Origin of the sequence: Zymomonas mobilis (assembly GCF_006715975.1) — a bacterium.
In the GTDB taxonomy this organism is placed as follows: Bacteria; Pseudomonadota; Alphaproteobacteria; order Sphingomonadales; family Sphingomonadaceae; genus Zymomonas; species Zymomonas mobilis_B.
Genome location: NZ_VFOF01000001.1, coordinates 1,624,801 through 1,682,471 on the forward strand (window position 1 = coordinate 1,624,801; position 57,671 = coordinate 1,682,471).

Sequence of the window (57,671 nt, forward strand, 5' to 3'; positions counted from 1 at the left end):
AAATGTTGTATTTTTTCTTTAACATAAAATAAAGTTTAATATATTTTTTAATATTATAAATAATTATGCTGACTTTTTATAAAAAGTCTTAATTCTTATTTGGATTATATGACTATATATAAATAAAGCCGACCTTTATAAAAGATCGGCTTTAATGATTTCTGCAACGTCTATTTAAGATTTTGATCTTGCTGCTTTTTCAGCATGACCAGATGTGCCTTCGCGCCGTCTTAATTCAGCAAAAACATTTTCAAAACTGCTGTCCCTATCGGCTAATAAAACGGCCAGATGAAAAAGAAGATCTGCAGCTTCGCTCTCAAGTGCCTTTTTATCTTGCGCTAAAGCAGCGATGACGGTTTCAACAGCTTCTTCACCGACTTTCTGCGCGATATGGGCGGTACCACGATGAAGAAGCGAGGAAACATAGGAATCTTTTGGTGAAGCCTTCCTACGTTCAGCAATGACGGATTCAATATAGGCTAAGGTATTTTCAGACATGATGTTCTTTGTCTTTCGTTATCGCCCTGCCCCTTTGGAACAGGCTATTTCAAGAAGCCGGAAACGATAATTTGATGAGCTCCGCCGTCATCCCTGTTGCGGAGGATGACGCACGGTTAATCCCGCTTTTGCCAGAGCGTCATGCGCTTCAGCCAAGCTATACTGACCGAAATGGAAAATCGACGCTGCAAGTAAAGCACTGGCATGGCCTTTGGTTACCCCTTCGACCATATGATCGAGATTACCCACGCCGCCGCTTGCGATCACAGGCACGGGAACAGCATCGGCAACCAAACGGGTCAGAGCCAAGTCATAGCCGTCTCTTGTTCCGTCTTTATCCATTGAGGTCAAAAGGATTTCGCCAGCACCTAAACGGGTTAGATTAAGCGCATGATCCAAGGCGTTAATACCAGTTGGCCGACGGCCACCATGGGTATAGACTTCCCATGTATCGCCATTACGGCGAGCATCGATGGCTGCAACAACGCATTGCGCCCCAAAGCGATCAGCGATTTCGGCGACCAATTCCGGTCGTGCAACCGCAGCCGAGTTAACCGCAACCTTATCTGCACCCGCCAATAGCAGCGCACGGGCGTCTTCGACCTGACGCACCCCGCCACCAACAGTCAGAGGCATGAAGCAGACTTCCGCTGTACGGGCAACGACATCCAACATGGTGCCGCGCCCTTCATGGCTGGCCGAAATATCAAGAAAGCATAATTCATCGGCACCAGCAGCATCGTAAACCTTGGCTTGCTCAACGGGATCGCCCGCATCCATCAGATCAGTGAAATTAACCCCTTTGACGACCCTTCCATCAGCGACATCCAGACAAGGAATAATACGGGTGCAAAGGGTCATGCGCTGGCTCCGCCTTGACGGGCAATGGCCAAGGCTGCTTTTAAATCAAGCGAACCGTCATAAATGGCGCGACCACAGATAACGCCTTCAATGCCGTCTTTGGTATGGCGTGCCAGCAATTCGATATCGCCAATATCTTTGACACCGCCGCTGGCGATAACCGGAATATCGGTTGCCGCAGCCAAAGCCAAAGTGGCTTCGCTATTACAGCCTTTTTTTAATCCATCACGACCGACATCAGTATAAAGGAGAGCAACCACACCGGCATCAGCAAAGCGTTCTGCCATGTCGGTCACCGATATTTCTGATTGTTCTGCCCAACCTTTCGTCGTGACCATGCCATCGCGAGCATCAACAGCGACAACAATCTGTCCCGGATATTTCCGAGCGGCTTCTTTGACCAGTTCAGGATTTTCGAGAGCAGCGGTGCCGATTACTACCCGGCTGATGCCACGACTAAGCCAACCATCAATCGCCTTCATATCGCGAATACCGCCACCCAGTTCGATGGTTCCCGGGAAGGCTTTCACAATGGCATCAACGGCAGCGGCATTTACCGCACGCCCCGCAAAAGCACCATCCAGATCGACAACATGCAGATATCGGGCACCAGCTTCATAAAATTGACGCGCACGAGCCGCCGGATCATCGTCATAGACCGTGGCGCGATCCATATCGCCTTCGGACAAACGCACGACATGGCCTTCTTTGAGATCAATAGCAGGAAAAATAATCAGTGAATCCGTCATGGATTTCTCCAATATCCGTTCTTTTATGCCCATTTAGCGGGGAGACATAAAAGGCAAAGGGGAAAGCCAGATATCGTCATGAATCTGGCCGTGATGTTTGTAATCAGGGATACCATTCCAAAAAACGGGATAAAAATTGCAAACCGTAGCTTTGACTTTTTTCGGGATGGAATTGGACGCCCATAATATTATCGCGCCCGACAGCCGCCGTCACAAGGCCGCCATGTTCGGTTGTTGCCAATAATGTCGAATTATCTTCTGGCACGAAAGCATAGCTGTGAAGAAAATAGGCTTCTCCGGCACGAAGCAGGGGATGCGAATCCGTGGTTAGATCAATCTGGTTCCATCCCATATGGGGGACTTTGCATAAAGGATCATTTGGTTGGAGAGCAGTTACCTTGCCTTTAATCCAGCCTAAGCCCTGATGCGTGCCATATTCTTCACCTTGGTCTGCCAGAAGCTGCATCCCGACACAGATACCTAAGAAAGGGCGGCCTTTTTCAAGGACGGCTTCTTTTAACGCATCGACCATGCCTGGAATCGCCTGCAAAGCCTGCATGCAGGAGGCAAAAGCGCCCACCCCTGGTAAGACAATACGTTCTGCCCGAAGGACTTCTTCAGGATTGGCGGTTACAACCAGATTTTCGCGGTCTAATCCCGAAGCCAATAAGGCATTGGCAACCGATTGAAGGTTGCCTGCGCCATAATCAATAAGTGCGACCGTTGAAGATGCCTGATTCATCACACTACAAACTGCCTTTTGTCGAAGGGATCCGGCCTTGTTTACCGGCATCAATGGCGACCGCCTGACGCAAGGCCAGTGCTAAAGCTTTGAACAGGCTTTCGGCGATATGGTGGTTATTGCGTCCGTAAAGCGTTTCTACATGAAGGGTAAGCCCTGCGCCTTGGGCAAAGCTTAGAAACCAATGTTCGATCATTTCGGTGTCAAGATCGCCCAGACGAGGTTGGGTGAAAGTAGAATGCCAAACAAGATAAGGACGACCTGAAATATCAATGGCAACCCGACTCATGGCTTCATCCATAGGTGCATAGGCATGGGAAAAGCGGGTAATGCCGCCCTTATCGCCCAAAGCTTGCTGAACAGCCTGCCCCAAGGCAAGTGCGCAGTCTTCTATGGTATGATGGGGATCAATATGTAAATCTCCCTTTACCGTTACGTCGCAATCTATTAGCGAGTGACGAAAAAGCTGATCTAACATATGATCAAAGAAACCAATGCCGGTTTTGACATTATATTGCCCATGCCCATCCAAATTAAGTTGGATATGAACATCAGTCTCGGCGGTTTGACGATGGATTGAGGCTATACGCTGCATAAAATCGCTATAGCCTACCCACGCTTTCATGCAAATATACTCAATCCCATCTTGACCGATAGCTTTGACACGTCCACCTAAGGTTTTATGAATGAGGAAAGCTTTGACAGTCTGATTCCGTATGATGAGATCGTCCAAGAAGCCCTGCGCGCTGTTGTTGGCCGCGTTTTAGGGACAGTACAGGCAGAGGGCGGCCTTCCCGGTGATCATCATTTCTATATCACCTTTAAAACACAGGCATCCGGTGTTTCTGTACCACCGCACCTGTTAGCCCGTTTTCCGGAAGAAATGACGATTGTCATCCAGAATCGCTATTGGGATTTGATGGTAGAAGACGATCATTTCAGTATCGGTTTATCTTTTGGTGGCATCCCGTCGAATTTGATAGTGCCCTATGCGGCCATCACCAATTTCGTCGATCCTTCGGTACATTTCGCTTTGCAATTCGAAGCGCAATTTGAAGAAGTGGTTGATTCGGAAGAGATTGAACCGGAACCCGAAAAAAGGCCTATCCCCGAAGCGAAGCCGATCGAAGAAGGCTCGAATGTCGTTTCGGTCGATTTTAGTCGTAAAAAATAGATTTTACTGTCTATTGAATATAGCTATCCTGTATTGGTCGGAAGAAAAGACCAAAAACAGGATAGCTCCAGTAATCACAAAAATATATTTTTAGAAAAAGCCGGTAATTATAAATTTTGCGGCTCTTTTTTGTGTCTTCTGCGTTTTTCAGAAAACCCAATGGATAGGTAAAACCTGTCCCATCGGGATATTATTGTAATTTCATTCAGGGAATGAGAGGCATGGTTTCAAGGATTGTCGAAACATTGGTGCAGGCAGAAATCGGGCGGGCGCACCAAAATGACAGTCTGAAGAATCTGGTAACAGGGGCTTTGGTTGTTGGTGTTATTCGCCGGTTGGGGCCTGTTGGCCTTGTCCTTGGCACCGGATATGTTTTGGGGAAAGCCTATATTCGCCGCCGTGCTTTGCAGCAAATAGAGCAGCAGAAATGGTTAGAAGAGCATCCCGAACAGGAAAAAGAAATCTATGCTGAAACGGCGGGGATGCTTCCCCATACGCCAGATACGCCGATTGATTTTGGGGTGAAGAAGACAACGTCAGCTAAAAATAAACCCGCATAACAAACTCCGTTCTATGGTTAGAACCGACTTGTCATGCGGGGTGAAAATTACCAGATATCTGGCAGCAATTCTTGAATTAGATCAAAATCAGGCCGATTTTCCGGCGCGTTCAATCGCTTCGAGAATGATCTTACGAGCATCAGCCGAGCTACCCCAGCCTTCGATTTTTACCCATTTCCCTTTTTCAAGGTCTTTGTAATGTTCGAAGAAATGGCCGATTTGGTCAAGAATGATAGCCGGAAGATCGCTGGATTCTTTGACCGAAGCATAAAGCGGAATGATGCTATCTACCGGAACCGTTAACAGCTTTTCGTCTTCGCCTTTTTCGTCCTTCATCCGCAAAACGGCGATAGGACGGACGCTGACGACACTGCCCGGAACGAACGGAGTCGGAGCCAGAACCAAAGCGTCCAAAGGATCGCCATCATCAGATAAAGTGTGCGGGACAAAGCCATAATTGGCCGGATAGCGCATTGGTGTATGCAATAAACGGTCAACGAACAGCGCACCGGATTTTTTGTCAAATTCATATTTGACCGGTTCGCCGCCCTGCGGCACTTCGATGATAACATTCAGCGTTTCAGGCGGATTATCGCCCGTGGGAATAAGATTGATATCCATAATAAAATTGCGATAATGCGGGCTTCTTTTATCACAAGCCTATTTTGTGTCTTTTTCAGAGGAAGAAAGTCTTTTTAGATTAAAAGACTGCCAGTAATCTTTCTGTAGGTGCTACGCATACAAAATTTTGCACAACCGGAAAAATAGGTTAGACGCGGGCAACTCTTAAAAAAACATCTCTTTATATTAGCCGGATGAATGGCATGAAAATCAAAACGCCCCAGCCGATTCGTGGCACACAGGACATTTTTGGTGAAGATTCTCTTCGCTTTAACCACGTCGTCAATAAATTTGATGAAATACGTCAATTATATGGATTTAAACGTGCCGAGATTCCGGTTTTCGAATCGACGGCTGTTTTTGCCCGTTCTTTGGGTGAGACGACTGATGTCGTTTCCAAGGAAATGTATAGCTTTCCCGACCGTTCGGGTGAGCAATTAACGCTTCGTCCGGAATTTACGGCTGGATTGACCCGCGCTTATCTGACCAGTGGTTGGCAGCAATATGCGCCGTGCAAACTGGTAACCCATGGCCCTGTCTTCCGTTATGAACGCCCCCAGAAAGGCCGTTATCGCCAATTTCATCAGATAGATGCCGAAGTAATCGGTGCGGCTGAACCGGAAGCGGATGTTGAATTGCTTTGCCTTGCGGATCAGTTTCTTGAAGAGCTGGGCATTAAACAGCATGTCACCCTTCATCTGAATACCTTGGGCGATAGCGTCAGCCGCGAAGCATGGCGTGCCGCTTTGATCGAATATTTCCAAGGGCATTTTGATAGCCTGTCGCAGGAAAGTCAGGAGCGTCTGGCGCGGAATCCTTTGCGTATTTTAGATTCCAAAGACCCCAATGATAAAATTATTGCTGAAAAAGCCCCTGTCATTGATGATTATTTGACCGAAGAAGCCGCGACCTTCTTTAACGCGGTAACCTCCGGCCTTGATGCTGCCGGTGTGGCATGGACCCGTGACCCTCGTTTGGTGCGTGGGCTGGATTATTATCGCCATACGGCTTTTGAGTTCATTACAGATCAGCTTGGTGCACAAGGAACTGTGCTTGCGGGTGGACGCTATGATGGTCTTGCGGAAGCATTGGGTGGTAATTTAACCCCTGCTATCGGATGGGCTGCCGGTATCGAACGTTTGGCGATGCTGATTGAAAAACCGCAGGAAGACGCCATTAAAGTGGCCGTAATCCCCTTGGGTGATGAATCCAAGAATCCAGCGATTTCTATTCTTGCGAAATTAAGACATGCAGGCATTTCAGCCGATATGTCATGGCGTGGCAACATGAAACGGCGGATGCAGAAAGCCAATGGCTGGGGCGTTCAATATGCCGTCATTTTGGGTGAAGAAGAATTAGCCCAAAATGCCGCAACCGTCAGAAGTATGGTGACAGGCGAGCAGCAAAGCATTGCACTCGATCAGATTGTTGACCAAATTTTATCAGAATTGAGGAATAAATGATCGCAATTTCACCTGATCGGCTGGCAGCTATTATCGCCAGACGGGAAGAATTACAGGCGGAAATGGCACGGCCTGATCTGGATTCCACTCGTCTGGTCGCTTTATCGCGCGAATATTCGGAAGTCGAACCGGTTGCTTTGGCAGCAGAAGAGGTCGGGCGTTTACGGGAAGAAACCGAAACGCTGGAGGCGATGACCAAAGATGAAGACCCCGAATTACAGGCGATGGCTGTCGAGGAGTTGGATTCCAATAAAACGGCCTTGGCAGAAGCCGAACGTGCTTTGGCACTTAGCCTGTTGCCACGGGATGCAGCCGATGAACGTTCGGCTATTCTTGAAGTCCGTGCCGGAACCGGCGGCGATGAAGCCGCTTTGTTCGGCGGTGATTTGTTGAGAATGTATAGCCGTTATGCTGAAGAACGCGGTTGGCGAGTAGAAATGATTTCAGCCAGTGCTGCCGAGTTAGGTGGCTATAAAGAAGCTGTTATCAGCATTACAGGCGCAGGTGTGTTTGCTCGGTTGAAATTTGAAAGTGGTGTTCATCGGGTGCAGCGTGTGCCTGTTACCGAAAGTGGTGGACGCATTCACACTTCTGCGGCAACGGTGGCTGTGCTTCCAGAAGCAGAAGAAGTTGATGTCGCGATTGATGAGCGCGACCTTAGAATTGATATTTTCCGTTCTTCGGGTCCAGGTGGACAGTCGGTGAATACAACGGATTCTGCCGTCCGTATTACCCATATCCCCAGTGGCATCGTTGTGAGCCAGCAGGATGAAAAATCCCAGCACAAGAATAAAGCCAAGGCAATGAAAGTGTTGCGGGCGCGGCTTTATGAAAGAGAGCGCGAAAGATTACATTCCGAGCGGGCTGGGCAGCGTAAATCCATGGTTGGTTCGGGCGATCGTTCTGAACGGATTCGCACCTATAACTTCCCACAGGGACGGGTCACGGATCATCGGATCAATCTGACCCTGCATCGTTTGCCAGAAATTTTGGCAGGCCCTGGATTGGATGAAGTCATTACGGCTTTGATCGCGGAGGATGAAGCAGAAAGACTGGCAAGTCTGGATGATTGAGAACTCTGACGGGCAAGAAAAAACATTATCTATCACCGAAGCTTTGCGCGAAGCTGCGCGTGATCTAGCAAGCCTTAGCATGACGGCGCGGCTCGATTCCGAATTGCTGATGGCATATAGCTTGGGCATAGAGCGGGATTCCCTGTTATTAGGCGCGTGGGGCGATAAAGCCGCCCCACCTGCTTTTTTTGAAGCGGTGAAGCGTCGAAAAAAGAATGAACCGATTGCTTATATTCTTGGTTATCGTGATTTTTGGACGCTGCGCCTGACCGTCACGCCCGATGTGTTAATTCCTCGTCCTGACAGCGAAACGCTGATTGAAACGGCGATTACCTATTTTCGTGAGCATCAATTTCAGCCTGAAAAGATTTTGGATCTGGGTACTGGATCCGGGGCATTACTGTTAGCGGCGCTGGATGAATGGAAAGAAGCACAAGGATTAGCTGTGGATGCGTCACCGGCAGCTTTGAAAATTGCCCGCCTCAATGCGGAGAAATGCGGTTTACTGCCACGTGCCGATTTTAAAATCGGTCACTGGGGGCAAGAGATCGAACAGAAATTCGATCTTTTGTTATGTAATCCGCCTTATATCTCCCGAGATGCGATGATGCCTGCCGATGTTTTGCATTATGAACCGCATTTAGCTCTATTTGGGGGCGAAGATGGTCTGAGTGATTATCGCGAGGTGATACCGGAGATCCCTTCCCTTTTGACAGAACGCGGAATTGCTTGCCTAGAAATAGGATTCGATCAGGCTGAAACGGTTAGCTTGATCGCGAAAGAGACTGGGCTAAAGAGTCAGATTTTTTGTGATATTGAACAAAGACCACGCTGTATTTTGCTCAATCGGCAGTAATTTTTCAGTTTTTTTCGAAAAATCTGTAGATATCTCAATATAATGCTTGGATTTGTCGGCTAGACTGCTTAAGAAAGAGGTAGGCAAACAAAAGTAAGCTGGCATTAAAGCCCGACTTTTTGAGCCAATTCCCAATGGTAGCTTCATGGCGTTCCCGATGTTCTTTTTCGGGGCAGATATCAAAACGTCGTAACAGCTCCAGAAGTTCTGACATTGACTTTAGGCAATGTCTGTCAAGGGGGAATAACGTAGCCCGCCATTTCCGGCATAACGGATGAAATAATTTTACTTCCCGTTATCTGGTCGCAATGGCGGATGGTGACTTAACCACCAGCAGTGACGAAGGCAGCGAACAGTTGATCAATAATCGTCAGAACGGCCGACGCCGTGGGCGTAGCGGGGGCTTGCCCCGGTCTAATTCCAATAATGGAATGGATCGCAATAATCGTATCGATAACCGTGCACGCGGAAATGCAAGTCAGCTTCATGAAAAATACAAGGCGCTGGCTCGGGATATGCAATTGCAAGGTGATCGGGTAATGACCGAATATTACCTTCAATTCGCAGATCATTATTTCCGTATTCTTAATGACAATAGACTTCGTTATGAAGAAGCGCGGATGCGAGATCGTAATTTATTACCGGAAGGTGATAATAACGAACAGGTCATAGACAACCGTTCATCCATGGATAATAGGCAAAATGCTGATAATTCACGTCAGCCTATGGATAACCGGTTTGATAACCGCCGCACCCCTGCCTATAACAACAATGCCGAAAACCGGATAAGACGACCTCGACGAGCTATTGGTGACAACCGTATGGCTGGTGATGATCGCAATAACGGCGATAACGGATATAGCGATAACGGCTATAACGCGAACACCAATAATAACGAATACAACAATCCCGTGCGCGCAAGACGGATCGTAGAAAACAACGATCGTTATGATATGCGGGCAGATTTTAACGACCGAGAAGAAAACCGGATGGTTGAAACCGCTATGCCGGTTCAGCCCCAGCCGAGTCTTCCGGTAGAAGCAACAGATCAAGAAGTTGCAGCACCGCCTGTGCGTCGCCGTGGACGCCGCCCGAAAGCCGTTGTTGAAGCTGAAGCCCGCAAGGCAGCCGAAGCCGCACAGCGTTATGCAGAAGGTGGAATTCAGGAAAACAATATAGAAGCGGTTGCAGCGCCTTCCACTGACACCATGGCAGAAGCACCGGTAAGACGGCGTGGACGTCGGCCGAAAGCCGTTATTGAGGCAGAAGCCCGTTTGGAAGCAGATCGTTTGCCGCCAGCAACCAATCCAATTGAAACCGCTGATCAGGAAGAAGAAAAGCCACGTCGTCGCGGACGTCGGCCGAAAGCGGAAACTGAAAGCGTAACCGTAGAAGCTTAATAAAAACGGCTTTTTCGATATAAAAAAGGGGATAATTGTTATCCCCTTTTTTTGTGCATTTTAAAATTAATTCTTTTGGCTCTGTCTTTGCCACATCATGGCATAGATACCTTTTTGATCTAATAAGCTTTGATGATTGCCTCGTTCGACAATCCTTCCCTGTTCTAGAACGATAATTTGATCAGCATGAACAATCGTTGATAACCGGTGCGCGATAATAATGGTCGTCCGTTGTTTGGCGATTTGATTTAAAGTAGCCTGTATATCGGCTTCGCTATGGCTATCTAGCGCACTGGTTGCCTCATCAAATAACAAGATAGGCGGATTTTTCAGCAATGTTCGGGCAATGGCTATCCGTTGTTTTTCGCCGCCTGATAATTTTAAACCCCTTTCACCGACAGCCGTCTGATAGCCTTGTGGTAAAGAATTTATAAAATCGGCAATAGCAGCTCCCCTCGCCGCCTGTTTTACCTCTTCAGGCGACGCATCTGGGCGACCATATCGGATATTATATTCGATTGTATCGTTAAACAGGACGATATCCTGTGGCACCATGCCCAAGATTTGCCGCAGCGAATGTTGCGTTACATCCCTGATGTCTTGGTTATCAATTAATATTCGACCGTCGGTTACATCATAAAAACGATATAAAAGCCGAACTAAGGTCGATTTTCCGGCACCAGAAGAACCAACAATTGCCAAGCTTTGTCCAGCCGGAATAGTGAAATCAATATCTTTTAAAATAGGGCGATCTGAATGATACTGAAATTGCACATGTTCAAAGCGAACTTCACCAGTATTCACCTTTAGTGCGGGGGCATTAGCCTTATCCTGTAAAGTTGCCTTGGTATCAATTAAACGGAATACAGCGGCCATATCCGTCAGGCCTTGCCTGACCTGCCGATAAACGGTGCCTAGAAAGTCTAAAGGCCGAAAAAGCTGAAGCAGTAAGCTGTTAATTAGGACCACGTCACCGACACTGAAACGGTTATGGCTCCACCCCCAGATGGTGAAAATCATACCGCCAGCCATGAGGATATTGGTAATCAGAGATTGACCGATATTCAGGGAAGCCAGCGAGGTTTCAACCTTAACGGTCGCATCAGAAAGATCACCTGCAATTTTGGAATAGCGTTTAGTCTCTAAACTCTCTGCATTAAAATACTTAACAGTTTCATAATTAAGTAAGGAGTCTAAAGCGCATTGCCCCGCTTGCTGGTCGTATTCTGTCCATTGACGACGTAAGGCAACGCGCCGCTCAGTTATGATACGGGTAAAGAGAATATAAATAGCGATCATACCTAATGTCGCTATAACCATGCTCCATCCCCAGCCGGAAAGAACAAAAATCACGCAGGTAGCGATCAATTCGAAGATCGTAGGGCCTATATTGAAAATGAGATAATAAAGCATTGAATCAATGCTTTTAGTGCCTCGCTCGATAATCCTTGTTAAGGATCCTGTGCGTCGTTCGAGGTGAAAAGACAAAGGTAAATCGTGAAGATGTTTGAATAATTCTACCGCTAATTCTTTTGCAGCATTCTGCCCGACGGCTTCAAAGATAGCATTTCGCAAATTATCGAATAAAACGCCCCCGAAACGGCTGGCTGCGTAAGCAGTTGCCAAAGCCATGGCCATCGTTGCCCCTGTTTTTTCAGTCGGAACCATGTGATCTATGACGCCTTTATAGGCGAAAGGCATCATGAGAATAATGGCCTTTGAAAAAAGAACCATGACCAAAGCCAGTATAAGTCTGATTTTGAGGTCACGGTGATTTTTAGGCCAGAGGTAACGTAAAAAACGCCTCAAATTTGTTAATGAATCATGAGGGTATTCTTTACCTTTAACAGCCATTAACTTTCCTCAAAAAGACAAAAAAGAGGCGGGCATGATGACATACCCGCCTTGAATAAAACAAATTTTTTAATTTTAGGCTCTAAGGCGAGCCCCTCTTTTGGCGGCAGCCGCAACAATTTTGTCGCTAATTGCCTGTAATTCAGCATCGGTGAAACTTTTTTCAGCCGGTTGCAGCATTACTTCAATGCCCAAAGATTTTTCATTCTGGTCAATCGTTTCACCCGTAAAGACGTCAAAGACACGGGCTTCTACGATAGCGCTTTTATCCGCCCCTGCGATGCTACGTACCAGATCAGCGGCCGGAATTTCTTTCGGCAACAAGAAGGCAAAGTCGCGATAGACAGGCTGAAGCAGGCTTGGAGCATAAGGCTGGCGCAATTGCCCAGAATTTTTGCGAACCGGTAAGGCATCTAAGAAGATTTCTGCCCCGATAACCGGCCCTTCCATATTAAATTCAGCCAGAATAGCTGGATGGATTTCGCCAAAAACCGCTAATGTGTTTTTAGGTCCAAGGCATAAACGACTAGAACGTCCTGGATGATAAACGTCACCTGCGTCACCCATCAGTTGTAATCTTTCAACCGGCATCCCGACCGAATCCAGCATAGCGGATACGGCAGTTTTAGCATCGTAGGCATCAAAATTCTGGCTTTTGCCATATTGCCAATCGCGGCTCATCCGTTCGCCAGCAAAAATCAGACCCAAGGTTGGGCGTTCAGCTTCTTGCAAATAGCGGCGGCCGACTTCGAATAACCGAATGGTGGATTGCCCCCGATCACGGTTACGCTTGGCTGCCGTCAACAATCCTGGCAATAAAGACGGACGCATGACCTTCATGTCTTCGCTAATCGGATTAGCAAGTTTCCAGAAAGCACCGCCAAAAATATTGGCGTCTTTTTCTGAAATGAAGCTCCATGTTACCGCTTCATTCATACCAAAAGCGGCAGCTGCACGACGCACACGCCGTTCAGTCAACTGACCATGGGTTGCAATCGGTCTTGCGACGCCATCGCCCCGATCAAGAGCAGCTGATGGGACATTTTCGAGTCCTTCGATTCTGACAATGTCGGCGACAATATCGGCCACCACACTGACATCACGGCGGAAACTCGGCACTCGAACGCGCCAGCCCGCATCGATGGCAAAGCCTAACTGTTCAAGAATTTCGCGTTGGCGTGCTGGTGGCACATCCATAGCCGCAAGTGACGTCACATAAGAAGGATCATAGGCAATGACCGGCACAGTAGAAGGCGCTTCGCCAAGAGTAACAGCTGGCGTTGCCTTACCACCGCAGAAATCCAAAACCATGCGCGCTGCAATTTGCAGCCCTTCGCTTAAGAAAGAAGGATCGACACCCCGTTCAAAACGGATGCGAGCATCAGAAGCTAAGCCCAATTTCTGACCGGCTTGCGAAATCGCAGCAGGATCAAAATAGGCGCATTCAATGATAACATCCGTGGTTGAACCAGAAACACTTCCGCTTTCAGCGCCCATAATACCGGCAATATTCTTAACGCCTAGATCATCGGCAATAACCGTAATCGAAGGATCAAGATCATAGCTTTTACCGTTTAAAGCTTCGATCTTTTCGTTATTTTTGGCCTTGCGCGCTGTCAACGTGCCTTTGACCACACCAGCGTCATAGACATGAAGCGGACGCCCCAAATCAAACATGATGTAATTAGTAATATCGACCAAAGCAGAAGTAGGCCGAAAACCAATAGCCCGTAATCTTCTTGCCATCCATTCAGGTGAAGGACCGTTTTGGATACCGCGAATAAGTTGACCGAAAAAGGCCGGGCAGCATTCTTTATCTTCGACAGCAATTGCAGCTGGTGCCGCATCAGTTACAGGCACCCGAGGAATAGCCAAAGGCTTAAAGCGTCCGATGCCAGCGGTTGCCAAATCGCGCGCCAAACCACGAACACCCATACAATCTTGACGATCAGGGGTAATCGCGACGTCGAAAACCGGATCATCTAACCCAGCCCATTCGACATAAGATTGTCCGATGGGGGCTTCATGCGGTAAGTCGAGAATACCCTCATGCTCGTCGCCAAGGCCAAGTTCGCGGATAGAACACATCATACCGCGGCTTTCGATACCACGGATAGCCGCGACTTTCAGGGTAACGTCAATACCCGGCACATAAACACCAGGGGCTGCAAAAACACCGACTAAGCCGGCGCGAGCATTAGATGCACCACATACGACTTGTAACGGTTCAGATTCGCCAACATCCACAGCTAGAATTTGAAGACGATCAGCTTGTGGGTGGCGTTCCGCCGTCAGAACCCGAGCGATCCGGAAAGCCTCTAAGCCCTCAGCCGGATTATGAACGGATTCAACTTCGTGACCGATGCGGGTCAACGTATCCGCGATTTCCTGAACAGAAGCTTCTGTTTCCAGATGTTCTTTTAACCATGAAAGCGTGAATTTCATGCGCCGACTCCTCCAGAAAGTGTGGGCACGTCAAGCGCGGCAAAGCCAAAGTGACGCAGCCAGCGCAAATCGCCGTCAAAGAAAGCCCGTAAATCATCCATGCCATATTTCAGCATGGCCAAGCGATCGATACCGCAACCGAAGGCAAAACCCTGCCATACATTGGGATCAAGACCGCAAGCGGTAATCACATTGGGATGCACCATGCCGGAGCCAAGGATTTCCATCCAGCCATCAGGGTCTTTCCCACCAATGATACGGCGTCCCTTTTCAAGGGTATAGCCGACATCAACTTCCATTGAAGGTTCGGTAAACGGAAAATAACTGGGACGTAAGCGGAGAACGATATCATCGCGTTCGAAATATGCGCGAACAAAGGTTTCTAACGTCCATTTCAAATGTCCAAGATGCACGCCTTTATCGATGACCAGTCCTTCAACCTGATGAAACATCGGCGTGTGAGTGGCATCTGAATCCGAACGATAGGTACGTCCCGGTGCGATGATACGAATAGGTGGCTCTTGCCCCTTCATCGTCCTGATCTGAACCGGCGAAGTATGCGTCCGCAGCAGCATTCGACCTTTATCACCGTTACTGGCAGCACCTTCTTGGGGTTCAAAATAGAAGGTATCATGCATTGCCCGTGCAGGATGACTTTCCGGAATATTTAATGCACTGAAATTATGCCATTCGTCTTCGATTTCAGGGCCGCTTGCAACGGCGAAACCAAGGTCCGCAAAAATTTCAGCCAGCTCATCCATTACCTGACTGACTGGATGAAGCGAGCCTTTTGGGATTTTGGGAGACGGCAAGGAAAGATCAATAGTTTCACTTGCAAGCTTTTCGTTGAGCAATGCCGTTTCCAAGGCTTGCTTACGATCAGCAATCCCTTGAGCCACTTCCTGACGCAAGCTATGGATTACAGGCCCTTTTTCCTGCCGCTCTTCCGGTGTCATTTTTCCGAGCGATTTCAAAAGCGCCGTGACAACCCCTTGTTTCCCAAGGGCATGGACGCGCACAGATTCTAAGCCGGCCAAATCCTCTGATTGAGAGATCTGGCCGATCAGATCGGCTTTCAGATTATCTAGATCGGTCATGCTTTCCATCATTTTTGTGACCATAGCCTGTTTAACGCGCTGTTCGTTGGAAGGAGATATGAGTATCACCCTTTAATAGCGGAAAAAATCCAAAAGATTTTTGCTCTATTCAGCCGATATCAGACAGTAAATCATTAAATTTTCCCAGAACGCATCTTCATGCGGTTTGGCCGGATGAAGATGCGCACTGGACTGTATAACAAAAGAAGGCATAGAAACGCCCGAAAGAGTGCTCCTATGCCTTTTTCAATCACCTTAAGAAAGCGATTTTTAAAAGCTTAATCATCAAGCGGCAACGCGTGCGCCTTCAGGTAAAGCTGATTTGACCTGAGCAATGATTGCGCTGAAAGCAGCGGATTCATTCATAGCAAGGTCGGCCAGAACTTTACGGTCAAGATCAAGACCGGTTAATTTCAGACCATACATAAAGACACCATAGGTCAAGCCTTCTGCGCGGACAGCAGCGTTAATACGCTGAATCCAAAGTGCGCGGAAAGAACGCTTTTTAACCTTACGGTCGCGATAAGCATACTGACCGGCTTTTTCGACTGCCTGACGGGCAATACGAATGGTATTTTTCCGGCGGCCATAATAACCTTTGGCCTGATCCAGAATCCGCGTATGTTTTGCGCGCGTCGTAGTACCGCGTTTTACACGTGCCATCTATCAGCCTCCCTTAGTTTAAACCGTATGGTGCCCACGCCTTGATGGTGTGGTTTTCAGTTGATGAAACTACATCGGTACGGCGGTGCTGACGGATGTATTTTGCGTTATGGCTGATAAGACGATGGCGCTTACCTGCAACACCGTGTTTTACTTTACCATTAGCGGTGAATTTAAACCGCTTTTTGACCCCACTTTTGGTCTTTAACTTGGGCATTTTCGTCTCCTTGATTTTGACGATCGACCACCGCCACGGCAGCCCATAAAAAGCCGGGCAGTGTAGAGCAGATCGTGGAAGAAAGGCGGTTTATAAAGAGGGTATCCCTATTTGACAAGCCGCTCTTTCCTAAACTAACAAAGGCTCACAATCCCATGGCAGACAATGCCGGTTCGATCAAGTGCCGATCACCGGCTGCAATGACTTCACCGACACTCTGTTTATTGAGGGGACGGTTTTGCCAATCGCGCATGAGGCCCCCTGCCCCTTCGACAATTGGGACAAGTGCTGCGAAATCGTAAAATTTGAGACATTGCTCAACTACGAGATCACAGTGACCAAGAGAAAGCAGACCGTAATTATAGCAGTCGCCTCCAAGTAAAGTATCCCGACATTTTAAACGAAGCTTGTCAAAATACGCCTCTCCGTCTTTTTCGAACAGCCAAGGCGAGGTTGTCGCCAAGAGAGCATGATCGATTGAAGGACAAGAACGGGTATGAATGACGTTGCCGTTAAAACGGGTCGGCATATCTTTCACCCCGACCCAGCGTTCTTGCTGGATGGGTTGGTTAATAATCCCGAGAACAGGTTGGCCGTCTTCTACCAAAGCGATCAATGTACCGAAGCTTGCCCGTCCACCGATGAAAGCACGGGTTCCGTCTATTGGATCCAATACCCACACACGGCGGGCATCAGGTCGAGCGACACCCATTTCTTCGCCAAAGATACCATCTTTGGGACGTTCTTGTTCAAGAACAGCCCGCATCGCCTGTTCAGCACCCCGATCCGCTTTTGTGACCGGTGAATGGTCGGCTTTGAGATCAATCGTCAAAGGTGCACGAAAGAAAGGCCGGATAATATCCACCGCTATATCGGCAAGGCGATTGGCAAGACGAATGTCGTCTTCATAAGGGCTTCGGGACATAAATCATCTCGGAATAGAAAAAGCCTGCTTTCGCAGGCTTTGTTTTTAATCGAACAATGAAGAAACCGAAGTTTCATCAGCGATACGCCGAATAGCCTCGGCCAATAAAGGCGCTAAGGATAATTGACGGATTTTCGAGCATTGCTCGACTTCCGGACGCATCCCAATAGAATCAGTGACGACCAATTCCAGCAGCGAAGATTTTTCAACTCGGGCAACAGCTGCGCCAGAGAGAACGCCATGAGTGACATAGGCCATAACGCCTTCGGCACCTGCATTCAAAAGAGCTTCGGCAGCATTGCACAAAGTACCCGCTGAATCGACGATATCATCAATCAAAATACAAAAACGACCGGAAACGTCGCCAATGATATTCATCACTTCTGATTCGCCCGGACGTTCACGCCGTTTGTCAACGATCGCCAAAGGCGCGTTATCCAGACGTTTAGCCAAGGCTCTAGCCCGAACAACACCACCGACATCAGGCGAAACAACCGTCAGTTTTTTATCGGGGAAACGGGCCAGAATGTCAGCCGACATTACTGGGGCGGCGTAGAGATTGTCAGTCGGGATATCAAAAAATCCCTGTATCTGACCTGCATGGAGGTCAACCGACAGTACACGGCTTGCACCAGCGACTGTAATAAGGTTGGCAACCAGCTTTGCTGAAATCGGCGTCCGTGGACCCGGTTTACGGTCTTGTCTGGCATAGCCGAAATACGGGATAACAGCCGTAATCCGGCGAGCAGAAGCCCGTTTCAGAGCGTCGATACAAATCAACAGCTCCATCAAATTATCATTCGTTGGCCAGCACGTTGACTGGATAACAAAGACATCCTGACCGCGCACATTTTCGCGGATTTCAACAAAAATTTCTTCATCTGCAAAGCGACGCACGGACGCTTTGGTCAGATCAATTTCGAGATAGTCGGCAATAGCCTGACTAATCGGCAAGTTAGAATTACCGGCAAGCAGCTTCATGGATCCCTCACGCGAGTAACCGGAAAGATGCGTGTCCCTTAGACATTTTATACCGGAATGGAAACCTTCTGCTGAAAATAAGAACCAAAAATTATCATTTTAAGGATATTTGTTCTTAAATATCACGATAAAGCGTCTTTATTTCAACAGAATGCCCGATAATTGAGGAAAATCTGATGCCTGTCGAAAAAAGACAGGCGGAACGATCTTTATCAATTGTTTTTCGAGGTTTCCTGTTCACGGGAATAAGCTATTTCGGCCTCATAGGCAGAGGCATAGGGTTCTTGTTTTTCCACGCTCCAGTAATGCAAGGAATCAAGATCAATCGGCTTACCCGATACTGCGCAGATAACGTGCGTCCCACGCGAAAGCAGGCGAAAGTGGCCATCAAGATATTCGACATTAGCCGGTTTATCTTTTTTAAAACCAGGTATCAGCATTGATTTTTATCCAATTTTAGGTCGTTTGTTGAGAATGACTATAACCTAAAAATGGGCTACTCTACTATGATAAATATTGAGCAGACACAGCCATTTTGCAAAAATTTCATTTCCTGTGAAATTCAAAAATGGACAACCAATATTTGAGGTACTGGCAAAATTATCGATAGATGGCGATGCACACCACCAAAAGTCATTTGGAGCGAAATTCGTCAATCGAATTTATCGTACTCTTCTCATCTTGATTGCAGATTGCTGATCAATATTGGCGACGAAAGAACCAAAAGAAGCTTTTCTTATCCGGACAACTGATCCAACGTGAGGTTCGTTAGCAACTGGCTGATCATCAATTTGAAGCCAACGCGCGCCATTTGAAAAACCGATGATCCAATGTCCTTCACCATCATCACTAACGAAGCTAACTTTGTCAGTCATCTCATGGATAACATCATCGGTAGCTTGGTCTTTTTTCTGCGACTGAGGTGACGGACTCTCTTTTTTAGGTAAAGCTAAAACTGGAGGCGCAAAACCAAAGCTCTGTTTTTGGCGAGCAAGAATAGCCGCCCTATCCACTACGAGAATATCGTGATGCGTATTCGCATCGTCTAAAGCTTTAATATTATCGTCAAAACAATGTAGTCTCGCGACATCGTCATTAATTGAACGACAGGTCAGTAACTTATTGAATAAAGGGCTATCTTTGAAGCTATTCTGATTTTTGGCAGCTTGAACCGGTATCATAGAAAAAGAAATTACTAGAGATAAAGTTACCCCTGTTATTTTCGAAAAACGATTCGTCATACGGAAGGTCACTCCAACAAGCCACTAGGTGATGAGAATAGATAAAAATTTTTAAAAATGAATATTAATTCGCACTTACATTTCATTTAACAAAAATTAAACTTCTAATAAAAAACAATATTAACAGATATAAAAGTATTTTAATTTTCTAAAAAAATTATTTAATTTTAATTAAAAGTTATTTAATTATTTTTTATCTGTATATTTTTCATAAAAAAGAAAAATAATATCTTATATGTAACAACAAAAAACTAGATATGTGCACTAAACATGCGCAAAGGCTTTCGTGTTGCAATTTTGTTACATTTTTTAAGGAATGGTTAGCAAACATAAATTTCTTAATTTAGCAATTGCGGAAACATAAAAAATATTATTATCTATATCTCAGTAGGAAAAATGCGGCTTTGTTACCAGCGATTTAGATCAGGCCGTTATTTCAAAAAAAGAATGCACAATCGACATCTGACGGGAAGATGTTTGAAGTTTGGGGACAGTGCATATCTCAAAAAGGGGGAATAATGATCAGAAGACATCTGAGAAGTGCCTTCATGACCACGGGTATGGTCGCAGGCGTTATTGCGTGGTCCACGCCTATTTTCGCACAGGAAACATCTCAAAGCACGCCACAGCAGTCTGATGCATCTGCGGATACTTCATCGTCAAGCAATGCTCCGACGATGGCAGCAGCACCGTCTGCTCCTGAAGTGGCACCACCAACCGGTACGATTACCGTGACGGGTTCACGCCTTCCACCAGGCGTTACTTCGACCAGCCCGATTACCTCTCTTAATGCTAAAGAAATTACCAAGCAGGGTTACACCCGCATAGAAGATGTCCTTAACCGGATGCCTCAGTTTTATGGTACTCAAAATAGTGCCATGTCGAATGGTGCGTCTGGCATCGCGACGGCCAATTTGCGGAACTTAGGTTCTAACCGGACGCTTGTATTGATTAATGGTCGCCGTTTAATGCCAGGTGATCCAAGCTCTCAGGCTGCCGATTTAAATGCTATTCCATCATCCTTGATCAAGCAAGTTGATGTCTTAACCGGCGGCGCTTCGGCAGTTTACGGTTCAGATGCTGTCGCTGGTGTTGTCAACTTTGTTATGGATACGAATTATGAAGGCTTCCATGCGGATGCTCAATATAACGTATTAAACAATGCGAACGATAGCAAAACTATGCGGGGGCTTCTGGGGCAAAAGTCATATGCAGATCCCAGAAATACTGCTTTCGATGGTTGGGGCTTCAATGCTAACCTAAAATTTGGTGCGGGTACTAAAGATGGTCGTGGCCATGTAGTTGCCTATCTTGGCTATCGTCGTCAGGCTGCAGTTACGGGAGCTGACCGTGATTATAGTTCCTGTGCTATTAATGGCTCCGGTTCTAGCAGTGCTGTCTGCGGAGGGTCGATTACCTCAGGGCCGGGTAGTGTCTATCTTGGCAATGACGCGTATCATTTCAGCAATGGTCAGCTTTTACCAGGTACTGCTCAATATAACTATGGGTCGACTAACTATCTTCAGCGGCCTGATCAGCGCTATACAGCAGGCTTTTTTGCCCATTATGATGTAACTGATGGTTTTAAACCCTATGCTGAATTCCAGTTTATGGATGACAGAAGCACGGCTCAGTTAGCACCATCTGGTACCTTCGGTTACGGCACTGTAAACTGTGATAATCCGTTTTTAACGACACAAGAAGCTTCGCTTATGTGCTCGACGGCAAATATCAGTGGTACAAAAACGGATAGCCAAGGAACGACATATAATACTTCTCAGGCTCAGCTCTTTAAAAGAAATACTGAAGGAAGCCCCCGCCTTAGCACGATTCAGCACACTTCATATCGGGGTGTCATTGGAGCTAAAGGTGAAATCGTCAAGGGTTTAACCTATGACGTTTATGGTCAGTATGGCTCAACAGTCTACCAGAATCGTTTCCTTAACGATATTTCGATCAACAAATTAAATAACGCCCTCAATGTGGTAAACTATAACGGTACACCAACGTGCCGCTCTGTCATTGATGGAAGCGATTCAAGCTGCGTTCCTTATGATATTTTTAGCGGCAATGGTCCAAGCCAATCCTCTATTAATTATCTACAGACGCCTGGTATTGCAGTCGGATCGACGCAGGAAACTGTTGTCAGCGGCTCTTTGACTTTTGACGGTGGCGAGTATGGTGTTCAACTACCAACAGCGAGCCATGGTCTTAGTGTCAATGTCGGTGCAGAATATCGTCGTGAAAAGATGAAATATCACACCGATTCTGAATATGCATCCGGCGATTTGGCCGGTCAGGGTGGTGCAAACCCATCTTCACAGGGTCAATATGACGTTAAAGAATTGTTCATTGAAGCTGGCCTTCCGATTATAGATCATCGGCGTGGTGCAAATGAATTAACCTTGACCGGTGGTTTCCGCTATTCTGACTATAGCTTCAGTGGATCTGTTATGTCTTATAAGGGGCAAATGGTTTACTCCCCTGTTAAAGGCGTAGCATTCCGCGGTGGTTATAATAGAGCCGTACGAGCTCCCAATATTCAGGAGCTTTATGCACCGACCGCTATCTCGCTAGATGGTTCAACCGATCCATGTGCAGGCAGTAGCCCGACCATGACAGCTTCCCAATGCGAACTGATGGGTGTAACTAAGGCTCAATATGGCAATGTTGCTGAAAATCCAGCGGGTCAATATAATGGTTTGACTGGAGGTAGTACTAGCCTCAAACCAGAAACGGCTAATACCTTCACTGGTGGTGTGGCGTTAACGCCTTTCCGTCGCTTTAGCTTCACAGCCGATTTCTTTGATATCAAAATCAATAATATTGTCAGTGTGCTGGGTGCCGATAACATATTGCAGCTATGCGGTAACAAGGGACTTTATTGCGATCGTATTCACCGTGATCAGTACGGCTCGTTATGGCGGAACAACAGTGGCTACATTGTTGATACCAACATTAACGTAGGGTCTTTAGCGACAAGAGGCGTTGATTTCGGTGCAAACTATAGTTACCCGTTAGGTAATAAATTTGGTAACTTGAGTGCTTCAATTAATGGTACCTGGCTGTTAAACTACAAGACCAATCCAGGCGGCGGTGCAACGACATATAATTGTGCTGGGCTTTACGGATCCGTCTGTGGCATGCCGATGCCGAAATGGAAACATCAGGTTCGCCTTAGCTGGGATTTACCGAAGGGCTTTGGCTTCTCTGCTATGTGGCGCTTTATTGGCTCATCTAAGAGTGATGTTGGAACCAGTGCCAATCCAAACGGTACCGCAACGTCCAGCTTTGATAAGAAAATCGGTACAGTCAGCTATCTTGATTTGACCGCTTATTACAAAGTCACGGATAAAGTTACCTTAAGCGCAGGTGTTAATAACGTATTAGACACCAATCCTCCATTAATCACTTCTCAGAATGGTGGTAATGCTGGTGTTTATAACGGCAATACCTACGTCACGACTTATGATGTCTATGGCCGCTATATCTTTGCCGGCCTGAGCTATGACTTCTAAGTCATAAATACAATTTAAGTAGAAAAAGGCAGGTAGAAATACCTGCCTTTTTTATTATTTTTAAATGTCCATTTAAAAGTATGAAATATTTTTAGTTATTGTTAACTGACCTCTTTTTCTCGATATCAGTAGCAAATAAATCAATGCGGTTTTTGAAATAATTCGGACTCACCAGATCGATTCGTTTAAATTGTTATTCTCTCGATAGAATATATCTAAAAATAGAAACACTATTTTACAGAAACATAAAATCAAAATATCCAAGATGATTTTATAAAATTCTAATTTGCATCAAATATTTAAATTTTAATGTTTTTTTACGGCTATTTAATTTTGGGGCTATTTTTTAAGTCAAAAAAATATAAGCAGCCATTCTTATATTTGAATCATGCTCTTTGAAAATTCGATTCCCTGACTTGCTGATTGCCACTTATCGACAATTCATGCCGAACCGATACCGAAACAATGAGAGCTGCCTTAGAATAAAGTGACGGCGGAGTTCACGTTACCATGGAAAAAAAAGGCATCACCATAGCCCTTATAGCCTATCTGGCCTTTACGATCAGCGATGCTGGATCGAAATTGCTGGATGGTAAGATCAATGCTTTTGAAATCGCTTTCCTTGGTGGAGTCATTGCGGCTCCGGCGATTCCCCTGATGAGAAAGCCACATGAAAGCTATCTAAATGTTTTCGGATTTTATGATTTCAAAATTTGGCTAATCAGAGCTGTCTGTGTTGCGCTTTGCACTTTCTTTAGTGTGGTTGCGTTCACACGCCTGCCTATGACCGAAGCCATGGCGCTTTTATTTTTGCTGCCTTTCTTCGTAAATCTTATTGCCCTTGTCTTTTTGAACGAAAAGATACCTTTTCCGAAATGGGTTGCTTTGATTATCGGTTTTATCGGTACCGTTATCATCCTGCGACCGGGTCTTCGCCCTTTGGGTGTTGGGCATTTTGCAGCCTTGGCTGGCGCATTTTGCACGGGCGCATCTTGGGCTGTATTCAGAGCAACGAATAAGAAAAAAGGTGGTCTGGTTACAAAGCCATCTCGTTTATCGCTATATAGCGCAAGTGTTGTGGGGCCTATTGTCATTGACGGGGCTATGACATGGAATAGCTGGGTAACGCCAACCCCGTTACAATGGTTTTATCTGCTGATTTATGGTTTGTTTGCTGCTTGGGGACAAATTTTGATGATGATTGCGGCAGAATATGCCGAAGCGAACACTATCGCCCTGCCCCAATATAGCCAGATGGTTTGGACCGTTATTTTCAGCTATCTCATTTTCCATCAACCGGTTGATGGCGTTTCCTTTATCGGTATCGCTGTTATCTTCTTATCCGGTTATCTGACATGGCGCAGCGGTCGTAGATTGGTAACAGCACCTTTGCCACGGATTGCCAATCAGATTGAAAAAACGCTCTAAACATTATTGGAACATCGCGGACATATCGATTGGTAAAAAGAATAATCGATATGTCCGCCTTAAAAAAAAGAAGCTTACGGCTTATTCTTTTGCTGTTTGGCAGTTTTTTCTTCAGCTAATCTCTGCTCTTTTGCCTCGTGGAAAACTTTATGGTTGGTTGGCATCCGAGGCGGTAAGCCTGTCCATCCACCACCTAAAGCCTGAATAAGCGAAACCGCTGCAGTTTGGCGTGCCAACTGCGTTTGCATTAAGCTGCGTCTTGCCGATAAGGCAGAAGTTTCTACGGTAACAACATCTGTATAGGCGACCAACCCAACCTGATAGCGCTTCAGAGTAGCCTGTTGACTACGATCTGCGTTTTTAAATGCATCATTGAGATGGGTTTGCTGATTATTATAGACCTGCGTTGCGGCGATCTGATCGGCAACATTCTGGTAGGCTTGAAGAACAACCTGCCGATAATTAGCAACAGCCTGAGAATAAGCAGCCCGAGCCTGATGCAACTGAGATAAATGAGAACCCCAATCGAGAACCGTAAAGGCCATTGAAGCCCCAGTCGACCAGATACTGGAAGACTTTGCCAGAAGCCGCGTAATATCGCCCGCAGTGTCACCTGCATAAGGAGACAGGCTGAAGCTAGGATAGAAAGCCGCTTTCCTGACCCCAATAGTAGCTGAGGCAGCTTCTATCTTGCGCTCGGCAGAAGCAATGTCCGGTCGGCGCTGTAAAAGCGTTGACGGCAAGCCCAGTGGAATTTCGGGAACGGTAGGTTCCCAATTATCCTTTGGGGCAATATGAAAATCACCGGCGGGCACACCGACATAGACTGAAATAGCATCTTCGTAAGTACGACGATTTTGTCTCAGACTTTCGATCTGGGAGCGCGTATTCGATAGCTGGGTTTCTGCTTGGAACACATCGCTTTCAGGAGCGATACCTGCATTGAAACGGTTTCGAGCGACTTCTAGGGCGTGGCTGTATGCAGCGATCGTTTGCTGCATAATCGCCATTTCGGCATCGGCTTCCCGCAACTGGAGATAGCTACTGGCGACACCGGCATGAAGCGCAAGACGAGCGGTTTCGATATCCGCCATATTGGCTTCAGCAGTTGCCCGTGAATTTTCGATCTGGCGACGAACGCTACCAAAGAAATCTGGCGTCCAGCTCATGGAGAGACCGGCACGATAGTTATCGCTGATATTGCTTTTGCTGACGGTGGAAGATCCACCACCGGCCGTATTGACAACCTCGCTGCCACCACCGGTTACAGTATGCTGGTTTGACGCGCTGAGACTGATCGTTGGCCACATCGAAGAACGGCTTTGTCCCATGACGGCCAAGGCATTACGCCATGTCGCTTCAGCTTGGGCGACGCTTTGACTGGCGACATCGGAACGTTCGATGAGTTTGTTAAGATCAGGGTCGTTGAATAATTCCCACCAGCGATCCCTGACCAGTCGATCCATAGGCTGGGCGTCTTCCCAGCAGATTTTCTGGCCATTCTCGGTTACCTGTTCAGGCGGCAATGGCGGGGTATTCGGATCAGCCTTTTTTGGGTCTGAGGCAGACTTATTAGAGGATAATGTCGCACCGGAGGAAGCCTTATTTCCGGCGATATCGGTTACTTTTTTATTGTCCACACCGCCATATTGATGCGGTGTTGGAGCCGATGGACGAACGTAGTTCGGCCCCATTTCACAACCTGCCAATATCAAAGCAAGGGGGGGTAACAGGAAAAAGGCCTTCATGCTCTCTCCAACTGGTTTTCAGGCTTTGATTTCCGTCGCCACGGACGCCAATGCGATAAACGATCAAAGTAAATATAAATAACCGGTGTTGTGAAAAGGGTCAGCATCTGGCTGACAACCAGACCACCGATAATAGTCACACCCAAAGGTTGGCGGAATTCTGAACCTTCACCAAATCCGATAGCCAAAGGTAATACCCCCAAAGCCGCGGCAAGTGTCGTCATGATAATAGGACGAAAGCGCAAAATACAGGATTGCCGCATTGCTTCTTCTGCGGACAAACCTTGTTCTCTTTGCAGATGCAAGGCAACGTCGATCACCAAAATAGCGTTCTTTTTCACAATTCCCATCAACAGGAAGACCCCGATGAGGGCGATAACGGAAAAGTCCATATGGATAAGCATCAAGGCCAAAACAGCCCCGACCCCAGCCGCAGGTAAGGTTGAGATCACCGTGATCGGATGGATCAGATTTTCATATAAGATACCCAAAACGATATAGATCGTTATCAAAGCTGCAACAAGAAGTAAGGCCTGACTACCGCCTTGATCGCTACCGAGTTTAGCCGTTCCAGCAAAACTGCCCCGAATATTGGCAGGCACCATCAGTTGCCCCATTTTAGCTTTTATTTCATTTTGGGCTTCTGTCAGATTGTGGCCGGTTTTCAGGTTAAAGGAAATGGTTGCGGCAGCCTCCCCGTTATCATGCTGGATAGAGAGATCCGTTGCATGAAGCGAGAATTTCGCAATAGCCGGTAAAGGCACCATCGTGCTGGCCGTGGTGTTTAGAGCGCTGCCCGTTGAAGGGTCTCTTAAAGACGGGTTAGCCGAATTGGCATCCCCACTGCTGCCGCTGCCCGTTGAATTGACCGATAGCGCCGAAGAATCATTGGCAACCGAGGTTGCCCCTGCGGTATTTGTGCCTGTGCCAGCAATCGCCGTCGTATTCGTGGTAGAAGCAGAGTTATTAGCGCTATTGGCTGGAATATAGACATTCGGGAGCGCTTGGGGCCCTTGCTGGTCTTTCGGAGACCATTCGAAGACGACCGGATATTGGTTGATATCTTCGTAGATGGTCGCAATCTGCCGCTGACCAAAGCTGTCATAAAGCGCATTGTCAATATTGCGGGCGCTGATACCAAGACGGCTGGCACTGTCCCGATCAATATTGACCATGGATTCAATACCATTCAGCGATAAATCATTATCGACATCCGTCAGAATATCCGAGCCTTGCAAGGCCTGCGTTAATTTTGGCACCCATTCCTGTAACGCTTTGCTGTCATCAGAAATCAAGGTGTATTGATAGGTTGAGTCAGAAGAACGCGCGCCCATCCGCAAATCCTGCATCGGCGACAGGAAAACGGAGATACCCGTAAGCTGCGCCAGTTTAGGACGCAGCCGATTGATAACCGTGGTGGCTTTTTCTTTCCGCTCGCCCCATGGTTTTAATTCAACCATCAAGAAGGCACTGCCGGAGCGTTTACCACCCGTAAAGCCGATAACGGTTGAGACCTGTTTTTCTTGGCGCAGAATATTGACCGTTCGGGTCAGCTTCTTTTCCATACTTTGGAAAGAGGATGAACGGTCAGCCCGCACCCCTGCCATCAGGATGGGTGAATCCTGTTGTGGGAAGAAGCTTTTCGGTACCACGGCATAGAGATAGACTGTTAAGACCAGCACCAAGACAAACAGCACCAGCATCAAGGGCTTCATGGAGAGAGCCCAATTCAAGGCATAGCTGTAGGCTTTTTCGACGCAGGCAAAAGACTTTTCAAAGAAGTTAGCAATGCGACCCTGCTTTTGGTCTTCTTTCCGAGGTGAAAGCATCCACGCGCACATCATCGGTGTCGTGGTAAGCGAGATCACCATTGAAATCAGAACAGCGGCCGACAGACTGACTGCGAATTCACGGAATAGCCGCCCGCCGATCCCCCCCAAGAAGAGCAAAGGGATAAAGACCGCGACCAAGGACAGGCTGATCGACAAAACGGTAAAGCCGACCTCTTTTGACCCAAGAAGTGCCGCCTCCATTCGCCCCATACCATTTTCAAGATGACGAGCGATATTTTCGAGAACGACAATCGCGTCATCAATCACAAAACCGGTAGCGACAATGATCGCCATCATAGAAAGGTTGTTGAGCGAGAAACCGGCAAAATACATGACGGCGAAAGTGCCCAGCAACGAAACCGAAGCGGCAACAGCCGGAATGATAACCGCGCTTAAATTACGGAGGAAAACGCCAACAACGGCGATCACCAACACCAGCGAAATAATTAAAGTCAGTCGCACTTCGTTCAGTGTTGAACGGATTGAACTCGTCCGATCATTGGCGACCGTAATATGGACATCAGAAGGTAATAATTTTTCGAGATGCGGCAATTCACTCCGTAGGGAATCCACCAGATTAATCAGATTGGCACCCGGTTGTTGGGTAATCAGAACCACCACCGCCGGATGGCCATTGAAAAGACCAAGATTGCGGGTATCCGCCACACCATCAGTGACCGTCGCGATATCTTTTAATCTGATAGCCGTGGTGCCATTCCGCCATGCCACCACCAGATCGCCATAGAGTTTGGCATCACGACCAAGCTGGTTAGTGTAAATCTGGAAATGATGGCCATCCTGACTTTCCAAAGCGCCTTTGGGGCGGTTGGCATTGGCGCTTTCGATGGTAGCGCGGACATCTTCGAGGCTGAGGCCAAAACGGCTAAGCGCATAGGGTGAAACGTCGATACGGATACCCGGTAAGGAACCACCACCGATTTCGACTTCACCGACACCGGAAACCTGCGACAGCCTTTGTGAGACAAGGTTAGAGACGGCTTCGTATATCTGTCCTGGTGTTTTACTGTCCGAGGTCAAGGCAAGAACCATGACCGGCATCATCGAAGGGTTAACCTTCAGATAGGTTGGATTGCTTTGCAGAGTGGACGGTAAATCGGCGCGTGATGCACTGATAGCGGCCTGTACTTCTCTGGCAGCGCCATTGATGTCACGATCAAGGCCGAATTCCAAAGCAATCTGGGTTGAGCCGACCGAACTGGAAGAGGTCATTTCCGTCACATCGGCGATAACGCCCAGCCGTCTTTCCAAAGGTTGGGCAATACTGTTCGCCATGGTGTCCGGGCTGGCACCGGCCATGCTGGCCTGAACCACGATAACCGGAAAATCAATCTGTGGCAGCGGCGCAACCGGCAGTTTGAAATAGGCAATAATGCCCGCCAAGGCGATGCCGATTGTTAAAAGGGTTGTCCCGATCGGGCGCCAGATAAAGGGTCGCGACAGATTCACGCCGGTGTAACCTCGTTTTCAGAGTCTTTATGGTGACGCATACGGGCAAATTTTTGCCCCAACCGATCAAAGAATAGGTAGATCACAGGCGTGGTGAAGATCGTCAGCATCTGGGACGCCAACAAGCCGCCGAAAATGGCAAGACCCAGCGGCAAGCGTAATTCTGTTCCGCTGCCATGCCCGACCATCAAAGGAATAGCGGCAAAAAGAGCGGCCAAGGTGGTCATTAAGATTGGGCGGAAACGCAAAGTCGCGGCATTGAAGATGGCTTCTTCCGGTGACTTTTTTTCTTCTCGTTCGGCGGCAATCGCGAAGTCGATCATCATGATCGCGTTTTTCTTGACGATACCGATCAACAGGATGATGCCGATAATACCGATGATATCGAGATCATGCCCCGTAATCCATAAGGCCAAAATAGCACCGACGCTGGCCGACGGCAGGGTCGAAAGAATAGTGAGCGGGTGAATGTAGCTTTCGTAAAGAACACCAAGGACAATATAGACACAGATCAAAGCCGCAAAAATCAGAAGCATCTGATTGCCCAAGGCCTTTTCATACGCGCTGGCAGCGCCCAATAAGGTCGTAGTGATACCACCCGGCAGATTTAGGCTGGCGATTTGGGCGCGAACCGCCTTCACCCCATCACCCAAAGCCGTATTGGCTGCAAGATCGAAACCGACAGTGGCCGCCGGAAATTGTGCCACATGCATAATCTGTAACGGCGCCTGTCCTATTTTTAGCGTAGAAAAGCCGTTTAACGGAGTGGGTAAAGTGCCACTGCCCGCCAGATTAAGATGCCCCAAGGATTCAATGCTGTTTAAAAGATTGGGACGGGCTTCCAGAATAACGCGATATTGGTTCGTTTCTGTAAAGATCGTCGAAATAATACGCTGACCAAAAGCGGAATAAAGCGTGTCATCAATATCGGCGACGGTTACCGATAAGCGGCTGGCCGTTTCACGGTCAATATTGACATAGACCGCATCACCTTTGGCATCAGCATCGGTATAGACATCATTTAGTTTTTTGCTTTCGCTTAAACTATCGGCGATCTGACGTGCCGCTTTATGAACGCTGTCGGTGTCGGCACCTTCAACGGATAAGCGGAAACGAGTTGGGCCGGTATCGGTATCGACCGTCAAATCCTGAACCGGTTGGATATGAGCGCGAATACCCGCCACACTGGCCACCGTTTCATAAAGGCGTTTGATGACGGCTTGTTCGTCTATGGTATCGGTTTTCAGATTGACCAACATCACCCCTTGGTTAAGGGCGCTGTTCGTAACCCCGTCAACACCACTTAAGACCGACAGATTTTCAACAGCCGGATCCTGTAAGATCTTGGCGGCGGCTTTTTTCTGTAATTGAGCCATCCGGTCATAAGAAACGTCAGGGCTGGTATCTGTCTGGATACGAAGCTGCCCGGTTGCCTGTAACGGGAACAGACCTTTCGGGATAGCCATGTAAAGAAAAGCGGTGCCGACAAAAGTCAGGATCGTCATCATCAGAATAAAGGTCTGATGACCCAACACCCATTTCAGCCCATGTTCGTAATGATATTCCAGTTTTTCAAAACCCTTTTGGATGCGGTCACCAATGGGGTTTTTATGACGATGGGCAACCAGCAAGCGGGCTGATAACATCGGGGTCAAGGTCAGAGAGATCACAGCCGAGATCAAAATCGTGATAGCCAAGGTCATGGCGAATTGACGGAATAGCCGTCCAACAATGTCGCTCATGAACAGCAACGGAATAAGCACGGCAATCAGCGAGATCGTCAGCGAGATAATCGTAAAGCCGATTTCCTGCGCCCCCTTCAAAGCGGCTTTGAAGGGCGGCAATCCTGCCTCGATATGACGTTCAATATTTTCGATCATCACGATCGCATCATCGACGACGAAGCCTGATGCAATTGTGAGTGCCATCAAGGAAAGGTTATTGAGGCTGTAATCCATCATATACATGGCGGCAAAGCTACCGATCAGCGATATCGGTACCGCCAAAGCGGCAATGAAGGTCGCTCGTATTGAATGGAGGAAGAAGAAGATAACCAGAATAACCATCAGAACAGCAAGAACGAGTTCGACCTCGACATGTTCGATGGAGGCTCGGATACCGGTAGTTCTGTCGGTAACAATGGAGACTTTGAGGCCAGCGGGTAATCCGGCCTCTAATTCAGGAAGCTGTTTTTTGATGTTATCAACTGTGGCGATCACATTCGCGCCCGGTTGCCGTCTAACATTGATAATGACGGCGGGCGTAATATTGTAATAGGCACCAAGGCGGTTGTTTTCAGCACCGGCCACGACCTGCGCAACATCGCTCATTCTGACTGGGCGACTATTCCGCATGGCGACAATCAAATTTTTATAATCATCAACCGTTAAGAGCTGGTCATTGGCATTGATTTGCCATGATCTTGACGGGCCATCAAAGCTACCCTTGGCCGAATTGGCGTTAGCGTTATCAATGGCGGTGCGAAGCGTAGAGAGTGAAATACCATAGCTGGCTAAAGCCTGTGTATCGGCCTGAATACGCATAGCCGGTCGTTGGCCACCGGATAATTCAACCAGACCGACACCGGAAACCTGCGAGATTTTTTGTGCCAAGCGGGTTTGAACCAGATTTTGTACTTCTGTCAGCGGCATTGTTTCCGAAGTCGCCGCCAGCGTCAGAACAGGAGAATCCGCAGGGTTGACCTTGGCATAGACCGGTGGTGCCGGAAGATCAGCCGGTAAAAGGGCGTTCGCCGCATTGATAGCCGCCTGCACTTCTTGTTCGGCGACATCTAAAGCTTCGTTAAGCCCAAATTGCAGGGTGATAACAGAAGCACCGGCGGCGCTTTTCGCGCTCATCCGCGACAAGCCCGACATTTGCCCGAATTGCCGTTCCAAAGGGGCAGTTACCGTTTGGCTGGTCACCTCAGGAGACGCCCCCGGATAAAGGGTTGTCACCTGAATAGTCGGGTAATCGACCTCGGGCAGAGCGGAAAGCGACATATAGTGAAAGCCGAGCATGCCAGCTAACACAATAGCAATAACGATCAGCGAGGTCGCAACAGGCCGAAAGATAAAAAGACGTGAAGGATTCATCCAGCCAACTCCTTGCGGCCTTTTTCTTTACAGCTCATATTATGATTTAGCCTGCGTTTTGCCCGTATTATTCTGGGTTTTGATATTCATTTCCTTGGAAGATTCAGCCGGAGTCTGAACCTCGGAATTTTCGATCAGGCGATCACCCCCTTCGGTGACAACCGACTGATTGATATCCAACCCTTTCAGAATGACGATGTTATCGCCATAGCTGCTGCCCGTTGTAACAAAATGACGATGCACCTTCCGCTGGTTATCGACCAACCAGACATAGCTTCCGCTATCGGCCTGACGAATGGCGGTTGAAGGCACGGTCACAACGTGGCGCAGGGTTTCAACATTTAAATGAATATTGACGAACTGGTTCGGGAACAGCTTTCCATTGCTGTTATGGAAGCGGATTTTGCCTTTTACCGTACCGCTGGTCGTGTCGATCCGGTTATCAAGGGTGAGCAGCCAGCCATCCCCAAGATTTTCGGTTTTCGTTCGATCAAAAGCGGTACCGGTTAATTGGCGTCCCGTCATAACCTGTTTTTCGACTTCTGGGACAAAATCCTGTGCCATCGTGAAGACAACGTCGATCGGATCGAGGGAGGTTACCACCGCAACACCGGTGCTATCACCGGCAGCGATATAGTTACCCTGATCGACCGGACGCAGTCCGACCCGTCCGGTAACCGGTGACGGGATAGTCGTGTAACCAAGATTGACCTTGGAATATTCAACCGCTCCACGATCAGCCTCGACAGTGCCTTCTAACTGGTGAACCGTAGCAGCCTGTGTATCGACATCCTGTTTAGCAATAGAATCCGAACCAAGCTGCCGATCACGTGCCAATTGGATGCGGGCATTTTCAAGCTGTGCCGTGTCCCGTCTGAGAGCGCCTTCGTTTTGAACGAGCTGCGCCGCATAGAGGCGAGGATCAATAAGGGCGAGAGGCTGGCCTTCTTTGACCATCTGCCCTTCGGTATAAAGAATCCGTTTGATGTAGCCAGAGACCTGCGGTTTCACCGTAATCGTTGAAACAGGCGTCACCGTGCCCAAAGCTTCGACCACAATGGGGACATCAGCTGTTGCACTTTTGACGATACCGACCGTAATCGGCATGTCGCCGTCATCACCCGGAGGCCCCATTTTTGAGGACTTGCCATGCCGACTATGGCTGGCACCGGCTTTCTTGGTATTGGTGTTGTTGTGATGCGCAATATAGGCGATCAGGAAAAAGATAAAACCTATAACTATCAAACAGATAATCCAGCTTTTTAATTTCCCTTTTTTGGAAAGAGAGGGAGCAGAAGACGGCTCATTTTTCTCTTGTTTATCGTCCGGACGAGGTATGTTGGGACCGTCTGTTTCGTCATGCATATGGCTGGCTAACCCTCTCCTCAGATCGCAATCGCTATAAAAAGCCTATTTTCAGCATTCAAGCCTTACGATAGAAGGCTTTTGCTTGCTTAAAAATGAACAAAAAATGATAATTTTTGTTGGTAATTGTATTATTGAGCGCTCCCCCAAAAACGCTTTCATATACAGTCACAACCCATACGAAATAGACAACAGAATGCACCAAAATTGTGACAATTGTCAGATATTTCTGTTTTGTTAATTTATGTAAAGATAAAATGCTTCAACATTTTTTGGATTAAGACAAAATATCAGGAAAAACGCAAGGGTGTTTTGTTATTTAATTTTGTAAAAAGATGACAAAACATCCGTAATATAAAACAATAAAAAATTAATCTGACCTCGGGATAAATTTCATTCGTTATGATGAAGACAGTATCCGACCATGGTCATAACAGTGCGGTAGGGGCTTTTAAATATGCAACACTCTCTTCAGGCAGCCGATGACACGACGTCGTTAGAAGATCCTTGCTATAGTCAATTTATCAAGCATGGACGAAATGTCATCCTGTCCGAAGCGACCGCTATGCATCATTTGGCAGCCTCGATCGGTAGCGATTTTGCAAAAGCCGTTGCCCTGTTAATCGAGACGCACGGACGCATTATTATAAGCGGTATCGGAAAATCCGGTCACGTTGGCCGGAAGATTGCGGCGACATTGGCTTCTACGGGGTCTTCTGCTTTTTTCATTCATCCGGCCGAAGCGGCGCATGGTGATTTGGGCATGATGATGAGTGGCGATATCCTGATTGCGATTTCCTTTTCAGGGCGCACCCGAGAATTATTGCCGATGATTAGCTACGCTCAGACGTTGCAGGTACCGGTGATCGTCATCACTTCGCAAAAAGGCGATATATTGCCGAAAGAAGCCTATCTGACTTTGCGTTTACCAGAGTTAAAAGAGGCTTGCCCTGCGAATATTGCGCCGACGACCTCGACGACTTTAACCATGGCTTTAGGGGATGCATTAGCAGTTTGTATCATGCGACATCGCGGGTTTTCCCGTGATGGTTTTAAATTGCTGCATCCGGGTGGGCAGATCGGTTTTCGGTTACAATCTATCAGTCGTTTGATGCATGAAGGGGATGCCCTGCCCTTGGTTCATCGCAAGGAACCGATGCGCGATGTGTTGGTGACGATGAGCCGTAAAAGCTTTGGAACCGCGGGTGTTGTCGATGACAATGGCGAATTGCTGGGTGTGATTACCGATGGCGATTTGAGACGCCATGCCGATCATTTAATGGAAAGCAGTGCCGAAGACGTCATGACATCTGATCCGGTGACAATGTGCGCCAATGATATGGCCGAAGATGCGCTTATTTTGATGACCGAAAAACGAATCACCAGCCTGTTTATTCTTGGCAAGAATGGCGCAAAACAGCCAGTTGGCTTGCTTCATATCCATGACCTGACCCGCATGGGGCTTTAATATTGGTTGTATGCGCTTTTGGTGATCGTTTTTTATCCTGCCTAGCCCTTCTCTTTTCAGGCGGTATAATTTAGAGGAAGGCTGAATTTATTGACGAGACTGATTTTCACGGTCTCTTGTATCAAAAAGGCGGATGGCTATGAACGCTTTGAAGCCTGTTACGATTAAATTAGGGAGAACGCGGTAGTGAAGGCTAATGTTCATGTGACGCTGAAGAATGGCGTTCTCGATCCTCAGGGTAAAGCTATCCATCACGCATTGGAACGGCTCGGATTTTCTGGCGTCAACAATGTGCGGGTCGGCCGCTTAATCGAACTTGATCTGGATGATAACGTCACCGATCAGGAAATTGAGGATATGTGCCGGAAGCTATTGGCGAATATGGTCATTGAAAGCTTTCATATCGAGAAGGTTGCCTGATGAAAGCTGCTGTCCTTGTTTTTCCGGGCTCCAATTGCGATCGGGATCTGGCTGTTGCGATTGAGAAAATCTGTGGCACCGAGCCTGCGATGGTATGGCATCAGGAAACCGAATTGCCTGATGATCTTGACCTCATCGCCGTTCCAGGGGGATTTTCCTATGGGGATTACCTTCGTTCCGGAGCTATGGCTGCTCGATCAGCGGTAATGTCGGCAGTTGTCAAACAGGCTGATCGTGGTGTGCCGGTTTTAGGTATCTGTAACGGATTCCAGATTTTGACCGAAGCAGGTCTGTTGCCCGGTGCATTGATGCGGAATGCCGGTTTATCCTTTATCTGCCGGAATGTTGGTCTGGAAGTTTTGAATACGGCATCCTCCTTCACTCGCCTTTACAAGAAAAACCAGAAAATCCATCTGCCGGTTGCGCATCATGACGGTAACTTTAGTGCCGATGAAGCCACCTTGGATCAGCTGGAAGACGAAGGCCGCGTGGCGCTTCGCTATACCGAGAATGTAAACGGTTCTGCCCGCAACATTGCCGGTGTGTTGAATAAAAAAGGGAATGTTTTGGGCTTGATGCCCCATCCTGAAAGAATGATCGAAGCCGCTCATGGTGGCAAAGATGGTTACAATATGTTTGCTTCCCTGATGCAGGTAGTAGCTTAAACCATTTGGAGCAACCGGCTGTAAAAAGCCGGTTGTTTTTTGGATAAAGGATGTTTTTTGCCAAAATGGCTTGAGAAACCTTCAGAATACAAAGATTTTTCTTCCTATTTTATAGAAAACAGGAACTATCCGCCTCATTTTCTTTTTATTACTATTAGCATTATACTGCGTTTGTTCGGCTTCGCTCTAAGCGTAAAAATGTTATTTAGTCTCTGCGGAGAAGAAAAAATGAGACGCCTATTTTCTGAAAACCGCAGCTGGGGATGGACAATGGCGTATGCAGCCTGTCAAATCCTCGTTGGTGGTGCCGCTTTATGCTTTCCTTTTACGATGTCGATCGCCAGCGGATTATTCTTTGGGTGGCTGTTGGTCGTTGCGGCTATTTTCGCCATCATTTCCGGTTTTAGCAGTCGCCATATCAGAGGGCATTGGCTCGATATTATTTGCGGTGTGATCGCCTTTGTTACTGGCGTTATCGCGATCGAATATCCGGTGGCAAGCGCCTTGACCATTGTCTGGTTGATTGCCTGTTGGCTGTTGCTGGTCGGATTAACCCAGCTTTTTATTGCCTCTCGTATTGCGACCGAAAGAAATTGGCTGCTGTTGCGGGGGGCTGTGAATACCCTAATCGCGTTGTTCCTGTTCTTTTCCAGCGACAAGACGTCTTTAGCCTTTTTGGGGTTGGCTGTCGGATTTGCCTTCGTCAGTGAAGGTATCGGTATGGCGATGTTGGCTTTGCGCCTGAAACGATTGCAGGAAGAAAATACCATCCTTTAAATTTGGCAAATGTCGCTTGTTTTTTAAATATCGCAGGTCGTCATTTTAGGCGGCCTGTTTTTGTTGGAAGCATGTATTTTCTTGATGGCATTCAGCCGTGGTAAGTCATCAATTGTTGTTTTGCCACTGATCGCGAAGTAGCCGATAAAGGACATGGCGGCGGAGATAATGCCCTTTTGGAACAAGAGGATGGTCGAAATCTTCGTTAGGATTATATGCCATGCCCAATTTTGACATGACGCGGCGTGATTTTAAATTGGAAGGCACGGTAATAGCGATAATTTCGCTTAGATTCAGCGTATCAAATCCGAATTGCAAACAGGCTTGGGCGGCTTCGGGTGCGTAGCCGAGTCCCCAGAAAGGGCGAGCGATACGCCACCCTATTTCGACGGCTGGGGTAAAGAAAGCTTCATAACCAACTTTGCGAAGTCCAACCGTTCCGATAAAGATCCCGTCTTCTTTGCGTTCAACTGCCCAAAAACAAAAGCCATGCGCTTGCATGTGATTGATCTGATTGTCGATCCACTCCCCTAAAGCTTTTTCACGTTGGAGAGGTATCAAGAATTCCATAACAGCGGGATCGGCAGATATTTCTGCGAAGGGTTCCCGATCAGCATCCCGCCATTCTCGTAATTGGAGCCGTTTTGTTATGAGGTTCATGCGCTTTTAACACCATATGCGAAAAGAGCCCGTTAGCAAAAATAGCATTGGCTTAACGCTCACGCTAGCTCAGAATGTTTAGACTCACTCTGTTAGCGATTTTTAATAACAATACTGCCCTATTTTAGTTTTTTAGGCATAGGCTGGTTGTTTTTGGGCGTTTTCTTGTTTTTGTTTTTCTTTCTCTTCAAAAAAGGATTTTAGTTTTACATCTTCGATACCGGACAGGCGTTTTATCTTGGCTTTTAATTCAGCGCTGAGAATAAAATTCCGACCAATCAAATAATCGACAGAGCCACCTTGAGGGAGCAAGGCGCGAATATATAATTCGCCTTGGCCGCCTCGGTGCTGATTAATAAGATCAGCTAATGGCGGGATCGCTTTTTCATCGCCCGTGGCAATGGTCATTTTGAGGCGGGCGCTGGAGGTTAATTCTTCGCAAGGCTGGATTGATCGGATCGAAATTCGGGGTGCTTCATCACCCGGTCGCCAATCCAGTTCGACCTCCATTAAAACGCAGGCTTTTTCTTTGGCAGCCTTTTCCAAATTTTTAGTCGCGGTTTCATCAAAGCAACTGGCAAAAAACTGCCCCGTAGCATCGGAGGCCGCCACCATCATATAGCGCCGCCCACGGGCAGAATCCCGCCAGCGGACATCTTCGATCATCGCCGCCATTTGGGTGGAAATCCGTTTTTTGCGGTAATCTTGGGGGTTCTCGTCATCTTGTGGATAAGAAGGGGGTGCCAAGCGATTGATATCGGCACGGCTTCTAATCCGTAGGCTGGAAAGCAAAGAGCGATAATTATCAATCGGATGAGAAGAAAAGAAAAAACCGAAGGCTTCTTTTTCGGCATTCATCCGTTCAGACAAGCTCCAGATTTTGTCTTCCGGTAATTTAATGGAAGGCATGGCCATTTCTTCCATGCCGAAAAGACCGCCCTGCCCGCTTTTCCGCATCCGGTGGATACCAGCCGCCATGCCAATAATCATTTCACTGCTGTGTTTGACGGCACAGCGGTCAAGGCCAAGAGAGTCAAAGGCACCGGCAGAAGCCAGACTTTCCAGTTGCCGCCGATTCAGATGTTCAGGATTGATGCGATTGATGAAATCATCAAGGCTTTTAAAGGCGCCGTTTTTTTCGCGTTCCTGACAGATGTCATCCATCGCCTTTTCACCGACACCTTTTAAAGCGCCTAAAGCGTAGCGGACGCAGCCGTCTTCCACCGTGAAATCAGATTGGCTGCGATTGATATCGGGCGGGAGATAGCGGAGACCGGAACGCCGCATATCATCGACAAAGACCTGTAATTTGTCAGTCAAAGCCATATCGAAGCACATCGCAGCAGCATAAAATTCGGCGCGATAATGGGCTTTTAGCCATGCGGTTTGATAAGCGACCAAAGCATAGGCGGCGGCGTGGCTTTTATTGAAACCGTAGCCTGCGAATTTATCAATCAAATCGAAAAGCTGGTTGGCTTGGTCGGGACTGATATTATGGGCTTTGCTGCCATCGACAAAGCGTGACCGTTGGGCATCCATTTCTGATTGGATTTTTTTACCCATGGCGCGCCGCAACAGATCGGCTTCCCCAAGAGAATACCCCGCCAAGACCTGCGCAGCCTGCATCACCTGTTCCTGATAGACGATGATGCCATAGGTTTCTTTTAAAACGGGTTCGAGCAAGGGATGCGGATAAACAATTTCCTCGCCACCATTTTTACGTGCGCCAAAGCTGGGGATGTTATCCATTGGCCCCGGACGATAGAGCGCAACGAGGGCGATGATGTCTTCGAAACGGGTTGGTTTAACCGCAGCAAGCGTCCGTCTCATCCCTTCGGATTCCAACTGGAACACCCCGACGGTATCACCCTGTTTCAGCAATTCAAAAACGGCTTCATCATCAAGCGGTATATGATCGAGATCAACCTCGACCCCACGCGCTTTTAGCATTTGAACGGCTTTATTCAGAACGGAGAGCGTTTTTAGTCCCAAAAAGTCGAATTTCACCAATCCCGTTTTTTCGACATATTTCATGTCGAATTGGGTCACGGGGAAATCAGAACGGGGATCGCGATAGAGCGGCACCAATTTATGTAAAGGACGGTCACCGATAACCACACCCGCCGCATGGGTTGAGCTGTGCCGTGGCAGGCCTTCCAGTTTCATCGCAAGATCAAGCAGGCGATGCACTTCTTCTTCGGTTTCGTAAGCTTTGGCTATTTCAGGCACGCCTTTTAATGCCCGATCCAATGTCCAAGGATCGCTGGCCTGACTGGGCACCAATTTTGCCAAGCGATCGACCTGACCATAGCTCATTTGCAAAACGCGTCCGGTATCTTTCAGAACAGCGCGCGCCTTCATCCGCCCAAAGGTAATGATCTGTGCGACATGATCTAGGCCGTATTTATGCTGCACATAGCTGATAACTTCGGAACGCCGCGTTTCGCAGAAATCGATATCGAAATCCGGCATCGAGACACGTTCTGGATTCAAAAAGCGTTCAAACAGCAAGCCCAGTCTTAACGGATCAAGATTGGTGATTGTCAATGCCCATGCCACTACCGAGCCAGCACCGGAGCCACGACCCGGCCCGACCGGAATCTGGTTATTTTTTGCCCATTTGATAAAATCGGCAACGATCAGGAAGTAACCCGGAAAACCCATATTTTCGATGATATTTAATTCATATTGCAGCCGTTCTTCATAGGCTTTCCGGTCAACTGGCGTGGACATGGCGGCCAAGCGGGCTTCCAAGCCTGCCCATGCGTCTTTCCGCAGCATCAGGGTTTCACCTTCGCGGTCACCGGCCAAGCTGGGCAAAATCGGTTTACGAACAGGAGCTGCAAAGGCACAGCGTTGGGCAACTACTAAGCTGTTTTGAAGGGCTTCTGGTATGTCTTCAAATATCCGCGCCATTTCTTCGCCGGATTTCATCCATGCTTCGGGGGAACTTTGCCGCCGATCTGGGCTGTCCACATAAGCGGAATCGGCGATACAGAGCATCGCGTCATGGGCGGGATGAAAATCGGCTTCAAGAAAACAGACCGGATTAGTCGCGACCAAAGGAATATCGCGATCATAGGCGAGATCAATTAATCCGTCCTCGGCAGCCTCTTCTATGGCTTCGCCACGTCTGGAAAGTTCAATATATAAATGGTCAGGGAAAATTTCCTGTAAACGGGTGAGATAGGCTTCGGCTTCGCTTTGCTGTTCTTCGGCCAGCAATCTTGCCAAAGCGCCTTCTTTGCCACCCGTAAGCGCGATCAGTCCTTTTTTATGCTGTTCCAGAAATTCCATCGAGACATGCGGCGGCAATTCAAGTGGGCGACCTAGATGGGCATGAGACACCAAGGCACAGAGATTGTTATAGCCGTCTTCATCCTGTGCATAGAGCGGGAGCCAGTCGATTTTGAGTTCTTGACCGCTGGCATCGCCACCACGAACCGGACGGGCAACGGCAAGAAGGCTACCTAGGACCGGCTGCACACCGTCTTTTTTACCCGTATCCGAAAAAGTCATGACGCCATAGAGGCCGTTACGGTCGCAAATCGCCGCCGCCGGAAAGCCCAGTTTCTTGGCGTGTTGGGTGATGTCTTTTGGCTCGATCGCCCCTTCCAGCATAGTAAAGCCGGAAAAAATCCTCAGCGGAACGAAGGGAGTATAAGGCATAGGGTTACCCAAGGCTAAGTCGAAGAAAAGGTTGTTCCCACCCTGTCATGGCAATAACAGAGCAATCCTTAATTTTTTCAAAGACTGGAAAACTGCTGGATAGCAGAGAAGTAAATCCTGGAAAAGGTGTGTAGTCTTTAAAGTGAAGAGACGTTTTTTTGGCCAACCCTTGTTATAACAACAATATGTTATAACGTATCATTATATTGATAGGCAGTTGCATTATCTACCGTTTTATGACAAGGAATATTTATATCAGTCATTGCCAACATCAATGAGAAAACTACTTTTAGATTATGTTTTAAAAATTCAAAACCGATAAGAAGAAAAAGATATAGTCTAAATACGGTTTTAATAGGATAATAACTATGCGCCTTAATGAACTACCATTAAAGAAAGCAGCGGTTATCACAGATATCGACTGGTCCGCCTTGACCCCTGAAATCGGACGCCGTTTGCGGGATTTAGGTTTTCATAAAGGTGCAGAAGTTGAATTAAAGCATTTTGCCCCGATCAGTCACGACCCGATCGCCTGTCGGGTCGATAGAATATTAATCGCCATTCGCCAAAGTGAAGCTTCGGTTATTTCTGTCAAAGCGCCTGACGCAACACCGGAACCAGCCCTATCCGATAAAGCTTCCCCTTCTCTATCCACTGTAGGACAGGCCTGACTTCCATGAACGGACATTGCGAAGATAGTTCGCCCCCCACGATAAATAGCGAGAACCCGTTGATTGCCATGGTTGGTAATCCGAATACGGGTAAATCCGCTTTATTCAACGCCTTGACCGGCGCCCATCAAAAAGTCGGAAATTATCCGGGGGTAACGGTTGAACGGAAATATGGACATATGGCTTTACCGGATGGTCGTCCGGTGGAAGTGGTCGATTTGCCGGGAACCTACAGTCTTGATCCGGGTAGTGCCGATGAACGGGTAACGCGTGACGTGTTATTCGGACAAATGCCCAATGAAAAAGTGCCGGATATCCTGTTGGTGGTTCTGGACGCGACGAATTTGCCGCTTCATTTGCGCTTTGCTTTGCAGTTGTTGAGTTTAAAAATTCCAACCGTTTTTGCCCTCAATATGGTTGATATGGCACAGCGGGACGGTTTGGAAATCAACATAGAGCTTTTGTCTGAAAAGCTGGGTGCCAAAGTTATTCCGACAGTCGCGGTCAGACGCCGTGGTATCGAAGAATTAAAGCAGGAAGTGGCGCATCTGGTCGATCAGATGGCTGTTCATGCGCCTAAAAAAGCTGAAAATGCAGCCATTTTAGAGGCTAGCGGCACGCCTATTTTGCAAGATATTTCGTCTTACCAGCCCAAAGCCAGCGAATTGACCAAGGAAGTCACCAAGGTCGTTCACAAGGCCAAAGGATGGTCACAAAAGATCGACGATATTGTTTTGCATCCCTTTTTGGGCCCGATCATTCTCGCCGGTCTGATGTTTTTCATGTTTCAGGCTGTTTTTGCCTGGTCACAGACCCCGATCAGCTGGATTGAAGACGGCTTTACTGCTTTGGAAGCCTTTATCCGGCCGTTATTACCGGAAGGCCTGTTCCGTTCCTTGATTGTGGATGGTGTGATTGCCGGTGTCGGTTCGGTTTTGGTCTTTTTACCCCAGATTCTTATTCTGTTTCTCTTTATCCTGTTGCTCGAAGGCTCCGGCTATATGGTGAGAGCGGCCTTCTTGATGGATAGAATGATGGCCAGAGTGGGATTAACAGGCCGTGCCTTTATTCCGCTGTTATCATCTTTTGCTTGTGCCATTCCGGGAATTATGGCGACCCGCTCAATCGAAGACCCGAAAAGCCGTTTAACAACGATTTTGATCGCGCCTTTGATGACCTGTTCCGCCCGTCTTCCGCTTTATACCGTGATTATCGGCGCTTTTGTGCCGGATAAAGAAATCGGTTTGAAGATTGGTTTGCAAGGGCTGGTTATGTTCTTGCTCTATGTGGCCGGTATCGTTGCCGCCATGTTGGTCGCATTGGTGTTCCGCTATACCTTGGCAAAGGGTAAATCGGGTTTATTCCTGATTGAAATGCCACGTTACCAGACGCCTATTTTACGGGATATCGTGCTTGGCCTGTGGCAAAGAGCGATGATCTTTTTGAAACGCGCCGGCACGATCATTTTGACCGTTTCGGTGGCTTTATGGGCAGTATTGGCTTTCCCGCGTGCGCCGGAAGGTGTGCCGCAAAGTGAATATTCAATTGCCGGACGGGTTGCCGCCGCCCTTGATCCGATCATGAAGCCGGCTGGTTTTAATCATGCCATGACCATGGCAGTTATTCCGGCCATGGCGGCGCGTGAAGTTGCCGTCAGTGCTTTGGCCACAGTTTATTCCATTGATAGCAGTGACGAAGACAAAACGCAGGAATCCCTGATCGGCACATTGAGAAAAGCATGGCCGTTGTCTCAAGCCCTTGCCTTTTTGGCTTGGTTTGTGTTTGCGCCGCAATGCTTATCGACGATCGCGGTCATTCGTCGTGAGACCAATGGCTGGAAATGGCCGATATTCACCTTGTGCTACCTGTTTACACTTGCCTATATTGCCGCGACAATCGTTTTTCATGTCGCGCAGATGTTCGGCCTTTAAAAAAGGATATCGCTGTTTTTTCCCAAGGCCTTTTGCAGAAGGTCTTGGGGCAACGCTAAAAAACAGCTAAGCGAGCGACAGCAATATTTTGAGGGAATTTTATGGCAGGCAGTGTCAACAAGGTCATCTTGCTGGGTAATTTAGGGCGTGATCCAGAAGTAAGAACCTTTAGCAATGGTAACAGAGTTGCCAATTTGAAGATTGCAACGTCTGAATCATGGCGCGACCGCAATACGGGCGAACGTCGCGAAAAAACAGAATGGCATTCTGTCGCTATTTTCAGCGAAGGTCTGGTTAAGGTTGCCGAACAATATCTGCGTAAAGGCAGCAAGGTTTATATTGAAGGTCAGTTGCAGACCCGTAAATGGCAGGATCAATCTGGTCAGGATCGCTATTCAACCGAAGTCGTTTTGCAGGGCTTTAATGCCAGCCTTGTGATGTTGGATGGCCGCAGCAATAGCGGTGGCGGCGATTTCAACGGCGGCGGCAATAACTTTGGTAACAGTGGTGCCGGTGCTGGCGGTGGATTTGGCGGCGGTAACGCTAGCCCGGCCAATAATGAATGGGGCAAAACCGAAAATAACTTCGGCGGTGGCGCTTCTTCTTCCAATAGCAACCATGACCCATTTGGCATGGATGATCTGGATGATGACGTTCCGTTCTAGGATCTGTCCCGTCAGAATGAATAAAAAAAAGCCCGATTTTGTCGGGCTTTTTTTATGGTTAAGGCAATACACGCACTGGAATTTTTCTTATTGAGGCATCAATCCTTTAAGGAAGCCAATGCTCGCTACTTCTTATCATCGAAAAGAGCAGCCAGTTGTTCGACAATAGCACCGCCCAACTGTTCGGCATCCATCAGCGTAACCGCACGTTTATAATAACGGGTCACATCATGACCGATACCGATCGCCAATAATTCGACCGAGGATTTGTTTTCGATCCAGTCGATAACCTTGCGTAGATGCTTTTCAAGAAAGCTGCTGCTGTTTACCGACAGAGTAGAATCATCCACCGGCGCACCATCGGAAATGACCATCAATATCCGACGATCTTCGGGACGTGCCATCAAGCGGTTATGCGCCCAAAGTAACGCTTCGCCGTCGATATTTTCTTTCAGCAGCCCTTCTCGCATCATCAGACCGAGCGAATTTTTCGCCCGACGCCATGGTTCATCCGCTTCTTTATAAATGATATGCCGTAAATCATTTAAGCGCCCCGGTGCCGCCGGACGGCCACCATTCATCCAGTCTTCTCGACTGTTGCCGCCCTTCCATGCTCGGGTTGTAAAGCCTAGAATTTCGGTTCTGACCCCGCAACGTTCCAGCGTTCGCGCCAAAATATCGGTAGAAAGAGCTGCAATCGAAATAGGTCGCCCACGCATGGAACCGGAATTGTCGATTAACAGTGTAACGACCGTGTCTTTGAAGCTGGCTTCTCTTTCAACCTTGTAGCTTAAAGGTAAAAGCGGGTTAGCGACGACACGGGACAAGCGCGCAGAATCCAGCAAGCCTTCATCTTGATCAAAATCCCAATGACGGTTTTGCTGTGCCTGCAAACGGCGTTGTAATCGGTTAGCAAGCCGCGTCACCATACCGTGAAGGGCTTCTAATTGTTGATCGAGATAAGCCCTGAGCCGCCGCAACTCTTCTTCGTCACAAAGGTCATGCGCCGCAACAACTTCATCGTAACGGGTGGTGTAGATTTTATAATCAAAGGCGTTCAGCGTTAATGATTTTTCCCCTGAAGGGTCAGGCGTAATGCCTTCGCCGTCATCATCGCCGCCGCCGTCTTTTTGTTCTTCACCTTCATCGCCCTCATGGCTGGTCGAAGAGGTTATTTCGGCTTCATCGCCTTGCTGCCCCTGCCCCTTCATTTCGGGGGCGTCGCTGCCGCTTTCGGCATCGCTTTGATCGGGTTTGCTTTCGCCGCCCTTTGGGCTTTCATCCTCATCTTCGCCTTGGGCGTCATCAGAATCAGAGGGTTTGGTTTCCGGCTGATCCTGTAGCGAGAGGACTTGCAAATCCTGCAAAAATTCGAGCGCCTGACTAGCAAAAACCGATTGATCAGCGGCCGACTGCGCCAAAGCATCCAAAGCCTGATTGGCTTTTTTATTGACCCAAGGACGCAGCAGATCTAGCGCCTTTTTCGCCGAAGCCGGTGGTGCATCACCGGTTATTTTTTCCCGCAACAATAACGGCAACGCGATATCAAGCGGCACCTCTTCCCGAATTTTGACCTGCGCCAGATTGGTTTTTGATATTTCCGCATCCAGCGCCACTTGCAAATTCTGCCGCACGCCATCCATTGCCCGAGCGCCAAGCGATTCAACCCGTGCTTGCTCTAGACCATCCAGAATATGGCTGGCCTGTGTATCGACTGGCTTTTTTGACGCATGTAATGCCGGATTATGCCATTTCGCCTTGAGAGCAAAAGAATCCGCCACGCCACGCGCCAAAGCCATATTTTCAGGAGAAAGTGATCTGTCCGGTAAAGGCACCGAGATCACATCATCCTTCATCGAAGGGGCTTGGGTCGTAAAACGGACATCAAGGGTTGGATTATCCGCAATCGCACGGGCAACACCGCTTAAATACTGCCGGAATTTATCGAGTTGGGTATCTTCAGCCATGACGCCGGTCTTTCATCAGGAATTTAGTTCAGCGATAATTCTTGGCCGAAAACGCGCTGATAATATTCAGCCACCAACGGTCTTTCGGATTCATCACAACGGTTGAGGAAGGAAACCTTGAAGGCGAAAGCCGCGTCTTTGAAAATGGCATCATTTTCAGCCCAGCTTAGAACCGTTCTAGGGCTCATCACGGTTGAAATATCGCCATTGATAAAACCTGCACGGGTAAGATCGGCAACCTTGACCATGCGCGATATCAGCGCCTTGCCTTCTTCATTGTCATAATCGGGGCGTTTGGCCAGAATGATCTTTTCTTCGGTTTCGGAAGGCAGATAATTCAGTCTGGTGACGATATTCCAGCGATCCATCTGGCCTTGGTTGATCTGCTGTGTGCCGTGATAAAGGCCGCTGGTATCGCCTAACCCGACGGTATTGGCTGTTGCGAATAGGCGGAAGTTAGGATTTGGGCGAATGACACGATTTTGATCTAACAGCGTTAATTTACCGCTGGTTTCCAAGACGCGTTGAATAACAAACATCACATCAGGACGACCGGCATCATATTCGTCAAAAACAAGCGCGGTCGGCGTCTGCAAAGCCCAAGGCAGAATGCCTTCCTTGAATTCGGTAATCTGCTGACCATCGCGAAGGACAATGGCGTCGCGGCCAATCAAGTCGATACGGCTGATATGAGCATCAAGATTGACGCGCATCAAAGGCCATCTCAAACGAGCAGCAATTTGTTCGATATGAGAAGATTTGCCAGTGCCGTGATAGCCTTGCACCATCACCCGCCGATTAAAGGCAAATCCGGCCAAAATTGCGAGGGTCGTTTCTTTGTCGAAAATATAAGCTGGATCGAGATCCGGCACCCGTTCATCAGCAATAGAAAAGGCAGGCACTTCCATTTCGGAATCAATGCCGAAGACATCTTTTACCTTTACCGTGATATCCGGTGCGTCGAGAACGGTCATATTGTCACCGTCGGATTGAAATTTTTCCAGCTCAGCCATGATCTTTCCTTGAGAATATCTTTATTGCATTAGGCAAAAACAGCAGAGGATTTCAAATGAGTATAGGCGGCGATAACATCCTGTAATGCCTTCTCATATGAGCGATTGCCTCCATTGCGGTCGGGATGATAACGCCTCAGCAATTCAGCATACCGTTTCCGAAGTTTACGCCGATCACCATCGGCTTCAAGTCCCAGAGTTTTTAAGGCTTTTTCATCCGAAGGGGAAACGCGCTTTCCGGTTTTGCGATGAAAAAAACTTTTATCGCCTGATCGTTTGAAGCGGGCAGCGATTGCATCCAGTGGATCTTGGAAGTCAGCCCATCGAGGCGGTGGTGTCGTGCCATTGGTCGCAAAAGCGCGGCTTTCCGTTTCCCATCCACTATAAGGCCGTTGCGCCTGATAGATTTCGTCTTGGTTCATGCCTTCGAAGAAATTATAGCTGTTATTGAAGGCACGCACATGTTCAAGGCAGAACCAGTGCCAACGGCTATCGCCCCCTGAAGGGGGTGTTTCTCCGGCGTGACGTGGCGCTTTGAATTCGCCAGCGCGGTCGCATCCCAGATGTTCGCAGAGCCGATCGTGGCCTGAAACACGCCCGTGGAATCGTTCTGAAGTGCTTTTTCTGTCTCGTTCCGCCAAACTTGTCCCCATATGTCGGCTCTTGGAATATCGAAGTTGAAGAGCCTGATCCTTTCCTGTTTTGCGATATCCTTCTTAGATATAGCTTGAAAGCAAAAAAAATCTAGTTTAATTCCATCCAGACGGAATGAAACCAAGAGGTATATATGGCGCGCCCTAGAACCATTGACAGGGAAAGAGTCTTGAAATGTGCAGAGCAGCTTGTCCAAAGAGCAGGTGCATCGGCCATGACTCTGGATGCAGTGGCGAAAGAGGCAGGCATTACCAAAGGCGGTTTACAATATTGTTTTGGCAGTAAAGAAGACTTGATTACGGCCTTGATCGATCGTTGGATCTCGGCATTCGATAATGAAGTTGAAGAATATACCAAAGCAGATAAGAGCCCGTCGGGGCAAGCCCGTGCCTATGTGCAGCTTTGCAGTCAGATTGATGATGCAACAAGTGCCCGTATGGTGGGATTGCTGGTCACTTTGCTGCAATCACCAAGCCATCTTCAGAAAATACAGGCGTGGTATGCAAAGTGGCTGGGTAAAAATTTAGGAGATTCGGACGAAGCGCGGCACATCAGAACGATGCTTTTTGCCGCCGAGGGGGCGTTCTTTCTGAGGAGTATCGGTTTTATTAAAATTCCGGAAACCGAATGGGATGCCGTTTTCACCGATATCAAAAAAATGGTTCCACTGGCAAAAGCTGGCGGCACATCAGTAAAGTAAAACATTTGTCTGTTTCGTATGGGTGTTGACAGAATGAACACGATAAGTCGCATATTGAAGAAAAAGATTTTCGGTGCCGAAAAAGCGCCGCAGAAAGCTTATTCCGATACCATAGTCGTAACGGATCACCATAGAAGGGCAAATGGCAACGAGCCCACAGCCAAGGGCGATACATCGATATTCAAAGCTATGGGGAATAGCCTGAATAACACGTTGTTTTCGGCTTGTGATTGGCTGATCGGACAGCAAAAACCTGATGGTCATTGGGTGGGCGCGGTTGAATCCAATGCATCGATGGAAGCAGAATGGTGTCTAGCTTTATGGTTTTTAGGCCTTGAAGATCACCCGCTTCGCCCGCGTTTAGGCAATGCCCTTCTCGAAATGCAGCGTGAAGATGGGTCTTGGGGTGTTTATCATGGTGCCGGTAACGGCGATATCAATGCGACAGTAGAAGCCTATGCGGCGTTGCGTTCATTAGGATATTCGGAAGATGATCCCATTCTAACGAAAGCCAGTGCATGGATTGCGGCGAAAGGCGGATTGAGAAATATTCGCGTCTTTACGCGCTATTGGTTGGCATTGATCGGGGAATGGCCGTGGGAAAAAACCCCTAACCTGCCCCCTGAAATTATTTGGTTTCCCGATAATTTTGTCTTTTCGATTTATAATTTCGCACAATGGGCACGGGCAACCATGGTGCCGATCGCGATTTTGTCAGCGAGACGACCAAGCCGTCCGTTGCGCCCCCAAGACCGTTTGGATGCGTTGTTTCCTGAAGGCCGACAGAATTTTGATTACGAACTTCCGAAAAAGGAAGGTGCTGATCTCTGGTCGCATTTTTTCCGGACGACCGATCGCGGCTTACACTGGTTTCAATCGACTTTTTTGAAACGCAATACGTTGCGTGAAGCCGCCATCCGTCATGTTTTGGAATGGATTATTCGTCATCAAGATGCTGATGGTGGTTGGGGTGGCATTCAGCCGCCTTGGGTTTACGGATTGATGGCGTTGCATGGCGAAGGATACCAGCTTTATCATCCCGTAATGGCGAAGGCACTGGCTGCCCTTGATGATCCCGGTTGGCGGCATGACAAAGGCGATGCGTCTTGGATACAGGCGACCAATAGTCCGGTTTGGGATACGATGTTGGCTTTGATGGCGTTGCGAGATGCCAAAGCCGAAGATCGTTTCACGCCAGAAATGGATAAGGCCGCCGATTGGCTGTTAGAACGTCAAATTCGCGTTAAGGGCGATTGGTCAATCAAGATGCCCGATGTCGAACCCGGCGGCTGGGCATTCCAATATGCCAATGATCGTTATCCCGATACCGATGATACCGCGGTCGCCTTGATTGCGCTGGCGTCTTATCGTGACAAAGAAGAGTGGAAAGAAAAAGGCATTGAAGATGCCATTGACCGTGCGGTTAATTGGTTAGTCGCGATGCAAAGCGAAGGCGGCGGTTGGGGCGCATTCGATAAGGATAACAGCAAGAGCATTCTTTCGAAAATTCCGTTTTGTGATTTTGGCGAATCCATTGATCCGCCTTCGGTCGATGTGACGGCGCATATTTTGGAAGCCTTTGGCACGCTGGGGCTGCCGCGCGAGATGCCAGCCATTCAAAAAGCTTTGGAGTATATCCGCGCAGAGCAGGAAACGAATGGCCCTTGGTTTGGGCGTTGGGGTGTTAATTATCTTTATGGCACCGGCGCGGTTTTGCCTGCATTGGCGGCCATCGGTGAAGATATGAGCCAGCCTTATATCACCAAAGCCTGTGACTGGCTGGTCGCTTGCCAACAGGAAAATGGTGGTTGGGGTGAAAGCTGTGCTTCTTATATGGAGATTGACTCTATTGGAAAGGGAGACACAACCCCGTCACAGACCGCATGGGCGTTAATGGGATTGATCGCCGCCAATCGGCCAGAAGATTATGACGCGATTGCCAAAGGTTGCCGTTATTTGATTGACGAGCAGCAGCAAGATGGAAGCTGGCAAGAGGACGAATTCACTGGAACCGGATTCCCCGGATATGGGGTTGGCCAGACGATCAAACTGGATGATCCGGCTTTGTCAAAGCGGCTGCTTCAGGGTGCAGAACTGTCACGTGCTTTTATGCTGCGTTATGATTTTTATCGGCAGTTTTTCCCGATTATGGCGCTAAGCCGCGCGGCTCGATTGATGCATACAGAAATGTAATTTTGCGCCTTTTCATTTTTTTGCGGGATAAAAAATAAAAGGGCAAAGACGCTTTCAATAGAAGGGCATCGCGTCAGTTTTTGATCTAAAATTCTGGAAATCGGCGGCGATAGCCGAAGAATTTTATGTCAGAACTGAATGCGATGTCCTTTTTAATGTTACGAAATGAGGTCTTTTTTCAGTTATTTTGAATTTTTTAAAAAACGAGTAGAATAGAACAATTGAAAAAAAGATTGATTCAGCCGCCGGATTTAGGACTGAATTTTTAGCCCAAGCTAGAAAATTTATAAATCATCTCGATTTAGAGTAGGCTATCATCCCAGCAAAACCGAAGGGGAAGCCTTTTATGAATATGCAGAACCCATCTGATGCCACGTTAAAGCCGGTCGCAAGCCTGATAAAGGCGCGTTTGGAAGCCGCTTTTTCACCCAAAAAACTGATTATCGAAGATGACAGCAACAAACATGCTGGTCATGCCGGTCATCAGCATCGGAGCGAAAGTCATTTTACAGTGACGGTTGTTGCCCAAGCATTTGAAAATGAAAGTCGAATCAGTCGCGAAAGAATGGTGCATAAGGCATTAGGCGACCTGTTACCCGACCGGATTCATGCTTTAAGACTGAAACTGAGCCCTCCTGCCTGACAGGAATAGCCCGACTTCCATTTTATCTGTTTTTTTATCGCCTTTTTATGTCGCCTTTTCTTGCTGAATAGGGCTGCAAGGGGTATGGAACCTCCATCATGACTAAACCGCTTGTCTTTGCTATCCCGAAAGGTCGTATTCTGAAAGAAGCGCTTCCCATGCTGGAAGCCGCCGGTATCATTCCTGAATCGGCCTTTTTGGATAAAGAAAGCCGGTTGCTGCGCTTCAAAACGAACCGCCCCGATGTCGAAATCATTCGGGTTCGAGCTTTCGATGTCGCAACCTTTGTTGCACATGGTGCTGCCCAGATGGGCATCGTCGGTTCTGATGTTATTGAAGAATTCAGCTATCCCGAGCTTTATGCGCCAGTAGACCTCAATATCGGTCACTGTCGTCTTTCTATAGCGGAGCCGAAGAGGCTTGCTCAGGACGATGACCCACGTGAATGGAGCCATGTCCGTGTTGCTACCAAATACCCGCATTTGACGCATCGACATTTCGAGGCTCGCGGGGTTCAGGCAGAGTGTATCAAACTCAATGGGGCGATGGAAATTGCCCCTGCTCTGGGTCTTGCGGGCCGGATTGTCGATCTCGTCTCGTCGGGGCGCACTTTGGAAGAGAATGGGTTGGTTGAAGTCGAAAGAATTATGCCGATTTCTGCCCGCCTCGTTGTCAATCGTGCCGCATTTAAAATGCGGGCTGGCGATATTGCGCCCTTGGTTGAAAATTTCCGCCGTTTGGTAGGAGTAGCGGATAATGTTGCTTAATTTAGATAGCCGCAAGGCCGATTTTGAAACCGATTTTGCTCGGTTAGTCGATGAAAGACGGGAAAGCGAAGGCGATGTTTCCCGCGATGTTTCCGCCATTATTGCCGATGTTAAAAAACGTGGTGATGTGGCGATTGCCGAATTAACCCAGAAATTTGATCGTCATGATCTGAATAAGGGTGGATGGCAGCTCACCAAAGAAGAAATTAAAGAAGCTTGTGATAACCTGCCTTCTGAATTGATGGATGCTTTGAAGTTGGCCGCGACCCGTATTCGGTATTGTCACGAAAATCAGTTGCCGCAAAGCAGTGAAATGACCGATGCCGCCGGTGTCCGTATGGGCGTCCGTTGGCAGGCCGTTGAAGCCGCCGGTCTTTATGTACCAGGTGGACGCGCCGCCTATTGTTCATCGGTTTTGATGAATGCGGTACCGGCAAAGGTTGCCGGTGTAAAACGTCTGGTTATGGTTACCCCGACGCATGATGGTTTTATTAACCCAGCCGTCATTGCAGCCGCAGTGATTGCAGAAGTCGATGAAATCTGGAAAATTGGTGGTGCGCAGGCAATCGCCGCTTTGGCTTTAGGCACCGAAAAGATCAAACCTGTTGATGTTGTGGTAGGCCCCGGTAACGCATGGGTCGCCGAAGCCAAACGCCAGCTTTATGGTCAGGTCGGCATTGATATGGTTGCGGGCCCGTCCGAAATCGTAGTTGTTGCCGATAAGGATAATGATCCCGAATGGTTGGCCGCTGACCTTCTTAGTCAGGCCGAGCATGACCCGACGAGCCAGTCCATTTTGATTTCTGATTCAGAAGCTTTGATTGAGAAAACGATCGAAGCCGTCGAAAGAAGACTAGAAAAGCTGGAAACGCAAAAAGTTGCCCGCGAAAGCTGGGAAAAACATGGTGCGACTATTCTGGTGCAGTCACTGGATGAAGCCCCTGTTTTGGTTGACCGTCTGGCTCCGGAACATCTTGAATTGGCGGTTGCCAATCCTGATGCGCTTTTTGCCAATGTGCACCACTCTGGTTCGGTCTTCCTTGGCCGTTACACGCCGGAAGCCATTGGTGATTATGTTGGGGGCCCGAACCACGTTTTGCCGACCGGTCGGCGTGCGCGTTTCTCTTCTGGTTTGTCGGTTATAGACTTTATGAAGCGCACCACCTATCTTAATTGTTCGCAAGAAGCGTTAGAGAAAATTGGCCCTGCGGCTGTGACCTTGGCTAAGGCTGAAGGCCTGCCCGCTCATGCTGAATCTGTGATATCAAGGCTTAAATAATATATGGCGCAATCGCAAAAACGCCTGCATAAAAACGCCCGTTCGGCAGCCAGATTGGCTGCCGTTCAGGCACTTTATCAGCGCGAAATGGAAAAAACATCGCTCCCGATTTTATTGGATGAATTTCATCAATATCGTTTGGGTGCCACTATTGAAGACGCAACCTATACCAAGGCAGAACCCGCCTTTTTTGACGATATCGTCAGAGGTGTTGGCGCGCGTTGCGAAGAAATTGATACGGTCATTTCCGAAAATCTGTCGGAAAGATGGAGTCTTGACCGTCTTGATCGCCCGATGCGTCAGATTTTACGGGCGGGCACCTATGAATTATTGGCACGCCCCGATGTCCCTACCGCGACAGTAATCAGCGAATATATTGACGTTGCGAATGCTTTTTATGATCGTCAGGAAAAGAATTTCGTCAACGGATTGCTGGATACGGTCGCCAAGAAATTGCGTTCGCCCAGTTCGGCTTCCTAGAATATCACAGGGATAACTATGTCCGGTCGGGAACAGGCTTTTATTACGGCGTTACGCCAAATTGCCGGTGATCCTGCCGCGCGCAATCTTTCCGATGACGCGGCGGTTTTGCCCCGTCCTGCGGGCGACCTTGTGTTATCCCATGATATCATTGTCGAAAATGTGCATTATTTCCCCAGTGACCCACCGGAAACGGTAGCCCAAAAGCTGGTTGGCGTTAATTTGTCCGACTTAGCAGCCAAAGGTGCAAAGCCTATTGGCGCCTTGATGGGATATAGTCTGGGCCCCGATTATAAATGGGATCAGGCCTTTTTAAAAGGTCTGGAATCGGTTTGTCATCAATATAACCTTCCTTTGTTAGGTGGCGATACCGTGGCTGTGCCTCGGAATGCTGGCCATTTTTCAGCCATGACCGTTATTGGTCTTGCCCCTACCTGCGGTGTGCCGGATCGTCGCGGTGCCAAAGAAGGCGACGAATTATGGATTACGGGCCCAATCGGTGATGCCGGTTTCGGATTACAGCTTCTGAAACAGAAAAAGCTGATTAATCATTCGACGAATGGAAAACTGATACAGGCATATCAATCACCAGAACCGCGTTTAAAAGAAGGTATGTGGTTGGCACCTTATGTCCATGCCATGGCCGATATTTCAGATGGTTTGTTGATTGATGCCGAACGGATTGCCCATGCCAGTGAACTGGCTGTGCGGGTTCGTTTGGATAAAGTGCCTATTTCACATGAAGCTATTAGTCATTTCGGGGATACCCGATCGACGCGGTTACAGGCCGTAACGGCGGGTGACGATTATCAGTTAGTCATGGCCTGTGCGCCTGACAAACGTCATAATCTGATTAAATTGGCGAGAGAGAAGAATTTCGAGCTGTATTCAGTCGGTAAATTCACCGCGGGTAGTGGCTTGTCCCTTTTTAATGGTCACGAACGGATCGAGCAGCCTGATCGCCTCGGTTATACCCATGGTGACGCCTGATCGCTTTTGGACTTTTGCCTTCCTTTAGGTGAACCGCATAGCATTAAAGAAAAGAAGATATTCCTATGGTCGCTGAACCGGCTTGGCCTGTAAATACCCTGCCCCGTCTATATGTTGACGAAAAGCTGTTATTGGAGGCGGTGATTGTCCCCGATCGGGCGCAAGCGCATTATCTCATTTCGGTGATGCGGTTTAAAATGGGTAGCCAGCTTGTTCTGTTCGATAATATGACGGGTGAATGGCTGGGTGAAGTTATTGAAGCCGACCGCAAGCATTTGCAGATAAAGATTATCCATCATCTGAATGAGAAAGAAGCCATACCGGATTTATGGCTGTTGACGGCACCGATCAAAAAAGGCCGGATCGACTGGATTTATGAAAAAGCCTGTGAATTAGGCGTGGCGCGGATCACTCCTGTCATCACCCAGCGCACTATTGTTGACCGCGTTAATCTGGAAAGATTACAGGCACATATCGTCGAAGCGGCTGAACAATGTGGTAGGACATCTTTATCAGAAGTGTCGGAAGCCTGTAGTTTAAAGCAAATTTTAGCAGACTGGCCGGAAGAGCGTGCTTTGTTTTTTGCTGATGAAACAGGTGGCGAATCCATGATTTCGGCCATTACCCAAAGAAAAGGACCTGCGGCTATTCTGATAGGCCCCGAAGGCGGGTTTACCGATCAAGAACGCGAGATGATTCATCAAATACAGCAGGCTGTGCCGGTTTCTTTGGGTCCGCGTATCTTGCGGGCAGATACCGCCGCCATTGCAGCCGCTGCCTTATGGATGGCAACGGCTGGCGATTGGGGAAAACAGCCGAGACAAGGAAATGACTAAGGGCGCTTTAACGCGGATCTAGACGGCCTGTTTATTCATATCGGATAGCAGCAATGGCCGCACAAAAAATCAAATTTGGGTAAAAAGGCTGCCTTTTCAAAATTCAAATGAAAAAGCGTGGTCGTGAAAAGAAGAGAAGGCACGGCATCGGATAAGATATGATCGTCGATATCGCCTTGATATCGATCGATAAAACAAGCCTTGGATGACGGTTTTTAGAGACATTGAACGATGCGTATCCTTGGCCAGATTTCCCGATATTACACCCTATTTTCGGAGAAAATGGGATATGCATCCAACAATTGACGTGTTTTCGGCGCTGTTAATCGCTTTCATCTGCAATTTAATAATAAATTTAAATCTAGCATAATTTAATTTATCTATAGAAAAAATCTATCAGAGCGGACTAAAAGTTGCGACTAAATAGATTGGCAGCGCTCGGATAGAGTGATTATATCTTGTGTCATGAGCACGCGTCAGACATCCAGCAGCAAAGATCATCCGATCGAGAATCGCGATGATCTATTACGGATTTTTCAGAGCGGTGAAAAACCGAAGGCGCAATGGCGCGTTGGCACAGAACATGAAAAATTGGTCTATAAAAAGAAAGACCATCAAGCCCCTTCCTATAAGGAAGCTGGCGGTATTCGTGATCTTTTACAGGGTTTTACTCGCTTTGGCTGGACGCCGATCTACGAAAACGACAAAATTATCGGCTTATCCGGTGAAGATGGCGGCATCAGTTTAGAGCCTGCCGGACAATTTGAACTTTCAGGCGCACCCCGTAGCACTATCCATGAAAGCTATGACGAGATCGTTCGCCATATCAATCAGACTCAAGAAGTCGGTGGTGAATTGGGACTGGGCTTTTTAGGGTTAGGATTATGGCCAGATAAAAAGCGCAGCGACCTGCCTTTGATGCCCAAAGGGCGTTATAAAATCATGACCGAGTATATGCCTAAAGTAGGTAAGCTTGGTTTGGATATGATGCTCCGTACCTGCACGATCCAGTCAAATGTCGATTATGGCAGCGAAGCCGATATGGTCAAAAAATTTCGGGCGTCTTTGGCTTTACAGCCTTTGGCGACGGCTATTTTTGCCAATTCGCCTTTTTTAGAAGGACAGCCAAACGGCTTTTTATCCTATCGTAGCCATATATGGACAGATACCGATCCGCAGCGGACAGGCATGTTGCCCTTCGTTTTTGACGATGATTTCGGTTATGAGCGCTATATCGACTATATGTTGTCGGTTCCGATGTATTTTGTGTACCGGAACGGCCAATATATTGATGCATCGGGTCAGGATTTTCGGGCCTTTTTAAGGGGGGAGTTACCCGCCCTGCCCGGT

Annotated in this window: 48 protein-coding genes (1 of these 48 running past the window's edge); 24 read left to right on the forward strand and 24 right to left on the reverse strand. The window is 47.9% G+C overall.

What is annotated here, in order from left to right; genetic code table 11:
* Positions 1-174: 174 nt before the first annotated feature.
* From FBY58_RS07100 to hisB, 5 genes are all read right to left on the reverse strand, one after another.
* Positions 175-498, reverse strand: a complete 324-nt coding sequence (locus FBY58_RS07100; RefSeq protein ID WP_141920246.1) for a phosphoribosyl-ATP diphosphatase — start codon at positions 496-498, stop codon at positions 175-177.
* Positions 499-585: 87 nt separating this feature from the next.
* Positions 586-1,359, reverse strand: a complete 774-nt coding sequence (gene hisF / locus FBY58_RS07105; protein WP_141920248.1) for an imidazole glycerol phosphate synthase subunit HisF — start codon at positions 1,357-1,359, stop codon at positions 586-588.
* Entirely contained in the window at positions 1,356-2,108 is a 753-nt protein-coding gene (gene hisA / locus FBY58_RS07110) for a 1-(5-phosphoribosyl)-5-[(5-phosphoribosylamino)methylideneamino]imidazole-4-carboxamide isomerase (RefSeq protein WP_141920249.1), read from the reverse strand. Before hisA ends, hisF begins: the two co-directional genes overlap by 4 nt.
* A gap of 103 nt (positions 2,109-2,211) precedes the next feature.
* Positions 2,212-2,853 carry an imidazole glycerol phosphate synthase subunit HisH gene (gene hisH / locus FBY58_RS07115; RefSeq protein ID WP_141920251.1) on the reverse strand — a complete coding sequence of 214 codons (642 nt, stop codon included), beginning with the start codon at positions 2,851-2,853 and terminating at the stop codon, positions 2,212-2,214.
* A gap of 1 nt (position 2,854) precedes the next feature.
* Positions 2,855-3,445, reverse strand: a complete 591-nt coding sequence (hisB, locus tag FBY58_RS07120; RefSeq protein ID WP_185738197.1) for an imidazoleglycerol-phosphate dehydratase HisB — start codon at positions 3,443-3,445, stop codon at positions 2,855-2,857.
* An 87-nt stretch (positions 3,446-3,532) separates the two neighbouring features.
* Here hisB and FBY58_RS07125 point away from each other — a divergent pair, with 87 nt between their 5' ends.
* Together FBY58_RS07125 and FBY58_RS07130 are read left to right on the forward strand one after the other, a co-directional pair.
* Entirely contained in the window at positions 3,533-4,024 is a 492-nt protein-coding gene (locus FBY58_RS07125) for an SspB family protein (RefSeq protein WP_141920255.1), read from the forward strand.
* 221 nt (positions 4,025-4,245) lie between these two features.
* Positions 4,246-4,584, forward strand: coding sequence for a hypothetical protein (locus FBY58_RS07130; RefSeq protein ID WP_141920256.1), 339 nt, complete (start codon positions 4,246-4,248; stop codon positions 4,582-4,584).
* 87 nt (positions 4,585-4,671) lie between these two features.
* On the opposite strand, the gene ppa is transcribed toward FBY58_RS07130, so the two are convergent.
* Positions 4,672-5,205, reverse strand: a complete 534-nt coding sequence (gene ppa / locus FBY58_RS07135) for an inorganic diphosphatase (protein ID WP_141920258.1) — start codon at positions 5,203-5,205, stop codon at positions 4,672-4,674.
* A 203-nt stretch (positions 5,206-5,408) separates the two neighbouring features.
* Here ppa and hisS point away from each other — a divergent pair, with 203 nt between their 5' ends.
* From hisS to FBY58_RS07155, 4 genes are all read left to right on the forward strand, one after another.
* Positions 5,409-6,668 (forward strand): histidine--tRNA ligase, encoded by a 1,260-nt coding sequence (gene hisS / locus FBY58_RS07140; protein ID WP_141920260.1) that lies wholly within the window; start codon positions 5,409-5,411, stop codon positions 6,666-6,668.
* Positions 6,665-7,741 (forward strand): peptide chain release factor 1, encoded by a 1,077-nt coding sequence (gene prfA / locus FBY58_RS07145; RefSeq protein ID WP_141920262.1) that lies wholly within the window; start codon positions 6,665-6,667, stop codon positions 7,739-7,741. The genes hisS and prfA overlap by 4 nt, the downstream gene beginning before the upstream one ends.
* A complete protein-coding gene (gene prmC / locus FBY58_RS07150; RefSeq protein ID WP_141920264.1) occupies positions 7,734-8,597 on the forward strand; it encodes a peptide chain release factor N(5)-glutamine methyltransferase in 864 nt (287 codons plus the stop codon). The genes prfA and prmC overlap by 8 nt, the downstream gene beginning before the upstream one ends.
* A 308-nt stretch (positions 8,598-8,905) precedes the next feature.
* A complete protein-coding gene (locus FBY58_RS07155; RefSeq protein WP_141920266.1) occupies positions 8,906-9,997 on the forward strand; it encodes a DUF4167 domain-containing protein in 1,092 nt (363 codons plus the stop codon).
* Positions 9,998-10,063: 66 nt separating this feature from the next.
* Here the strand turns inward: FBY58_RS07155 and FBY58_RS07160 are convergent, their stop codons facing one another.
* The 9 genes from FBY58_RS07160 to FBY58_RS07200 form a co-directional block, all read right to left on the reverse strand.
* On the reverse strand, positions 10,064-11,851 hold the full coding sequence (locus FBY58_RS07160; RefSeq protein ID WP_141920267.1) for an ABC transporter ATP-binding protein/permease: 1,788 nt from the start codon (positions 11,849-11,851) through the stop codon (positions 10,064-10,066).
* A 75-nt stretch (positions 11,852-11,926) separates the two neighbouring features.
* Positions 11,927-14,296, reverse strand: coding sequence for a phenylalanine--tRNA ligase subunit beta (gene pheT / locus FBY58_RS07165; protein ID WP_141920269.1), 2,370 nt, complete (start codon positions 14,294-14,296; stop codon positions 11,927-11,929).
* On the reverse strand, positions 14,293-15,405 hold the full coding sequence (gene pheS / locus FBY58_RS07170; RefSeq protein ID WP_185738198.1) for a phenylalanine--tRNA ligase subunit alpha: 1,113 nt from the start codon (positions 15,403-15,405) through the stop codon (positions 14,293-14,295). The genes pheT and pheS overlap by 4 nt, the downstream gene beginning before the upstream one ends.
* 273 nt (positions 15,406-15,678) lie before the next feature.
* Entirely contained in the window at positions 15,679-16,056 is a 378-nt protein-coding gene (gene rplT, locus FBY58_RS07175) for a 50S ribosomal protein L20 (protein ID WP_141920271.1), read from the reverse strand.
* A 13-nt stretch (positions 16,057-16,069) separates the two neighbouring features.
* Entirely contained in the window at positions 16,070-16,273 is a 204-nt protein-coding gene (rpmI, locus tag FBY58_RS07180) for a 50S ribosomal protein L35 (RefSeq protein WP_141920273.1), read from the reverse strand.
* Positions 16,274-16,418: 145 nt separating this feature from the next.
* Positions 16,419-17,198: an inositol monophosphatase family protein gene (locus FBY58_RS07185; RefSeq protein ID WP_141920275.1), complete on the reverse strand. Its 780-nt coding sequence runs from the start codon at positions 17,196-17,198 to the stop codon at positions 16,419-16,421.
* Positions 17,199-17,243: 45 nt separating this feature from the next.
* On the reverse strand, positions 17,244-18,179 hold the full coding sequence (locus tag FBY58_RS07190; protein WP_141920278.1) for a ribose-phosphate pyrophosphokinase: 936 nt from the start codon (positions 18,177-18,179) through the stop codon (positions 17,244-17,246).
* A gap of 212 nt (positions 18,180-18,391) precedes the next feature.
* Positions 18,392-18,619 carry a DUF2093 domain-containing protein gene (locus tag FBY58_RS07195; protein ID WP_141920279.1) on the reverse strand — a complete coding sequence of 76 codons (228 nt, stop codon included), beginning with the start codon at positions 18,617-18,619 and terminating at the stop codon, positions 18,392-18,394.
* Between the two features lie 222 nt (positions 18,620-18,841).
* Positions 18,842-19,420, reverse strand: a complete 579-nt coding sequence (locus FBY58_RS07200) for a hypothetical protein (RefSeq protein WP_141920281.1) — start codon at positions 19,418-19,420, stop codon at positions 18,842-18,844.
* Positions 19,421-19,938: 518 nt separating this feature from the next.
* Between FBY58_RS07200 and FBY58_RS07205 the strand changes: the two genes are divergently transcribed.
* Complete coding sequence (locus tag FBY58_RS07205) at positions 19,939-22,938, forward strand: TonB-dependent receptor domain-containing protein (protein ID WP_141920283.1); 3,000 nt, start codon at positions 19,939-19,941, stop codon at positions 22,936-22,938.
* A gap of 510 nt (positions 22,939-23,448) precedes the next feature.
* Positions 23,449-24,366, forward strand: a complete 918-nt coding sequence (locus FBY58_RS07210; protein ID WP_141920285.1) for a DMT family transporter — start codon at positions 23,449-23,451, stop codon at positions 24,364-24,366.
* A gap of 74 nt (positions 24,367-24,440) precedes the next feature.
* Here the strand turns inward: FBY58_RS07210 and FBY58_RS07215 are convergent, their stop codons facing one another.
* The 4 genes from FBY58_RS07215 to FBY58_RS07230 are packed head-to-tail and all read right to left on the reverse strand — an operon-like array spanning position 24,441 to position 33,873.
* Positions 24,441-26,114 carry an efflux transporter outer membrane subunit gene (locus tag FBY58_RS07215; protein ID WP_260432143.1) on the reverse strand — a complete coding sequence of 558 codons (1,674 nt, stop codon included), beginning with the start codon at positions 26,112-26,114 and terminating at the stop codon, positions 24,441-24,443.
* Positions 26,111-29,413: an efflux RND transporter permease subunit gene (locus tag FBY58_RS07220; protein ID WP_141920287.1), complete on the reverse strand. Its 3,303-nt coding sequence runs from the start codon at positions 29,411-29,413 to the stop codon at positions 26,111-26,113. The genes FBY58_RS07215 and FBY58_RS07220 overlap by 4 nt, the downstream gene beginning before the upstream one ends.
* Positions 29,410-32,508: an efflux RND transporter permease subunit gene (locus tag FBY58_RS07225; RefSeq protein ID WP_141920288.1), complete on the reverse strand. Its 3,099-nt coding sequence runs from the start codon at positions 32,506-32,508 to the stop codon at positions 29,410-29,412. Before FBY58_RS07225 ends, FBY58_RS07220 begins: the two co-directional genes overlap by 4 nt.
* A 39-nt stretch (positions 32,509-32,547) precedes the next feature.
* A complete protein-coding gene (locus tag FBY58_RS07230) occupies positions 32,548-33,873 on the reverse strand; it encodes an efflux RND transporter periplasmic adaptor subunit (RefSeq protein WP_141920290.1) in 1,326 nt (441 codons plus the stop codon).
* Between the two features lie 457 nt (positions 33,874-34,330).
* Here FBY58_RS07230 and FBY58_RS07235 point away from each other — a divergent pair, with 457 nt between their 5' ends.
* From FBY58_RS07235 to FBY58_RS07250, 4 genes are all read left to right on the forward strand, one after another.
* The gene (locus tag FBY58_RS07235) at positions 34,331-35,341 is read left to right on the forward strand and encodes an SIS domain-containing protein (RefSeq protein WP_141920292.1); all 1,011 of its coding nucleotides are present in this window, start codon (positions 34,331-34,333) and stop codon (positions 35,339-35,341) included.
* A 186-nt stretch (positions 35,342-35,527) separates the two neighbouring features.
* Positions 35,528-35,761: a phosphoribosylformylglycinamidine synthase subunit PurS gene (purS, locus tag FBY58_RS07240; protein WP_141920293.1), complete on the forward strand. Its 234-nt coding sequence runs from the start codon at positions 35,528-35,530 to the stop codon at positions 35,759-35,761.
* Positions 35,761-36,426 carry a phosphoribosylformylglycinamidine synthase subunit PurQ gene (gene purQ / locus FBY58_RS07245; protein ID WP_141920295.1) on the forward strand — a complete coding sequence of 222 codons (666 nt, stop codon included), beginning with the start codon at positions 35,761-35,763 and terminating at the stop codon, positions 36,424-36,426. Before purS ends, purQ begins: the two co-directional genes overlap by 1 nt.
* Positions 36,427-36,654: 228 nt before the next feature.
* Complete coding sequence (locus FBY58_RS07250; RefSeq protein ID WP_141920297.1) at positions 36,655-37,203, forward strand: HdeD family acid-resistance protein; 549 nt, start codon at positions 36,655-36,657, stop codon at positions 37,201-37,203.
* A gap of 108 nt (positions 37,204-37,311) precedes the next feature.
* On the opposite strand, the gene FBY58_RS07255 is transcribed toward FBY58_RS07250, so the two are convergent.
* Entirely contained in the window at positions 37,312-37,863 is a 552-nt protein-coding gene (locus FBY58_RS07255) for a GNAT family N-acetyltransferase (protein ID WP_141920298.1), read from the reverse strand.
* A 132-nt stretch (positions 37,864-37,995) separates the two neighbouring features.
* Positions 37,996-41,532, reverse strand: a complete 3,537-nt coding sequence (gene dnaE, locus FBY58_RS07260; RefSeq protein WP_141920300.1) for a DNA polymerase III subunit alpha — start codon at positions 41,530-41,532, stop codon at positions 37,996-37,998.
* 368 nt (positions 41,533-41,900) lie between these two features.
* Between dnaE and FBY58_RS07265 the strand changes: the two genes are divergently transcribed.
* From FBY58_RS07265 to ssb, 3 genes are all read left to right on the forward strand, one after another.
* A complete protein-coding gene (locus FBY58_RS07265) occupies positions 41,901-42,203 on the forward strand; it encodes a FeoA family protein (protein ID WP_141920301.1) in 303 nt (100 codons plus the stop codon).
* Between the two features lie 5 nt (positions 42,204-42,208).
* On the forward strand, positions 42,209-44,134 hold the full coding sequence (gene feoB / locus FBY58_RS07270) for a ferrous iron transport protein B (RefSeq protein ID WP_141920303.1): 1,926 nt from the start codon (positions 42,209-42,211) through the stop codon (positions 44,132-44,134).
* Positions 44,135-44,235: 101 nt separating this feature from the next.
* Complete coding sequence (gene ssb / locus FBY58_RS07275; RefSeq protein ID WP_141920305.1) at positions 44,236-44,799, forward strand: single-stranded DNA-binding protein; 564 nt, start codon at positions 44,236-44,238, stop codon at positions 44,797-44,799.
* 125 nt (positions 44,800-44,924) lie between these two features.
* Here ssb and cobT read toward each other — a convergent pair whose 3' ends face one another.
* Genes cobT through FBY58_RS07290 form a run of 3 tightly spaced genes read right to left on the reverse strand, consistent with a single transcriptional unit; the run spans position 44,925 to position 48,432 of the window.
* On the reverse strand, positions 44,925-46,766 hold the full coding sequence (gene cobT / locus FBY58_RS07280; protein WP_141920306.1) for a cobaltochelatase subunit CobT: 1,842 nt from the start codon (positions 46,764-46,766) through the stop codon (positions 44,925-44,927).
* Between the two features lie 23 nt (positions 46,767-46,789).
* On the reverse strand, positions 46,790-47,779 hold the full coding sequence (gene cobS, locus FBY58_RS07285) for a cobaltochelatase subunit CobS (RefSeq protein WP_141920308.1): 990 nt from the start codon (positions 47,777-47,779) through the stop codon (positions 46,790-46,792).
* 29 nt (positions 47,780-47,808) lie between these two features.
* Positions 47,809-48,432, reverse strand: a complete 624-nt coding sequence (locus tag FBY58_RS07290; RefSeq protein ID WP_141920310.1) for a J domain-containing protein — start codon at positions 48,430-48,432, stop codon at positions 47,809-47,811.
* Between the two features lie 134 nt (positions 48,433-48,566).
* Between FBY58_RS07290 and FBY58_RS07295 the strand changes: the two genes are divergently transcribed.
* The 9 genes from FBY58_RS07295 to FBY58_RS07335 all read left to right on the forward strand — a co-directional run.
* Positions 48,567-49,133, forward strand: coding sequence for a TetR/AcrR family transcriptional regulator (locus tag FBY58_RS07295; RefSeq protein ID WP_141920312.1), 567 nt, complete (start codon positions 48,567-48,569; stop codon positions 49,131-49,133).
* A gap of 33 nt (positions 49,134-49,166) precedes the next feature.
* Positions 49,167-51,326 carry a squalene--hopene cyclase gene (shc, locus tag FBY58_RS07300; protein WP_185738183.1) on the forward strand — a complete coding sequence of 720 codons (2,160 nt, stop codon included), beginning with the start codon at positions 49,167-49,169 and terminating at the stop codon, positions 51,324-51,326.
* A gap of 346 nt (positions 51,327-51,672) precedes the next feature.
* Complete coding sequence (locus FBY58_RS07305) at positions 51,673-51,969, forward strand: BolA family transcriptional regulator (protein ID WP_141920316.1); 297 nt, start codon at positions 51,673-51,675, stop codon at positions 51,967-51,969.
* Between the two features lie 98 nt (positions 51,970-52,067).
* Positions 52,068-52,736, forward strand: coding sequence for an ATP phosphoribosyltransferase (gene hisG, locus FBY58_RS07310; protein ID WP_141920317.1), 669 nt, complete (start codon positions 52,068-52,070; stop codon positions 52,734-52,736).
* On the forward strand, positions 52,726-54,015 hold the full coding sequence (gene hisD, locus FBY58_RS07315; protein WP_141920319.1) for a histidinol dehydrogenase: 1,290 nt from the start codon (positions 52,726-52,728) through the stop codon (positions 54,013-54,015). The genes hisG and hisD overlap by 11 nt, the downstream gene beginning before the upstream one ends.
* A 3-nt stretch (positions 54,016-54,018) precedes the next feature.
* A complete protein-coding gene (gene nusB, locus FBY58_RS07320; protein WP_141920321.1) occupies positions 54,019-54,495 on the forward strand; it encodes a transcription antitermination factor NusB in 477 nt (158 codons plus the stop codon).
* A gap of 18 nt (positions 54,496-54,513) precedes the next feature.
* Positions 54,514-55,485, forward strand: coding sequence for a thiamine-phosphate kinase (thiL, locus tag FBY58_RS07325; RefSeq protein WP_141920322.1), 972 nt, complete (start codon positions 54,514-54,516; stop codon positions 55,483-55,485).
* 65 nt (positions 55,486-55,550) lie between these two features.
* Complete coding sequence (locus FBY58_RS07330; RefSeq protein WP_141920324.1) at positions 55,551-56,321, forward strand: 16S rRNA (uracil(1498)-N(3))-methyltransferase; 771 nt, start codon at positions 55,551-55,553, stop codon at positions 56,319-56,321.
* A 465-nt stretch (positions 56,322-56,786) separates the two neighbouring features.
* Positions 56,787-57,671, forward strand: partial view of a glutamate--cysteine ligase gene (locus tag FBY58_RS07335; protein ID WP_141920326.1) — the 5' portion only. The gene runs 498 nt beyond the window's last position; the window shows 885 of its 1,383 coding nt (coding positions 1-885); it begins with the start codon at positions 56,787-56,789; the stop codon falls past the right edge of the window.

Excerpts from the sequence above, each read along its gene's own strand:
- FBY58_RS07100 (WP_141920246.1), bottom strand. The coding sequence starts at position 498 with ATGTCTGAAAATACCTTAGCCTATATTGAATCCGTCATTGCTGAACGT.
- hisF (WP_141920248.1), bottom strand. The coding sequence starts at position 1,359 with ATGACCCTTTGCACCCGTATTATTCCTTGTCTGGATGTCGCTGATGGA.
- hisA (WP_141920249.1), bottom strand. The coding sequence starts at position 2,108 with ATGACGGATTCACTGATTATTTTTCCTGCTATTGATCTCAAAGAAGGC.
- hisB (WP_185738197.1), bottom strand. The coding sequence starts at position 3,445 with ATGCAGCGTATAGCCTCAATCCATCGTCAAACCGCCGAGACTGATGTT.
- FBY58_RS07125 (WP_141920255.1), top strand. The coding sequence starts at position 3,533 with ATGAATGAGGAAAGCTTTGACAGTCTGATTCCGTATGATGAGATCGTC.
- FBY58_RS07130 (WP_141920256.1), top strand. The coding sequence starts at position 4,246 with ATGGTTTCAAGGATTGTCGAAACATTGGTGCAGGCAGAAATCGGGCGG.
- ppa (WP_141920258.1), bottom strand. The coding sequence starts at position 5,205 with ATGGATATCAATCTTATTCCCACGGGCGATAATCCGCCTGAAACGCTG.
- hisS (WP_141920260.1), top strand. The coding sequence starts at position 5,409 with ATGAAAATCAAAACGCCCCAGCCGATTCGTGGCACACAGGACATTTTT.
- prfA (WP_141920262.1), top strand. The coding sequence starts at position 6,665 with ATGATCGCAATTTCACCTGATCGGCTGGCAGCTATTATCGCCAGACGG.
- prmC (WP_141920264.1), top strand. The coding sequence starts at position 7,734 with ATGATTGAGAACTCTGACGGGCAAGAAAAAACATTATCTATCACCGAA.
- FBY58_RS07155 (WP_141920266.1), top strand. The coding sequence starts at position 8,906 with ATGGCGGATGGTGACTTAACCACCAGCAGTGACGAAGGCAGCGAACAG.
- FBY58_RS07160 (WP_141920267.1), bottom strand. The coding sequence starts at position 11,851 with ATGGCTGTTAAAGGTAAAGAATACCCTCATGATTCATTAACAAATTTG.
- pheT (WP_141920269.1), bottom strand. The coding sequence starts at position 14,296 with ATGAAATTCACGCTTTCATGGTTAAAAGAACATCTGGAAACAGAAGCT.
- pheS (WP_185738198.1), bottom strand. The coding sequence starts at position 15,405 with ATGATGGAAAGCATGACCGATCTAGATAATCTGAAAGCCGATCTGATC.
- rplT (WP_141920271.1), bottom strand. The coding sequence starts at position 16,056 with ATGGCACGTGTAAAACGCGGTACTACGACGCGCGCAAAACATACGCGG.
- rpmI (WP_141920273.1), bottom strand. The coding sequence starts at position 16,273 with ATGCCCAAGTTAAAGACCAAAAGTGGGGTCAAAAAGCGGTTTAAATTC.
- FBY58_RS07185 (WP_141920275.1), bottom strand. The coding sequence starts at position 17,198 with ATGTCCCGAAGCCCTTATGAAGACGACATTCGTCTTGCCAATCGCCTT.
- FBY58_RS07190 (WP_141920278.1), bottom strand. The coding sequence starts at position 18,179 with ATGAAGCTGCTTGCCGGTAATTCTAACTTGCCGATTAGTCAGGCTATT.
- FBY58_RS07195 (WP_141920279.1), bottom strand. The coding sequence starts at position 18,619 with ATGCTGATACCTGGTTTTAAAAAAGATAAACCGGCTAATGTCGAATAT.
- FBY58_RS07200 (WP_141920281.1), bottom strand. The coding sequence starts at position 19,420 with ATGACGAATCGTTTTTCGAAAATAACAGGGGTAACTTTATCTCTAGTA.
- FBY58_RS07205 (WP_141920283.1), top strand. The coding sequence starts at position 19,939 with ATGATCAGAAGACATCTGAGAAGTGCCTTCATGACCACGGGTATGGTC.
- FBY58_RS07210 (WP_141920285.1), top strand. The coding sequence starts at position 23,449 with ATGGAAAAAAAAGGCATCACCATAGCCCTTATAGCCTATCTGGCCTTT.
- FBY58_RS07215 (WP_260432143.1), bottom strand. The coding sequence starts at position 26,114 with ATGAAGGCCTTTTTCCTGTTACCCCCCCTTGCTTTGATATTGGCAGGT.
- FBY58_RS07225 (WP_141920288.1), bottom strand. The coding sequence starts at position 32,508 with ATGAATCCTTCACGTCTTTTTATCTTTCGGCCTGTTGCGACCTCGCTG.
- FBY58_RS07230 (WP_141920290.1), bottom strand. The coding sequence starts at position 33,873 with ATGCATGACGAAACAGACGGTCCCAACATACCTCGTCCGGACGATAAA.
- FBY58_RS07235 (WP_141920292.1), top strand. The coding sequence starts at position 34,331 with ATGCAACACTCTCTTCAGGCAGCCGATGACACGACGTCGTTAGAAGAT.
- purQ (WP_141920295.1), top strand. The coding sequence starts at position 35,761 with ATGAAAGCTGCTGTCCTTGTTTTTCCGGGCTCCAATTGCGATCGGGAT.
- FBY58_RS07250 (WP_141920297.1), top strand. The coding sequence starts at position 36,655 with ATGAGACGCCTATTTTCTGAAAACCGCAGCTGGGGATGGACAATGGCG.
- FBY58_RS07255 (WP_141920298.1), bottom strand. The coding sequence starts at position 37,863 with ATGAACCTCATAACAAAACGGCTCCAATTACGAGAATGGCGGGATGCT.
- dnaE (WP_141920300.1), bottom strand. The coding sequence starts at position 41,532 with ATGCCTTATACTCCCTTCGTTCCGCTGAGGATTTTTTCCGGCTTTACT.
- FBY58_RS07265 (WP_141920301.1), top strand. The coding sequence starts at position 41,901 with ATGCGCCTTAATGAACTACCATTAAAGAAAGCAGCGGTTATCACAGAT.
- feoB (WP_141920303.1), top strand. The coding sequence starts at position 42,209 with ATGAACGGACATTGCGAAGATAGTTCGCCCCCCACGATAAATAGCGAG.
- ssb (WP_141920305.1), top strand. The coding sequence starts at position 44,236 with ATGGCAGGCAGTGTCAACAAGGTCATCTTGCTGGGTAATTTAGGGCGT.
- cobT (WP_141920306.1), bottom strand. The coding sequence starts at position 46,766 with ATGGCTGAAGATACCCAACTCGATAAATTCCGGCAGTATTTAAGCGGT.
- cobS (WP_141920308.1), bottom strand. The coding sequence starts at position 47,779 with ATGGCTGAGCTGGAAAAATTTCAATCCGACGGTGACAATATGACCGTT.
- FBY58_RS07290 (WP_141920310.1), bottom strand. The coding sequence starts at position 48,432 with ATGGGGACAAGTTTGGCGGAACGAGACAGAAAAAGCACTTCAGAACGA.
- FBY58_RS07295 (WP_141920312.1), top strand. The coding sequence starts at position 48,567 with ATGGCGCGCCCTAGAACCATTGACAGGGAAAGAGTCTTGAAATGTGCA.
- shc (WP_185738183.1), top strand. The coding sequence starts at position 49,167 with ATGAACACGATAAGTCGCATATTGAAGAAAAAGATTTTCGGTGCCGAA.
- FBY58_RS07305 (WP_141920316.1), top strand. The coding sequence starts at position 51,673 with ATGAATATGCAGAACCCATCTGATGCCACGTTAAAGCCGGTCGCAAGC.
- hisG (WP_141920317.1), top strand. The coding sequence starts at position 52,068 with ATGACTAAACCGCTTGTCTTTGCTATCCCGAAAGGTCGTATTCTGAAA.
- hisD (WP_141920319.1), top strand. The coding sequence starts at position 52,726 with ATGTTGCTTAATTTAGATAGCCGCAAGGCCGATTTTGAAACCGATTTT.
- nusB (WP_141920321.1), top strand. The coding sequence starts at position 54,019 with ATGGCGCAATCGCAAAAACGCCTGCATAAAAACGCCCGTTCGGCAGCC.
- thiL (WP_141920322.1), top strand. The coding sequence starts at position 54,514 with ATGTCCGGTCGGGAACAGGCTTTTATTACGGCGTTACGCCAAATTGCC.
- FBY58_RS07330 (WP_141920324.1), top strand. The coding sequence starts at position 55,551 with ATGGTCGCTGAACCGGCTTGGCCTGTAAATACCCTGCCCCGTCTATAT.